Below are 57,671 nucleotides of genomic sequence, written 5' to 3' on the forward strand. Positions count from 1 at the left end.
CGCTGGACCAGGCGATGGTCGAGCAGCTCGCGACGTCGTTCGACGACCTGGAGTCGATCCGCGAGAACATCGTGCGACTGTCCTCTGCGGACAGTGCGCTCGGCACGTTCCTCAAGACCTACAGCGACTACGCGTTCGGCGGGCTGCGCAGCGCGTCCGAACGGCTGGAGGGCGCCGAGAAGTCGGTCGGGAAGCTCCGGCGCGAGCAGGCGAAGCTCACGCAGGAGCTCGACCTCACGCGGATGGAGCGCACGGCGTCCGAGCAGGCCCTGGTCGACATGGAGACCGGTGAGCAGCAGGCAGAGGAGACCATCGCGGCGCTGAAGGAACTGCCCGCGTTCCGCGACCTGCAGGACCTCAAGACGCGCGAGAACCTGGTGGCGCAGATGCGGTCCTCCGCCGTCGCCGCCCTCGAGACGGCGCACCGCCAGCGCGCCCAGGAGGACGCGTCCGTCGACAACGTGCTGCGGCTCCTGAAGCGCCTCGCGGAGGATCTCCAGGCCGCCGACGCGCTGAGCGACCCGTTGCGGGAGAACCTGCGCCTGGCCGGGATGGACTCGGACCTCGCGCCGGACGTGCCGCAGGTGCCTGCCGCCGAAGCCACCGTGACCACGGCCTCGGTGCGCGCCAAGCCGGATCCCGAGGCCGGTCCCCTGCCGATCGAACGCCGGGTTCCACCGGCCGCCGCGACCGAGGACGTGCTGGCCGCGCTCACGTCGGTGGTCGACCAGACCTCGGGCATCGCTTCCCTTGCCCGCCAACGGGGTGCGCTCGCGCTGGCGTTGCACGAGCAGGCGCTGGCCCTGGACGCGCAGCAGCGCGAGGTGGAGTCGTTGCGGCAGAAGGCCCGCGACGCGCAGCTCGGCGCGACCGAGTCGACCTCGTTGCGCAACCAGGAGATGCAGGAACTGGCCGAGGTCGTGCAGGCCTGGCTGGAGCAGGTCGAGGTGTGGACGTCGAGCGGCCCGCTGCGCGACGAACGCCCTGCCGAGGCGCTGAAGCTGCCGAGGACCGCCGATCCGGCCGCCGCGAAGGCGCTGAGCACGACCGCCCGCGAATGGGCAGGTCCGCTCGTGCAGACGGCTCGCGACGCCGCGCACGAGTTCACCCAGCAGCGCGCCGACCTGCGCGCTCGCCTCGACACGCTGGACGAGGAGCTCATCGGACTGCGGTCGGGCAACGAGCGCGTGCCGATGCCGGGCCAGTACACGTCGGCGGACCGCGATTCCGCTGTCGGCGCGCCCTTCTACCGGCTGGTCGACTTCGTGCCGTCGCTGACCGACGAGGAACGGGCTGGGCTGGAGGCCGCGCTGCAGGCGAGCGGCCTGCTGGACGCCTGGGTGACGCCGGCCGACGCCGAGCTGAACGACGTCCTGGCCGTGCCGAGGCCCGCCGCGGACGGCCGTTCTCTGACCGACTACCTCGTGCCGGCGGTCGAAGGCTCGCCGGTGCCCGAGACGTTCGTCGCGGACCTGCTCAAAGCGGTGTCGCTGGACGACATGACCACCACCGGTGACTGGCGCACGGGTGTGCTGACCGGCCGCTGGACCAAGCCGGAGGCCGAGTTCATCGGCGCGGGCGCGCGGGAAGCCGCCCGAGGCCGCCGAATCGTGGCCCTGGAAGAGGAACTCGCCGACCTGCGCGGCCGGCTCGGCACCGCCGAGGACGAACTGGCGCGCGCCCACGAGCACGTCGCCACCTGGGAGGCGCACCTCGCGGCGTTCCCCGCCGACGGTGAGCTGATCGCGAAGCACAGCCGCGTCCAGGCGGCCGAGGAGTCCGCGGCACGATCCCAGCAGCGCACGTTCGAACTGCGGGATGCCCTGGAGAACGCCAACTCCCGGCTCGAAGCGGCGCGCAGCGAACTCTCCCGGCAGGCGGGCGACGCCGACCTGTCGTCCGACACCGAGGCGCTCCGGCAGGCCCAGGCGGCTGCCGGTGAGGCCCAGCGGACCGCCGACCTGCTCGGCGACGCGGTGCGAAGGCGTTGCCAGGGAACGATCTCCGACCTCACCGACGCCTCGCACCGCTACCACGAGGCCGTCGCCGACCGGCAGACCGCGGAGGCCGACGCCGACAGCCGCTGCGTCGACTACGCGGCGCAGGCCGGGACCCTGGCCGAGCTGACCGACGCGGTCGGCGGCGAGGCCAAGGAGATCAGCGAGCAGCTCACGTCGCTGGAGAAGTCGCGCAAGAAGATGCGCGAGGACCTCAAGGGCGTGCGCGAGAGCATCACGACCGCGCGTGAGCAGGCCGCGAAGCTGGAAGCGTTGCTGGAGAGCAACTCCACGCAGGTCGCCGATGCCTCGGAAGCGCTGGAACGCGCCTCCGCGAACTTCCAGGCGACCGTCCGCGCCCCCGGTCTGCTGGCGGCGGCGTTCCCGGAGGCTCCGGAGGAGGCCCAGGTGCGCCAGGCCATCGCCGAGACGCCCGACCGCCGTGGCGGCACCGAGGCGACCGTGATCGCCAAGCTGCAGGCGTTGCAGACCGCGCTCGCCGGCAGCCACGACATCGCCGCCGAGCAGCACGCGGGCCTGCTGACCGTGACGGTGACCGGCGAGGAGGGCGCGAAGCCCGTGGCCGTCGCCGCCCGCCAGGTCACGACGAAGCTGGCCGAGCAGCGCGGGTTCCTGGACGAGCAGTACCAGGGGATCTTCGCCGACTACCTGATCCGCGACCTGGCCGAGTGGCTGCGCGGCCAGATCTCCGTAGCCGAGAGCCTCACCAAGCGCATGAACGAGGTGCTCGGCCAGGCCCGGTCCAGCCAGGGCGTGCACGTCAAGCTCGCCTGGAAGTCGTCCAGCGCCCTCGACGACTCGACGCGGCAAGCGCTTGCGCTCGTGCGGCTGCCGTTCGGCGAACGCACGCCCGAGCAGGACGCCACGCTGCGCCGCGTCTTCACCGAACGCATCGAGAACGAGCGGGACACGCACTCCGGCGGCTACGCCGAGATCCTGTCGCGCGCCCTCGACTACCGCACGTGGCACCAGTTCACGGTGACCGTCGCGGACACGGGCCCGGACGGCAATCCGCGCGAACGGCGGCTGCGCCAGCTCTCGTCCGGCGAGACCCGGCTGATCTCGTACGTAACGCTGTTCGCGGCCGCGGCGAGCTTCTACGACGCCGTCAGCGACGAGTTCGACCCGTTGCGCCTGGTCCTGCTGGACGAGGCCTTCGAACGCCTCGACGACCCGACCATCGCGCGCATGCTGGGCCTGCTGGTCGACCTCGACATGGACTGGGTGATCACCTGGCCGAGCGGCTGGGGCGTGTCGGACAAGATCCCGCGCATGCACATCTTCGACGTGCTGCGGCCCAAGAACGGCCGGGGCGTCGCGTGCACGCAGACCACGTGGGACGGCGCGGCGCTGGACCGGATCGACCCCTAGAAGGGCACTTCGGTGTCGAGCGGGGCGGTCCCGCGACCGGAGAGCGCGCGGCAGAACTCGACCGCGTCGAACTCCAGTTCCGGACCGCCCTCGCCCCAGGTACCGCCCGCGGGCCCGGTCAGGCGCAGCGTGACCGGGCGGCCCAGCCTCTCGTGCCACTCGCGGACCACGTCGTCGACCAGCACGCCGTCGTGCTCGGCCGTCAGCACCAGGGGCGCGCCCGTGGCCCGCGCGAGGTCGGTCCGGTGCATCCACGGGTCCCGGGTCATGATCACGTCGGACAGGAACCCGAGCGTCCACGTCTCCTCACGCGCGTTGACGACCTGCGCGGCCGGCATCTTCTGCCTGCGCACGAACCACGGCATGCGCCGCCGCGCCTTCACCGCTTTCGGGGCCACCTCGGCGTAGCGGGCGACGATGCCGGCGGGAGCCATGCCCGCCCGTTCGGTCACCTGGAGGTCCGTCAGCTCGTCGATGAACACCCCGCCGCGCGCCTGAGCCGCCTTGACCTGCCGCATGCTCTCGCGCATCGACGCCGACATCTCGGCCATCCCGAGCAGGTGCGCCGCCACCGCGCGGACGTCCCACGCGGGGCAGTCCGTGGGCTTGGCCCAGTCGTGCGGTGCGAGCCCTTCCAGCAGGGCGACGACCCGGTCGTACTCGGTGGCGGCGAGGCGCATCGCGGTGTCGCGGTCGAGCGCGGAGACGCGGGGTCTGGCGGTGAGTGCGGTGGTCATCGTGAGCTCCTCAGGGACGGTCCGGGCAGGCCGACTTCATCGGCGAACATGTCGATCACGCGGGGCAGCTGCCGCAGCCAGCGGTCCCCTCCTGGCTCGTTCGCGAGCTGCCGGTCGAGCAGGCCGCCGCACAGGGCCAGGAACAGGTCCACGTCGGCGCCGCCGGGGACACCGAGCCCTCGCAGGGTGTCCTGCAACAGGCCGATGACCTCGACCGACGGCGCGTAGGCGGACTCCGAGGGCGTGAAGCCGGGGATGGCGTGCTGGTTCAGCAGCTGGTAGCGGGCGGCGTCGGCCAGCGAGAACGCGAAGAAGTGCTCCGCGATCGCCAGCACCGCCTTCCGCGGCGGCTCGGGCAGCCGCGCGTGGTGCTCCCTCATCTCGGCGAGGTAGAGCGTCCAGGCCTGCCCGAACATCGCGTCGTAGATCGCGTTCTTCGAGTCGAAGTGCGAGTACAGCGACGGTGACCGCATCCCGATCATGCCCGCCACCTCCCGCAACGTGACAGCGGCCAGCCCGTCGCGCCGCGCGATCTCCCACGCGGCGTCGACGATCTCCCGCCGAGTTGCCTCACGCCGTTCGGCTTGCCTATCACGATTAGGCAGAACGCTCATGGTTAGGAAGAGTCCGCTCCTCACCCCTGGCTGTCAAGGCCCACCGGCTATGTTGGCGAGGTGACCGAGTACGACCGCCCCGAGCTCGCCGAGTTCTGGCGCCTCGCCCGCGAGACGATGGAGGGCGGCGGCCGTTCCGCGTTCAGCTTCCGCGTGGAGGACGCCGGCACCGCCACGGTGCTCGGCGAGCTGCTGCGCAAGCCCGTCGCCCATCCGGCCCGCCGCCAGATCTCGCTGGCACGCCTGGACGAGCACATCCGCGCGCACGGCAGCTCCTTGCCCGAAGTGCTGGAATCCGTGCACGGCAAGCCGATCGGCCTGTCGACGTCCCAGGAGTCCTCGACCGCGGACGCGGTGCTGAAGTTCGCGTTGCGCGAGCACGGTTTGCTGCAGGAGTCCTGGGCGGCCGAGTGGATCGAGCACGTCCGCAGGTACGGCAAGATCCCGCAGCCCGCGTTGCCGATGATCGCGAACCAGGCCGCCTCGATCCTCGCTCGGCTGCGCCCCGAACCGCGCCGGTGGACGACCCGGTTCGCCTTGGCGGGCAACGATCTCGACGACGGCCGCCCGCTCGCCCGCATCGTGCGGAAGGCGCTGGCACTGGCCGGTACCGACTGGGAGCGCTCCGGGGTCCTGCCCGACGCCTACCGCAACCCCGTTCTCACCTCGCAGGGCTACCTGACGCTCAACGACTCGTTGGCAGCGCAGGAGATCACGGTCGTCCGCAGCCCGCGGCTGCTCGAATCCGGTGTGCCCGGCCCGTTGATGGTGCTCCCGGACGGCCTCACCCCGCAGGCCAGGCACCACCTCGACGGCAGGACCGTCCGGTGCCACCACGACTTCACGCCCGACGGCATCCGCGTGATGAACGAGGTTCTCGCCTGGACCGGCGGCACCGCGTGGCGGATGTCAGCGGCCGACTACCGCGAGGCCGTGGCCACGCTGATCGCGCGCGGGGTCGAGCTGCCGACGTTGAAAAGCCGGCCTGAGGAAGCGAGCTGGGATCCGGCCCTCGCCGAGACCATGGCGACCACGGGTCTGATGGTCACCGAGGAGCACGTCCTGCCGTCACTCGTCTGAAGGCGCGAACCTCTTCACGTCCCAGCGCCCGTGCCCCTCCATCAGCTTGCGACCGATCCGGCGCAGGTCGGCCAGGTCGCGTTCACTCAGCAGCTCGGTGAACTCCTCTGCCAGCGTCTCCCGGTACACCCGTGCCGTGGTCCCCACGCAGGCCTTCTCGCCCTCGGGCGTGAGCACGGCGATGACCAGCCGCCGGTTGTCCGCGGGCTGTTCCCGGACCACCCAGCCGCGCTTGACCAGCCGTTCGATCAGCCGCGTGACCCCGGACGGGCTGACGTCCAGCAGCTCGACGAGCCCGGACATCTGCAGCCGCCCGCCGTTGTGGTGCAACTGGTAGAGCGCCACGTGTTCCAGGAGCGAGCACGCGGCCTCGGCCTCCATGCGCCGCCCGATCGCGGCCTTCACAGCGTCCACGCCCTGCTGCACGTACAGCCACGAGTAGATCGGCTCTGTCACCACGTCAGTCTAAATGAAGTTTGACGACGCGATGTTTTCACGCTCAAATGTTGAGCATGAAAGCTTCAGACGTCACCGTCGTCGGCGCCGGTCCGGTCGGCCTCCTGCTGGCGTGCGAACTGGCCCTGCAAGGCGTCCGCACCACCGTCCTGGAACGCCTGGCCACCCGGTCCGGCACCATCAAGGCCCAGATGATCAGCGGCCGCACCCGCGAGATGCTCGCCATGCGCGGCTTCGGCCCCGCCATCGACGCCGCGAGCGCCGAGGAGGCGACCCGCCTCGCGTGGCCCGTCCGCCGCTCCACCGGCCACTTCGCCGGACTGTTCAAACTGGACGGTCTGCCACTCACGATGCTCACCCAGCAGGCGTTGGAGCGCCTCCTCGAAGCCCGCGCCCTCGACCTGGGCGTGCGGATCCGCCGCGGCGTCGAGGTGACCGACCTGAACCCGGGTTCGGAGTACGTCGTCGGCTGCGACGGCGGCCGCAGCACCGTCCGCAGGCTCGCGGGCTTCGACTTCCCCGGCACCGGCCCGACCCTGACCGGCCACCAGGCGGTCGTCGACCTCGACGGCGACCTGCCGAACGGCTGGCACCGCACCGCGTCCGGCGTGTACGCGTCCGGACCGCTGCGGGGCCGGATCATGCTCATCGAGTACGACGGCCCACCGGCGACCCGCGAGGTCACCCGCGACACCCTGGAGGCCGCGCTGCGCCGGGTGAGCGGCCACGACGTCCGGATCAGGCACGTCCACACCGCCACCGTCTGGACCGACAACACCCGCCAGGCCACGACCTACCGCCGCGACAACGTCCTGCTGGCCGGCGACGCCGCGCACGTCCACTCGCCGTTCGGCGGCCAGGGCCTCAACCTGGGCCTGCAGGACGCCTTCAACCTGGGCTGGAAACTCGCCACCGGCGACTCGGCCCTGATCGACACCTACACCACCGAACGCCACCCGGTCGCCGACCGCGTCCTGCGCAACACCCTGGCCCAGGTCGCGCTGACCCGGCCGGACCCGCGGTCGCGCGAACTCCACTCGCTCGTCAGCGACCTGCTCGACCTCCCCGAGGTCAAGACCCGGATCTCCGCGATGGTCCAGGGCACCGACATCCGCTACGAGACGGGCTGCGACCACCCGCTGGCGGGCACGTTCGTCCCCGGCCTCGACCTCTCCGACGGCAAGGGCGCCACCACCGTGCTCGACGGCCTCGAAACCACCGTCCGCCCGGACGGCCACATCTCCTGGATCGGCCCCCGATGAGGATCACCGGCACCCAGGGCGGCGCGGTGGCCCGCCTGCTGACCGAACGCGGCCACGAGGTCCGCCGCACGACCCGCGAACCCAGTCACCCCAACGACGTCCGCGGCGTCTTCCTGAAGGCCGAGATCGAACGCCATCTGGCCGCGCACCATCCACATCGGACTGTTCCGGGCCCGGCCGCGTTCATGGGCGCTCACGGCCCAGTCGCCCTGCCCATCCCGCCTGACTGAAGCCGCACGTCGTCGCGCCCAGGGCACGACGGCCGCACTGCGGGCACCGAGTTCCCCGAGGTCGGCTGGCACTCCTACGCGGCCCGGCTCACCCGCGCGACGACACCTCAGCTGCCAAGATGAGGCCCATGAAGCCGCACCACTGGCCATTCGTCGCGCTGGGCGTGTCGGCCGTCGCCGCGATCACGTTCGTGATCGTCATGGGCAGCAAGAACCCCTTGATCAACATGCCGATCATCGTCGGCGTCCCGTTCGTCGCGACCTGGCTCACGCACCTGGTGTCGAAGCGCGCGCCGGGCAAGGTGCTGTTCGAGTTCCGCGTCGATCCGCGGCCCAGCTGGTACACCGACGCGGTCGAGGTCACGAGCAACGGCCTGGAGATCACGGCGGCGTCCGGCGGGGGACGGCTGGACTCCTCCGGACCGACGAAGGTGTCCTACGCGTTCAACGACCTCCTCGGCATCAGCACCAGAGCCGCGGTGCCCGGCGAGCGGCCGTGGATCACGCTGACCGACGGCCGCGGCCTGCCCGTGCCGCACGGCGAGGTCGTGGTGCTGCGAACCACGAGGGGCGAACAGGTGCTGCCGGTCGAGGAGCCGCAGAGGTTCGTCTCCCTGGTGCGGTCCAAGGTTTCGGGCCTGGCCGAGGTCCACTCCAGCGCCACCGTCGTCTCCGAGACCAACGAGGTCGGCGAGGCTCCCCCTGTTCCCGGCCCGCGGACCACTCCGGTGCAGGGGCTTCCCGTGGCGCTCACCGGACCGTCGCTCGCGGTGCGCCGGCTGGCCGGTGCGGCGCTCGCACTGGCCGGAACCGTGGTGCTGCCGGTGGTCGTGCTGTTCCTGACGCCCGGCGAGACGTGGCCCGCGATGGCGTTCGCGGGCATCGCGGGCGTGGTGTGGGTGCTGAACCGGAACGTGCCTCGGGTCTGGGGGCGGGTGGCGTTCCTCGCGGTGCCGATCAGCGTGTTCTGGTTGATCGGCCGGGGCGGCTTCGTCTGGATCCCCGTGCTGCTGGTGCTGTGCCCGTTGCTGGGTCACCTCGGCGCACGGATGTTCCGGCTGGGCGCCAACCTCGGTCGCAACGTCGAGGTGGAGGTGCGGCTGCGCAACGGCACCCGGCTGTACGTGCAGCGGGATCGCCTGGTGCACAAGCTGGACCTGGCGCACGACGGCGGGGTGTACCCGCAGGCGATGTGGCTGGCGGACGTCACCCTGGTGCAACCGGGCACAGCACCGGACGAGATGTGGCGGGTGCCCGGAGGGGTGCCGCTCCGCCTCGGCGGAGGGTCGATGGTGCGGCTCGTCGCCCGTCCGCAGCAGTGGCTGCTTCCCCTGGAACAGGCCGGAGAGCTGGCCGAGCTGATCAGATCACGGCAGAGATCGCGGGAGGTGCGGCCGAGCATCACCTCGGTCGAGGAATGGCGCGAGCTGCATCGGTGGGCCGTGCGTCGGACGACAGGGACGAACCGGGGCAACTACCTGACCGTCGGCATCGGGTGGCGGCTGTTCATCGCGTCCATCACCGGCAGCTTCGCGTGGATGTTCCTCAGCATCGGCTCCGCGGTGTGGGTCGGCAGCCTGATCTCGGGGCTGCTGACCGCGGGGCTGCTGGGCGACTGGTGGCGGGTGCGCGGGCGGATGCGGCTGGCCGAGCACAACGTGCTGCCGCCAGGCAGCCCGGACTGGGGCGAGACCCGTGCGGACCACGCCCCGATCCCTGGCTGGCAACCCTGGCGGTGACTACTTCTTCGGCGGTGGAGGCGGCGGGTCCGGCAGGTCGAGGTGCCCGACCATCCGCGGCGGGTTCGCCGAAGACTTGACCTGGTAGTCGCTGTCGTGCGGGTCGTTGACGTTGTTCGGCCCGATCTCACCGGGGACCGTGGTCCAGTAGCCCGCCCGATCGGACCTCCACCCCGGCGTGTACGGGTTCCGGGGATCCGCGGCGCGCACGGTCGACCCGTCCGGCGTCGTGAAGGTGTGGCCCTGGGTGTTCGACCCGGCGGTGACCTCGCGGTTCTGCGACGTCCCGGTCGCCCAGGTGTTGTCCAGGCCGTCGTGACGGCCCTTCATCCCGCCGACCGCACCGCCGACACTGCCCGAGACAGCGCCGGACACGGCACCGCTCACGAAGTCGCCTGGGCTGACCTTGCCGTGCGCGACGTTGTTCAGGATGTTGCCGGCCGCACCCGAGATGGCCCCTTCGACCGCACCACGTCCGGCGGCCTGGGCGAAGTTGCTGGTCGTGGTGCCGAGCGCGCTGCTGCCGATGCCGACCGCTCCCGACGCGACGCCGGCGGCGACGCCCGCGATGCCCGCGTCCACCGTCTTGCCGACGTCCCACGACTTCCGGTCACCCTTGGCGAACTGGATGCCCTGGATGGCCGCGTCGACACCGACGTTGATCGCGACGTTGATGAGGATCTGCTTGACCAGCTGTTGGAAGATCATCTGGACGGTGATCCGGGTCGCGGCCTGCGCGATCGGGATGCCCGCGGTCGACGTGCCGAACGTGGCCACCGCCGAGGCGATCATCGCGGCGATCTGAATCGCCAGGATGCCCAGGGCGAAGATGATGCTGAGCTTCGTGTACTCGACGCCCAAGGCCGCGTTGTCGCAGCCCGCGGCGAGATCCGTGCAGATCTGCTGCAGGTTGACCAGGTAGGCGTCGCCCTCGACGTACTTCTGCCAGTACTCCTCGAACTTCTCCGCGGTCTGGCCGCTCATGCAGCCCAGCGCGGCCTTCGACGCGTTGTTGCCGTCGCCGAGCACTTCCTCCACGGACTTCGCGGCGACCGTCCACGCGTCCCGCATGACGCGCAGCTTCTCCTCGTCGCCCTCGGGCCAGTTCGCGCCGACCACGATCGGCATGAGCCACCGCACGGACTCCGGCATCTCCATTCCCATGGCTCACTTACCCCCGAGCGACTTGCGGTTGGCCTGTTCGACGGCTTCCCAGGTGTCGGCGGAGGCGTCGAGGCCGTCGCGGATCGAGTGGATGCCTTCGGTGAGCGCCGGGAACGCCTGGCGGGCCTGCTCGGCGATGGGCAGGTAGGAGTTGGCGAACTCCTTGCCCGCGTCGTCGCCGCCCCAGCAGCCGTTGTTGGCGTCGAGGACGCCCCGCAGGGTCTCCCAGGCGGTCTGCAGCTTGTCGCCCGCCACCGAGAACTTCGGCGACTGCGAACGCAGTGCCGTCGGGTCTACCTCGAAGCTCGTCACCACTGGCTCCCGCGGCGGTCCATGAAGGACTCCGGTGGCTCGTCGTCGTTCTGCCGCGCCTGCGGTGCCGGCGGCACGATCGGCGGCGGGGTCGGGATGAGGTCCTTGATCGACGGCATGCCGGGGAAGAAGTCGGGCAGGTCGGGGAGGCCCTCGGTGAACGGGGTGAGCACGGCGTCGGCCTGCGCTCGGGCGTTGAGGGCTGCCTGCTGGATCGTCGCGACGACGCTCTGGCCGAGCTTCTCCGGCGTGCTGCGGTCGAACGCGGCCGGGGCGAAGGTGACACCGGTGACGATGCCACCGGCGTTGACCGTCACCTCGACCAGGCCGTCGGGCGAACTCGCGCGGCCGACCTTGGACATCGCCTCGGCCTGCGCCTGCTTGAGCTGGGCCGTCTGTTGTTCGAGGTTCGCCAGCATCGAGTCGACCTGGCCGCGCAGAGCGGCGTTGCGCGCCTCGAGCTCCGGATTGGTCATGCGTAGACCGAACCGGAACAGGCCGATCGGCGCAACCCCACTACACCGAGCGCGACCAGCTCTGCAGCATCCGGAACGCGATCGACGCACCACCGGCGAGCCCGAGACCGGGGACGCTGCCCGGTTCGTCGATCGCCTTGCGCACGTCGGCCCGCGAGACCCACTTGGCCTCGGCGATCTCGCCCTCGGCCAGCCGCAGCGGCTCGGCGGGGTCGGCCACGGCCTCGAACCCGATCATCAACGACCGGGGGAACGGCCACGGCTGCGACCCGAGGTACCGGATGTCGCGGACCGCGACGCCGACCTCCTCGGAGACCTCCCGCGCCACACACGCTTCCAGCGACTCGCCGGCCTCGACGAACCCGGCCAGCACGGAGAACCGGCCCTCCGGCCACTCCGGACCGCGGGCGACGAGCACCTGGTCCGCGCCGTCGTGCACGAGACAGATCACCGCGGAGTCGGTGCGCGGGTACTCCTCCCGCTCACAGCCGGAGCAGACCGAGGCCCAGCCGGACTTCTCCAGCACCGTCCTGGCGCCGCACTTGGCGCAGTACTTGCCGAGCCGATGCCACTGGAACAACGCGGCGGCCGTCGTGAAGAGACCGGCCGACGTGTCGTCCAGGGTGGCGCCGGCCTGCCTGAGGTCCAGCCACTGCGGTTCGTCCGTGAGCTCCGGCGGGCCCCAGACCCGAGTGGCGGGGACCTCGCCCTCGTCGACGGCGGGCATCAGCACGGCGAACCAGGCCACGCCGTCCTGCTCACCCAGCAGGACGGCGTTCACGGGCGGCTGGTCGCCGAACTCGAGAGCCGGACGGTCGACCACCCGCGTGCCGCGATCGGCGACCAGCGTGCGGCCGCGCGTGTCCACGACGAGCATCCGTGCCTTGGGCCAGAGCGCGGCGAGCTTCTCCTCGTCGCCGCGCAACGGCTCGCACCGGTCGACCCCGAAGCGCGACAGCGCGGGCAGACCGACTAGTTCGAAACTCATTCGAACGAGACCCCACCCAGTGCGGAGAGCTTCGGCTTGAGCTGCTCGGCGTCACCGACGAGCACGCCGGTGAAGTTGGCCGGCGCGAAGAACTCCAGCGCGGCCGCGGCCACCTGCGCCGGCGTGACGGTCGCGAGGCGCTGCGGGTGTGCGACCAGCCAGTCGAGGCCGAGGCCCAGGCCGACGAGGTTCACCAGGAACGACGCCAGACCGGACTGCGAGGAGGTCGACGTCAGCAGCGTGCCGACCGCGTAGCTGCGGGCGGTGTCCACTTCGGACTCCGACGGCGGCACGAGGCCCAGCCGCGCCAGTTCGTACCGGGTCTCCAGCAGTGCCGCGGCCGTGACGTCGGACGCCGTGTCGGCGTCGATCAGCAGCGTCGCGCCGTGCACGGTGAACTCGGGGTGCGACCGGGCGCTGTAGGTGTAGCCCTTGTCCTCGCGGATGTTCTCGACCAGCCGCGACGAGAAGAACCCGCCGTAGACCAGGTTCGCGAGCTGCAGCGCCGGGTAGCGCTCGTCGGTGCGCGGGATCGCCTGCGCGGCAAGGCGGATCTGCGACTGCACGGCACCGGCGCGGTGCACGAGCACCACGTCGCCACCGGACACCGCGGGCAGCGGCGGCAGCTGGACGGCCTCGCCGTCGCCCTGCCACGCCCCCAGGGCCTCGCCGATCTGAGCCACGGCCTGCGCCGGGTCGACGTCGCCGACGACGACCAGGACCGATCCGCGCGGCAGCAAAGCCTTGCCGTGCAACGCCACCACGTCGTCACGGGTGACGGCGGCGACCTCGTCGGCCTGCGGCATCTCCTTGGCGTACGGATGGTCGCCGTACAGGAGCTTCTGCAACGCCTCGCGCGCGATGACGTTCGGCTGCGACCGGGCGAGCGAGATGCGCTCGACGAGACGGGCGCGTTCGCGCTCGACCTCGTCCGCCGGGTACGAGGCGTTCGTCAGGACGTCCGCCAGCACCTCCAGCACGGTGCCGAGGCCGGTGGCCAGGGCGTTGCCGGTGAAGCTCAGGCGCTCCGGGTCGACCACGGCGTCGAGCTCGCCGCCGACCAGGGCCAGTTCGGTGTCGATCTGCACGCGCGAACGCTTCTCGGTGCCCGTGAGCACGGTGTTCGCGAGGATCTCCGCCACCGCGGAGTGCTGGGAACCGGTGCTGATGCCGGCCGGGTCCGCGAACGGGACGCGCAACCGCACCTCGACCATCGGCACCGTGGCGCGCTGCACCGCGATGACCCGCAGGCCGTTCGACAGCGTCGTGTCCACAGTGGACAGCTCGGCGGACACCTTCTGCGAGCCCAGTTCCGGCAGCGGACGCGGGCCGGTCGACGTGCGTCCGATCTCCTCGGCGGTTCGGTGGGTCTTGGCCGAGGTCACTGGGCTCCTCCGGTGGGCTTGACGAAGAGAAGGGCGCGGGCGTCGGGACGCAGCGCCTTGGCTGCGGCCGACACCTCGTCGACGGTCACCGAGGCGATCCGCTCAGGCAGTTCGTAGATCAGTTCGGCGCGGCCGAACAGCAGCTCCGCGGAGCCGAGACCCAGCGTGCGGTTCGTGAGCCGGTCGTGCTCCTTGTGCATGGTCGACGCCCAGCGGGCGGTGACCTTCGCGAGCTCCTCGGCCGACGGCGGCTCCTGCGCGAGCTTCTGCAGTTCCTCGTCGATGGCCGCGATGACCTGGTCCGCGGAGACCTCGGCGGCGTGGATCGCGGTGATGCTGAACGTGTCCGGGTCGCGGGCCTCGAGCGGACCGAACAGGCCGCAGCCGGCGTTCAGGTCGATGACGATGCCCTCGCGGTGCACGAGGCGCTGCTGCAGGCGCGAACCGTCGCCGTCCGCCAGCACGCCGGCGAGCACGAGGTAGGAGAGGTAGCCGTCGATGTCGGTGACCGGGTCCGGCACGCGGTAGCCGATCGCGATCGCGGGCAGCGGGGCCAGCGCGTCGCCGTGCTCGTGCCGCACCTCGCCCTGCGGGGCCGGCTCGGCGAACGAGGGGCGCTCCGGGCGCGGCCGCGCGGGCACGTCGCCGAAGTGCTTCTCCACCAACGTCTTCGTGGTCTCGACGTCGAGGTCGCCCGCCACCGTCAGCACCGCGTTCGCCGGGCTGTAGTAGGTGTCGAAGAACTCCGCGCAGTCGTCGACCGTCGCGCTCTCCAGGTCGACGAAGTCGCCGTAGCCGTTGTGCGCGTTGGCGAACGTCTTGAACAGCACCGCGGGCAGGAGGATCCAGGGGAACCCGCCGTACGGGCGGTTCAGCACGTTGAGCCGGATCTCCTCCTTCACCACGTCGATCTGGTTGCGGAGGTTCTCGTCGGTGAGCTTCGGCGCGCGCATGCGGTCCGCTTCGAGGAACAGCGCCCGCTCCAGCGCCGCGCTCGGCAGCACCTGGTAGTAGTCGGTGTAGTCGGGGTGCGTGGACCCGTTGAACGTGCCGCCCGACGACTGCACGTGCCGGAAGTGGGCCAGCTTCTCCAGGCTCTCGCTGCCCTGGAACATCAGATGCTCGAAGAGGTGCGCGAACCCGGTGCGCCCCTCCGGCTCGGAACGGAAGCCGACGTCGTAGTGCACGCTGACGCCAACGACCGGTGCGCTGGCGTCGGGGGCGAGCACCACCCGCAGGCCGTTGGGCAACGTGAACCTGTGCAGTTCGGGTGAGGCCATGGCGCAAGACTACGGGTTCGGCGTCCGGAGCGATCGCAGGTGGCCCGCCTGGGCGAGCACTCCGTCGAGCGCCCCCAGGAACGCGGGGAAGCTCCGCCTGAAGTCGGACGCGTTGCCGTACCAGTAGAGGTCCTGCTGACCGAACGTCGTGAGCCAGCGCTCGGTCTCACCGAGCACCACCGCGTACGGCAGCGACCGGGAGAACACCAGTTCGCGGTCGGCCTCGGGCACGTCGTCGGGCGTCACGCCGTGGAGGTAACCGCGCAGGCCGCGGACGTGCTCCAGCAACTCGCTGCCGCGCTTGGTGCGGGCGGGCATCGACCGGGCGCCGAACGCCAGTGCGACACCACCGACGGCGACGACGAGACCGAACAACGCGTTGCCGATCGTCAGCGCCAGCACGACCGTCGCGGCCACGCCCAGCACGGCGATCACGATGCCGGCCCACCAGAACAGGTTCCGCTCGGCGTCCGGGCGGCGCACGAACCAGCGCTTCTCCACGACGTCCGCGTAGAGCCGTTCCCGGACGACCGCGAGATCGATCTGCCGGCCGCGCAGCTCCGACACGCTCACCGCGTCCAGGCCCTGCGGCAGAAGGGCTTCGCAGACGGCCTTCTCGTAGCCGGACAACGAGTCGTCGACCGGGTTGCGGCGCACGATCCGCCAGTCGTGGCCTTCTACTTCAGTGATCCACAGGTAGTTGCGGACGGCGAGGTCGATGACCGTGGCGGTCACGTCGACCACGTCCACGTGCTCGTCGACGACCGTGCCGACCTGGCCGGGCAGCACGCCGTCGGGCGAGGCGAACGCGACGCGGCCGCCCTGGTCGCGGACCAGCACGGTCACCGCGCCGACCTCGCTCGCGAGCGCCGCCGCGTCGCGGCCGCGCAGGTACCAGAGCAGGGCGACACCGCCGAGCAGCAACACGAGCAGCCCGCCGAGCGCGGCACCGCTGACCGGCGTGAGAGCGAACGCGGCCGCCAGGCCGGACTGCTCGACCACGACGGCGTTGGGCGGCACGACCCCGGCGGACAGTCCGATCGCGACGTCGACGCGTTCGCCCGCGCCGAGCTTGATCTCCTGCGCGCGCACGCCCTTGCCGTCCGCGAGGTCGGCGCTGGTGCACGGCTGGGACGAGCCGACGGGGCCCGCGAGGCAGTTGACCGACGTCGGGGAGTCGGGTGCGGAGAAGGAGACGGCGACCCTGTCCAGTTCGGTGTCCCAGCCGCCCGCGACCTGCCAGCGGACCTCCAGCGCGTCACCGACCGGGGCGACCGCGCCGACGACCGTGTAGGTCAGGACGGACTGGCCGCCCTCGAGCGTGACGGAGAAGCTGTCGTCGTCGGTGGAGGTGCTGCCCTTGCCGTCGATCTTGGCGTCGGTGACCTGGTACTGGCGCTCGAGTTCGTTGCCGGCCGCGAGTCGCAAGGGGACGGTCCGCTTGACCGTCTTGCCGTCGGGCACCTGAACGGTCTCGGTGACGGACAGCCTGGCGTCGCGCTCCAGCTTCATCCGCACCTCGGTGCTGACGGTGCCGGGAAGCGGCTGCGCGAGCGCGCCGGCAGCCGTGGTGGACGTCAGCGCGACGGCGACGAAGATCGCCGCTCCCCAGTTCTTCAACACGGCTGCGGACAATAGCGGAGTCCTCATATGCTCCGGCGGACTTTCGTACAGACGCCATCTGGGGGATCTTCGGCGATGACGCACCCACCGCCACCAGGCCACTGGCCGCCGCCACGCCCGGTGGGCCCACCTCCGTTGCCCGCCCCACCGCCGTACGGGCCGCCGATACCTCCTCGCCCGGTTCAGAGCCCTCCCCCGGGCATGCGCCCGCCCCCTCCGCACGGCCCTCCGCCCGGACGCGCGCCGCTTCCGCCGCCCCGCCCGATGATGCCGCCGCCGCGTCCGGTCATGCCAGGGCCGCGGCCGGGCTGGGGCCCGCCTCCTCCTGGGTACGGGCCGTATCCGGGAATGCCGCCGCGCAAGAACAACGGCCCCGTCGTCGCGCTCGTGCTCGGCGGTGTGGTGGTCCTCGGCCTCGGCGCGATCGGTGTCTTCGCGGCGACCCTGAACAGCAAGGTGAAGGACACGGGCTACTCGAACTACACGACGTACAGCCCGACTTACTCCTACACAACGACTACGACGACAACGACCACCACGACGACGTCCACACGCACGTCGTCGACGCGGACGTCGAGCACGCAACCGACCCAGGCGGGCCCGAAGGCGATCTACAAGCTCGCCGACCACCCGATCTTCGGCACCGGGATCGGCGCGAACGACATCGCCTCGTGCCCGTTGCCGCAGATGGAATACAGCCCGGCAGGCGAGGAGCGGTTCCTCTCGGCCGCGCTGCCGTGCGTCGAGAAGGCCTGGCAGCCGGCGTTGAAGGCCGCCAACCTGCCGTACCAGCCGGCCGAGCTGCAGGTGTTCACGGGAAGCGTGCAGACGCCGTGCGGTTCGCGCCAGGCCAACTCGACGGCGATGTTCTGCCGCGGCGTCATCTACTGGCCCGGCAACTTCTACGCGAACGAGGGCGGCTCGACGGTCCGGCACCCCGGCGTCTACCTGGGTCAGCTCAGTCACGAGTACGGCCACCACATCCAGTGGCTCACCGGCATGCTGCGCGCCTCCGACCAGGCCCAGTACGACGTGGGCGGGTTCGACACGCCGAAGGGCCTGGAGCTCAACCGCAGGCTGGAACTGCAGGCGACCTGTCTGGGCGGGATGACGCTCGCGCCGTTCTCGCACAAGAACGTCGTGCCGATGGAGGTCGTGAACACCGGCCTGAGCGATTCCGGCAAGCGCGGCGACTACGACCGCAGGCCTGATCACGGCAGCGCGCCCAACAACGAGCGCTGGGTGATGCACGGTCACAAGCAGAACGACATCAAGGCCTGCAACACCTGGGCGGCGAGCTCCGGGGACGTCTCGTGAACCGATCCCATGGCCCGTGCGTCTCAAGTACGTGGAAGGGACGTGTTAGCCCGGCCGGGGGACGCGCGATCTCGGTCCGCCTATGCTCGTACCCGACCCAGGATGACCATTGGGGGGACCTCAGGCGATGACGCAACCACCGCCGGGCACTTGGCCGCCACCGCGCCCGGTCGGCCCGCCGCCGATGCCCGCACCGCTCGGACAGCGTCCGCCGCAAGGCCCACCGCCGCCTCCCTACGGGCCGCCACCGCCGCAGGGCCCGCCTCCCGGCTACTACGGCCCGCCGCCGCCCGGTCCGGTCATGCCGCCGCCGCAGCCGTCGTGGGGCCCGCCTCCTCCCGGCTACGGGCCGTATCCGGGCATGCCGCCGCGCCGCAAGAGCAGCGGCCCGATGATCGCCCTGATCCTGGGCGGCGTCGTGATCCTCGGTCTCGGCGCGGTGGGTGTCCTCGCGGCGACCCTGAACAGCAAGGTGAAGGACACGGGCTACTCGGCGTACACGACGCAGAGCCCGACGTTCAGCCTCCCGGCCACGTCGGACACGCCCACGGAGACGTCGGCCCCGACGCGCACGACCGCGTCCCGCACGCCTTCCGCTCCGGCGACCCCGGCGGGCCCGAAGGCGGTCTACGCGCTGGCGGACCACCCGTTCCTCAAGCCGGGGTTCGGCGCGAACACGGTCTCGGGCTGCAACCTGCCGGCAATGGACTACTCCCCCGCGGGTCAGGACCGGTTCCTGCGCGCCGCACTGCCGTGCATCGAGAGCATGTGGAAGCCGGCGCTGAACGCGGCGAACCTCCCGTACCAGCCCGTTGAGCTGCACATCATCACCGAGAGCGCGCAGTACCCGTGCGGCACCGTCCGCCCGGACCAGACGGCGCGGTACTGCCAGGGCGGCATCTACTGGACGGCGAACGCCTACGCCGCCGAACGCAACCCGAACAACCCGAACCACCCCGGCAAGTACCTGGGTCAGCTCGCCCACGAGTACGGCCACCACATCCAGTGGCTCACCGGAATGCTGAAAGCCTCGGACCGCGCGCAGTACGACGCGGGCGGATGGGATACTCCGAAGGGCCTCGACCTGAACCGCCGGATGGAGCTGCAAGCCACCTGCTTCGGCGGCATGTCGCTGGCCCCTTTGTCCCACGGCGCGATACCGATAGACGTGATCCGGGTGGCCCTGACCGACGCGGGCAACCGGGGCGACTACGACATCTACCCGACGAAGGACCACGGCACACCGGGGAACAACGCGTCCTGGGTCGACCGGGGCTACAAGTCGAACAAGGCTTCAGAGTGCAACACCTGGGCAGCGGACCCGGGTTCTGTCTCCTAGGAAGGGGAGAACGTGACCCAACCAGCCAAGAACAACCCGGTCGTGCTCGCGGGAGTGTTCGTGCTGGTGGTCGCGTTCGTCCTCGGGATCGGTCAACTGAGTCGCCCGAGACTGGTGACGGGTCACGCGCTGGCGGGGTCGCGCCCGGCCACGTCGCCGTCGACCGAGCCGTCGACCCCGATCCGCCCGCGGGCGGTCTACCGGCTGGCCGACCACCCGTTCCTGGTCAAGCCGGTCTCGTTGCCGCAGGTCACCTGCGCGATGCCGCCTTTCGGCGTCGCGGACCGGGAACTGGCCGCCTACTACGCGGCGGGCGTCGCGTGCCTGGACGGTGCCTGGGGCCCGTTGCTGACGACGGCGAACCTGCCGTTCGACAAGCCGACGCTGGACGCCTCACCAGAGCTGAAGGACGGTCCGTGCGGCGCTGCCCCGGAGTCCGACCACGCGGTGGCCTACTACTGCGGCCGCAACCGCACGATCTACATGCCCACGGCCCGCCTGCGCGACAACGGCGGCGGTGACGCCCCGGCGACTCACCTGGCCACGCTCGCCCACGAGTACGGCCACCACGTCCAGGCGCTGACGGGCCTGCTGCGGGCGGCGGACCTGAAGATCACCGACGCGGGCGAGAAGACCCCGGCGGGCCTGGAGATGTCCCGCCGGATCGAGCTGCAGGCGAACTGCTTCGCGGGCATGTTCCTGACGTCGGCCGCCGGACGCGGTTCCGTGACGGCGAGCCTCGCGCGTCAGGCGCAGGAGGACTTCAAGTTCGCCGTCGAGGAGAAGCCCGAGAACAACGCGCACGGTTCCGCCCAGAACCAGGCGCAGTGGGCGGCCGCGGGCTTCAAGGCGAACTCGACGGACGCCTGCAACACGTTCGCGGCGGCTCCGGCCCAGGTCTCCTAACTCAGGTAGGTCTGCTCGTCGACATGACGCGTGGGCGTTCCCAGGAACACCTTCGCGTCGCTCGGCGATCCGTAGACGAGGTTCAACGTGGTCAGCTCGTAGCTCCACTCGCCGCAGCAGCCGCCCGACCACCGATGGTTGATCTGCCAGCGGACCCACTCCCCTCGTGCCAGCCGGACCGGTGAGGGCCTGTTCCACCGCCGTGGTGCCGCGCGCATGGTGTCCTGGAGCTGCACGGACAGCACGTCGTCTTCCTCACGAAGGGTCAGCGCGATCCGGTCGATCTCGCTGCTCTCCTTCAACCAGTGAGGCTCGAAGTCGTACCGCTCCCCCAGCCGCACCTCGTGCACCGCGGGCATCAGGTGCGGCAACGCGAACCCGACCGGCGCGGCGTTGCGCCGGGTCGCCCCAGGCTGACCGCGGGACTGCTTGGTCCACTCGGTCTTCACCCACTGCACCACCACGTCGACGTCCACCCGCCGATGGAATCAAACGCGACTCGGCTCGGCGACTGGATTAACCGCGGGCAGCACCACGCGGAAAATCGCTCCCTGCTCGGACGGCTCACACGTCAGGTCACCGCCGTGCGCCCGAATCACCCCTCGGGCGATGGCCAGTCCCAGCCCGGACCCGCCCGAACGCCGGTCCCGCGCGTCGTCGAGCCGGACCAGCCGGTCGAAGATCCGTTCCCGTTCGGCCTCAGGTACTCCCGGCCCGTTGTCGGACACGGTGAACCCGGTCAGGTCGACCCGGATCCGGACGGTCCCCTGTGGACCGGTGGCCTGCCGGGCGTTGTCCACGAGGTTCGCCAGCACCTGCGCGAGTCGTTGCCCGTCACCGACCACGGCGACCGGGACCCCCTCGGCGGCGATGTCGAAGTCCGGTGCCACGAACCGGGTCCTGGCCACCTCGGCCTCGGCCAGTCCCAGCAGGTCCACCGACTCGCGCTGCATCTCGTACCCGGCGTCCAGCTGGGCCAGCGCGAGCAGGTCGTCGACCAGCCGCCCGGCCCTGCGTGCCTCTCTGACCAGCAGGAACGACATCTGGTCCCGGTCAGGCGAGTCCACCGGCGCCTGCACCAGCGCCTCGGCCACGGCCTGCACGCCGGTGATCGGCGTCCGCAGTTCGTGGGCGGCGTCGGCGACGAACCGCCGGGTCCGCTGCTCGGAGCCCTCCAGCGAGTCGAGCATCCCGTCGAACGCGGCCGCCGTCCGTCCCAGCTCGGTGTCGGTCCGCGAGGGGTTCAGCCGTCCGCCCCGATGGCCGTCGGCGATGGCCTGGGCGAGCGAGGTCATGGCGTCGAGGGGGGCCAGCGCCCGCCGCACCACCACGATGATCAGCAGGCCGGTGACGGCGATCGCCCCGAGCCCCAGCAGCACCAGCAGCTTCCGCAACCGGTGCTGCGCCTGCGAGATCGCCTCGGTGTCGGCGTAGAGGGTGACCTTGTTGCGGCCGACGTTGCGGACCTGGCGCGTGAACTGGCCCTCGTCGGGCGCGTTGCCGACGGTCGTGCCGTTGGGCAGTTCGATGGTGACGTGGACGTTCCGCTTCGTCAGCACGCCCACGACATCGGCCGGGCGCCTGCCGTTCTTCAGCATCTCCACCGCGCGCGTCTCGGTGTTGTTCAGCACGCCGTCGACGTCCTTGGAGGACTGCCCGGCGAACGTCCGGTCGACCGAGATCACCAGCGCCACCAGCACGAGGAACAGCACCAGCAGCACCGACACGGCTACGCGGCGGCGCAGCGAGACCGTGCGGAGGTTCATTCCTCGGCCCGCAGCACGTACCCAAGGCCGCGAACGGTGTGCACGAGCCTGGTGCCGTGCTCCTCGATCTTGCGGCGCACAGCGCTGACGTGGACCTCGACCAGGTTCGGGTCGTAGTCCTCGTAGCCCCACACGGCCGTGAGGATCTGCGTCTTGGACACCACGCGCCCGCGTTGCGCCGCCAGGTACACCAGCAGCCGCAGTTCGGTCGCGGTCAGTTCGATCGGCTGGTCGGCGCGCATCACGACACCCGCGTCGGCGTCCACGACCAGGTCGCCGACCTGCACGGTCGACGGTGTCCTGCCGAGCCGCCGCAGCACCGCCGACACCCGCGCCACGAGCTCTGCCAGCACGAACGGCTTGCCCACGTAGTCGTCGGCACCGCCGGAAAGCCCGCGCAGCCGGTCCGGCACTCCGTCGCGCGCGGTCAGCATGACCACACCGGCACCCGACGAACGGCGAATGACCTCCAGCAACTGGAAGCCGTCGCGGCCGGGCAGCATCACGTCGAGCACGACCAGGTCGGGACGGAAGCGGCCGAGATCGGTCTCCAGCTGACGCCCGTCCAGCCGGTGCTGCACCTCGTACCCGGACTCACGCAACGCGGAAGACACCGCGGCGCCGATCGCCTCGGCGTCCTCGATCACCAACACCCTGGCGGACACCCCACCATTCTGCTGATCATCGGGACTTCGGGCGACTCGCCTTCAGCTTGCGCTCAGATTGCACGCGCACCCTGGGGCGCATGTCGAAGAAATCAGCGTGGGCCGGCGCCATCGTCGCGGCTGTCGGCCTGACCGTCGGCGGCATTGCTGTCGCGACGGCGGCCGAGGGCCCGGACGGTCCGGCCGCGGCGTTCGCGGAACGCCACCCCGGAGGCCCCGGCAAGCCCGGCCGCGGGGACAAGACCAAGCTCAAGGACAGCACTCTGGTCGTCGGACGGGTCAAGTCGGTCGAGACCGGCAAGCTCACGATCACCAAGGACGACGGCAGCGAGGTGTCGTTGACCACTGACAGCGCGACGAAGCTGCGCGGTGGCGACCTCGCCGGACTCAAGGCCGACCAGCGCGTGACCGTGCGCGCGAAGGACGGCAAGGCGCTGAACGTGGCGCTGGCCAAGGCGCAGGTGCGCGGCACCGTCAAGGACGTCAACGGCAACAACGCCACGCTGGTGCAGGTCGACGGACTGCAGACGCCGCTCGACCTGTCGTCGGTGAGCGAGAAGCCGAAGAACGGTGACCTCGTCGCCGTCACCGGAACCGTGTCCGACGGCAAGACCGTCAAGGTCGACCAGCTGCGTCAGCTGCCGAAGTAAACCTGGGCTCCACGCGGGCCGCCGCGTCTGCGAACATCGCAGTGTGGCGGTTCCGCGAAGCCCGGACAGATGGGTGTTCATCCTGCTGGTCGTCGGACTGGTCGGGATCGGGGTCGCGGTCGCGCTTTTGGTGCCGGCCAGGGTGCTGGGCGCCGAGGAACCCCCTAGACCCGTGACCGCGACCGTCGTCGAAAGCGGCTCGTGCGGCCAGGGCATGGACACGGTCGAGTGGGATGCCGACGGCCAGAAGAAGCAGGCCAAGCTCGACGGCTGCGGTCACCGCAAGGGCGAGACAGTCGACATCATCAACACCGGCGGCGAGATGGTCTCCTCCGCCGCCTCCCTGCCCGTCGGACTTCCGGTCGGGCGCCGCCTCACCGCACTGTTGCTGTGCATGGCAGCGCTGGCGGGCGGCTTCTACGCTTTCCTGTTCCGCTACGCGCCTCTGCGCGCACCCGCGGTCATGCCCAGTCCCAGGCAGGAGTCAGTTTCTTAGCTCCATTCGGCCGCTTTCGGTCCATACGATTCCACAATATCGTGGTTGTCGGACCGGACATGGGGGCATCGAGGTCTGTTGGGGGTTGGGGAAACTGCGTAACGCGGCGCACAACTGCGCCCCCGTACGACGCTGAGCTGCTGTTACGACGGCCAATCAATTCTGTCGTCATGCTTTTTTCAGCCTGGGGGAATCTGTGAAGCGTACAAGAATTCGAGTGTTGATCGCTTTTTTCGGAGTGGCGCTCGCCATCCTCGGCGCCGTTCAGCCGGCCAGTGCGGAACCGGTGACTTCTTTGCCGGAGAAGGCTGATCCAGTGGGCGCGTTGGGCTGGGTCTTCAACGTCGGGCTCAAGAACAGCAACAGCGGCAAATGCGCGCTTGTCCGCGGTGTCGACAACCAGGCGCCTGCTGTTCAGTACACGTGCCTGGACTTCGCCGATCAGCGGTGGAACCTCATCGACGACAACGACGACCGGATCTTCCACCTGGTCAACCGGAACAGCGGCAAGTGCCTGCTCGTCCAGGGTTCCGCCAACGACGCACCCGTCGTCCAGTACCAGTGCCTGAACTTCGCCGACCAGTACTGGACGTTCCACTGGTACGACGACCAGAACGGCGGTCGGTACTGGATCCAGAACTTCAACAGCGGCAAGTGCCTGCTCGTTCGCGGGGGTAGCGACGGCACCCAGCTGGTGCAGACCGAGTGCGGCAGCTACGCGGATCAGTTGTGGAGCTTGTAGTGAGCCGGTGAGTCGCGTGCCCGCCTCGGCGCTCCCGAGGCGGGCACCGTCCGTCCCGCCTACTCCCCGCCGGGCGGGGTCACCTTCTTGACGCCCGGTCGATTAGTTCGTTCGGTCTATTTCACGGCCGCCGTTTCGGTGTTCGAAATTTCGCCGACAACGCCTGCCTTAGCCCTGGGGGAATCAGTGAAGCGTGCAAGATCTCGAATCACGGCTGCATTTTTTGGCACACTCATGCTGACCGGCATCATTTCGCCTGCCAGTGCAGCACCGACACCCGCGTCGCCTGTGATCTCCAGCATGCCGGAGGTGGGCACTTCGGCGGTCTTCAACGACTACAGGATCCGAAACCTGAACAGCGGAAAGTGCCTCCTGGTCAGGGGCGGGGCCGACAACACCCAGGTCGTTCAGAACACCTGCCTGGACTTCGCCGACCAGAAATGGGTGCTCGAGTACAAGGGCTCCTTCGCCCGCATCCGCAACATGAACAGCGGAAAGTGCCTGCTCGTCCGCGGCCTGGAAGACAACACACCCGTCGTCCAGAACACCTGCCTGGACTTCGCCGACCAGTACTGGAACTTGAGCGATTACGGCACCGGCCTCCTGTGGATTCAGAACGTGAACAGCGGAAAGTGCCTGCTCGTCCGCGGCGGTAATGACAACGCTCCGCTGGTGCAGTCCGCTTGTGGCCAATTCCCGGACCAGGCCTGGTACTAGTGGATCAGGTGTCCGGCCCCAGATCTCGCCGGGGCGGGACATCGCCTCGCCGCCTACTCCTCGCCGAGCGGAGCCGACTTCCTGACGTCCGCGAGGATGCCGACCACGTCGCACGCCATGGCGGCCACGTCGTCGATCTGCTCGGCGAGGTCCATGTCGGTGAAGGTGAAGCAGGCGACGCCGTCGGCGATGTCGACGGCGGGCGGCTCGTACGACCTGAGCTGGGCGAGGACCTTCCGCTCGACGTCTCCCGACACGAGAGGCGCCAGGCTTCCCAGGATCCCGTAGCGCCTGGGACCCTGGATCGGGTTCAGCTGCAGGTCTCCCGCCAGTTCCGGCGCGTCCACCGCCACCACGAGGCCCGGGACGACGGCCCACCTGGTCGGGACGCCTTGATAGGTCCCGGCGACCCTCGACGAGGCGAAGACGGCGACACGCACGGCCCGCCCGTCGTGTGTTCCCGCCACCGCCGCGTGCCGCGTCCGGTCCACCTCTCCCATCCGCCCCGCCGGCACGTCCTCGTCGTCGGCGAGCCGCCGCCACCGGAAACTGCCCGCCTGGCGCCGGAGCGCGCCTGCGCCGACCGAGAGCGAGCGGGCCTGTGCGTTCTCCTGCCCGACGTTGACGATCGACGCCACGATGATCGCGATCAACACGATGGCCCCGATCACCATCAGGACCTGCGGCAGACCCATGCGTCCTCCGAGGAACGTTCGCCGGCACGGCTCCCCGTCGCGGGGAGCCCCTCATTGGACTACACGGCGTGCGTCGTTATCACTCCCCGCCGGGCGGGGTCACCTTCTTGACGTAGAGCAGCCGGTCACCCGGCTCGATCGCGTCCGCCTCGGGAGCGTCCACCCGGTAGAGCGTCTTGCCCCGCACCACACCGAGCACGATGTCGGACAGGTGCCGCGGCGACCCGCCGATCTCGCTCTTCTCGACGTCGCGCTCGGCGATCGCGAGGCCCGCGTCGGGCGTGAGCAGGTCCTCGACCATCGCCACGACGGACGGTGTCGCGGTGGCCATGCCGAGCAGGCGACCGGCCGTCTCCGACGAGACGACCACCGAGTCGGCGCCGGACTGCTTGAGCAGGTGCTCGTTCTCGCGTTCCCGCACCGACGCCACGATCTGCGCCTTGGGGGCGAGTTCGCGGGCCGTCAACGTCACCAGCACCGCCGTGTCGTCCCGGTTCGGGGCGACGACGATCGCGCGCGCACGGGCCGCACCGGCGACCCTCAGCACGTCGTTGCGAGTACCAGACCCATGCACGGTCACGAGCCCAATGGCGGACGCCGCGTCGAGCGACTCCTGCACCGTGTCGACGACGACGATCGAGCCGGGCTCGGTCCCGTCACCGAGCAACGCGGCGACCGCTGAACGTCCCTTCGTGCCGTAACCGACGACCACCACGTGGTCCCGCACAACCCGCCTCCACTTTTGAATGCGCAACGCCTGACGGGAGCGCTCGGTGAGAACTTCGAGTGTCGTGCCGACCAGCACGATCAGGAACAGGACCCGCAACGGCGTGATGACCAGGACGTTGACCAGCCGCGCCGACGACGACGCGGGCGTGATGTCGCCGTAACCGGTCGTCGAGAGAGACACCGTCGCGTAGTAGAACGCGTCGAGCATCGACACGCCGTCCTCGTTGACGTCGCGGTAGCCGTCGCGATCCAAGTAGACGATCAGCACCGCGAGCAGCAACGCCGCCATCGCTCCCACGACGCGCTTGAGGATCGCGCGGGCAGGGCTCTGCGCCTGGTCCGGCATCCTGATCACGCCGACGAGCGAGTGCGACGCTTCCTCAGACAGGCTCATCGGGACAACCTCTTCGCGATTTCTGCTTTCGCAAGCATCCGCCACAGGTGAGCGGCCGCCTCCGCGCCTTTGAGGAGCAACGGCACCACTACGCGCTCGTTCGGCGCGTGGACGCGATCATCCGGCAAGGTCGCGCCGAGGTAGACGAGGGGCACCCCGAGGCGCTCCCGCAGCACCGCGGCAGGTCCCGATCCACCGGCCCGCGCGAACCGCACGGGCTGGTCGAAGGCGAGCTCCATGGCCTCCTTGACCGCCTCGTTCGCCGGGTCGTCCGGGCTGATCGCGTACGGCGGGACGCCCTCGCCGCGGAAGGTGACCTCGGCCGTGATGCCGTTCGGCGTGTGCCGGGCGACGAACCGCTCGAGCTGTTCCGCGACCTTGTCCGGCCGCTGGTCGGGCACGAGCCGGAAGCTGATCTTCGCCGTGGCGGACGCCGGGACGATCGTCTTCAGGCCGGGACCGGTGTAGCCGCCGCTGATGCCGTTGATCTCGGCGGTGGGCCGCACCCAGATCCGTTCGAACGTGCTGTAGCCGGTCTCACCGTGCGTCGCCTGGGCGCCGCCTCCGTTGTGCGCCAGCCACTTCCGCTCGTCGAACGGCAGCGCCGCGTAGTCCTCGCGTTCCCGCACGGTCGGTTCCCGGACGTCGTCGTAGAAGCCTTCGAGCTGGATCCGGTTGTCGTCGTCGTGCAGCGCGGCGACGAGTTTCGCGAGCGCCGTCGCCGGGTTCGGAATCGCGCCGCCGGCACGCCCGGAATGGACGTCGTCGGTGCCGCCGAAGAACGTGATCTCACCGCCGAGAACACCCCGTTGCCCGGTGTTGACCGTCGGTGCGTCGCGTTCGTGCAATGCCGTGTCGGTGAACACCACAAGATCACATTCGAGTTCGTCGTGGTGATCTTCGAGCAGCTTTCGCAGATGCGGCGAACCCGATTCCTCCTCGCCTTCGACGAAGAGTTTCAGCGTGACGCTCGGCGCATTCTGTCCGGTGGCGGCCAGATGTGCTTTCACCGCGAGCAGGTGCATCGCGACCTGACCCTTGTCGTCGCTCGCGCCCCGCCCCCTGATCTCGTCGCCGCTGATCACGGGCTCGAACGGCGGATGCTCCCAGCGTTCGATCGGGTCGACCGGCTGCACGTCGTGGTGTCCGTAAACGAGCACTGTCGGCGCTTCCGGATCCGCCGCGGGCCAGCACGCGAACACGGCGGGAAGCGCCGGTCCGTCACCCCAGATCGCGACCTCCGGCCACCCGTCGCCGCGAAGCTCGCCAGCGAGCCATTCGGCAGATCTCCGCACGTCAACGTGATGCCGGGGATCCACCCCGATGCTCGGAATCGTGATCCAGTCGCAGAGCCCGGCGACGAAGGAATCGGTCAGCGCGGCGACAGCGGCGCGTTCGGAATGACGAGAATCACCTGCCACGCCCGTGGAGAATAGGCCAGCCCCACCTCGCCTACGCGGCGTAGGCATGACAGGGTGACTGCATGGAACCAACCCGTTCCCGAGCGCGGTCGGCGCTGGCGCTCGCCGCACTGCTAGGCCTGGCCGGAGCGACCCACTTCAGCAGGCCGAAGTACTACGACGCGATCGTCCCCCGCTCGTTGCCCGGCACCCCGCGGCAGTGGACGTACGCGTCCGGCGTGGCCGAACTCGCCGTGGCAGCGGCCGTGGCCACCCCCCGAACGCGCCGTCTGGGCGGCTTCGCTGCCGTCGCGCTGTTCGTGGCCGTGTTTCCGGCGAACGTGAAAATGGCTCTCGATTTCCGGGACAAATCACCCAAAGCCCGTGCCATCGCCTACGGCCGCCTGCCGCTGCAGATCCCGCTCGTCGCATGGGCGTGGAAAGTGGCCAAAGGCTCACCATGACCACCCTGGGTAATCCTTAACCAAGTGTCCCGCAAACGCTGTCATTTTCCGCGCGAGGAACCTTAGGATGCGCCCTGTGCAATCGCTCCTTGAACGCGCCGCAACCGCGCTCGGCTGGGACGGAGTCGTCGTACCCGACGTCGCCGTGCTGGGCCAGCAGGTGTCCGCGGTGGTGCGTTTGCTGCCCGAAGTGCACGAGTGGAGAACCGCGAACGGCTGGCCCCCGAGAGCCGACCCGTCGTGGTTCCGCTCGTGGTTCGAGCCGGACGCACACGACCGCCTCCCGGTGGCCGCGGTGGAACTGGTCGGCGTCCTGGTGAGCGAGTCCACCACGGACCGCGCCCTCCAGTCGTGCGGCACCCTCCTGACCCTGGCCCCGTGCGCGGTGATGCTCCCCCGCACCGAAGAGTCCCAGGCCTGGTCGTACATCGAACTCGACTACTACGGCATCGGCGTCGTGGTCGGCGACGACACCACAGCCGACCTCATGGTGCCGCCGGAGGACCGCTCGCCGGAGTTCGGGCCGTCGCTGTTCGGGAGGTGGCTGCTCGAGGTGCTGTACGAGCGGGTGCTGAAGGCGTCGCACGCGCCGGCCGGCAGCAGTCCTCAGGCCTGACGCGCCAGATCACGACTCCACGGACCTGATCAGGTCCTTCAGGCCCTGCTCCTCCAGCAGATCCGCCGGCCGCACCGTGTGGTCGTGCCGCACGTAGTGGAAAGCCGCCCGCACCTGTTCCAGCGGGGCTCCGACCAGAGCGGCCCAGGCCAGCCGGTACGCCGCGAGCTGCACCGAGAGTGCGGGCAGGGCGTCGGAGTCCGGGACGGCGCCGGTCTTCCAGTCGACGACGGTCCAGCCGTCCGGGTCGCGGTAGACGGCGTCCATGCGGCCGCGGACCGAGATGCCGTCGAACTCCGCCTCGAACGGCACCTCGACGTCGTGCGGGGTGCGGTCTGCCCAGGCGCTGGCCAGGAACGACTCCTTCAACCTCTCCAGATCCGCGTCCGGGGCCGCGTCGGCGTCGCCCGCGCCGGGGAGTTCGTCGATGTCGAGCAGGCGGGTGGCTCCGAAGCGGTTCTCCAGCCACGTGTGGAAGGCGGTGCCCCGGCGGGCCAGCGGGTTCGGCGGGAACGGGAGCGGGCGGCGCAGGCGGCGGGCCAGCAGGTCCGGGTCCTTCGCGAGCTCCACCAGCTGGGAGACGGAGAGGTGATCCGGGAGGGCCACCTGCTCGCGGCGGTTCTGCGAGGCCGCGCGTTCGGCCAGCAGCACGTCCACGTCGCGGGCCCAGCCTTCCGGGTCCGCGTCCACGGGCATTTCCGGGTCGTCCGGGACCACGTCGTCGGGGAGTGGTTCCGGCTCCGGCGGGAAGTCGTCGTCCGGGGGCTCGTCGGTGGGCGGCGGGTAGTCCTCGTCCAGGACCTCGGCGGCGGGCTCGTCGAAGATCAGCGGCAGGGGGGCCGGCGGGGCGTTGCGCAGGGCGTCCAGGGCCGAGAGGACCATCGTCGCGCCTTCGACCACTGCGTCGCGGCGTTTGCCCAAGGGGTCGGCCGGCCACTGCGAGGTCTTGACGTCCTCGGCCAGCGGGTTCGGGGTGTCGGCGTCGGGCTCCGGGGTCCAGACGGAGATGTCGCCGGGCGCGGTGTCGCGTTGCAGGACCTCGTGCATCTCCTGCAGGAACACCGACGGGCCCTTCGGCTTGTCTCCGGCCTCCGCCCACCAGTGGCCCGACATCAGCAGGCTGTGCTCGGCTCGCGTCACGCCCACGTAGAAGAGACGGCGTTCCTCGACCAGGCGGCGTTCCTCGAACTCCTCCGCGTGGATCGTCAGCGCCTCGTCGACCTCCTTGCGGTTGTAGCCGGCGGACAGCTTCAACGTGGGCAGGTCGGCCGAGTCGCCGCGCAGTGGAGCAGGGAGTTCGGTCACGGACTTGAGCCAGCACGAGGACTTCTTGCGGCCCGGGAACACGTCGCGGACCAGGTGCGGCAGCGCGACGATCCGCCACTCCAGGCCCTTCGCCGAGTGGACGGTCAGGATCTGCACCCGGTCCTCGGAGACCTCCACCTCGCCGGGCTCCAGGCCGTCCTCCGCGTGTTCGGCCGTGTAGAGGTAGTCGAGCAACGACGGGAGCGTCGCGGACGGGGAGGCGGCGGCGAAGTCCGTCACGACGTCGGAGAACGCGTCCAGGTGCGCCCGGCCGACCATGCCGGGGCGCGACATCGACTCGATGTCCAGCAGCAGCGTGCGTTCCACGTCAGCGACCAGTTCGGACAGCGGTTGGTCGAGCCTGCGCCGCAACGTCGCGAGCTCGCCGCCGAACCGCCGGATGCGCCGGTAGCCGTCGGTGGAGTAGGCGTCGGGGTCGCCGGGATCGTCGAGGGCGTCGGCGAGGCCGGCCTGTTCGGCGTGTTCGCCGGGCAACGCGTCCGCCAGGACCAGCAGCGGGTCGTCCACAACGGACTGTCGCGGTGCGACGCCCGCCAGTTCACGGGCCCGCGACCACAACGCGGCCAGGTCGACGGCCGCCAACCGCCAGCGCGAACCGGTCAGCAGGCGGGCGGCCGCGGTGCCTGCCAAGGGATCGACGAGCACTCGCAGAGCGGACACCAGGTCGCGCACCTCGGGCTCGTCCAGCAGGCCGCCGAGGCCGACGACCTCGACCGGCAGGCCGCGTTCGCGCAGGGCCGCGGCGATGGCGGCCATGTCCGAACGGCGGCGCACCAGCACGGCGGCGGTCGGCGGGACGCCCTCGGCGTCGAGGTGCGCTTCCCACTGCGCGGCGACGTTGTCCGCCATCCAGTCGAGCTCGGCGCGGATGTCGGTGTGCAGGGCGAGCCGGACGTCGCCGGCACCCGCGCCCGGCCGCGCGCGCAGCTCCTCGACGTCCAGACCGGCCTCGCGCAGCGGCAGTGACACGGCGTTCGCCAGTTCCAGCACCTCGGGCGGGTTGCGGAAACTGGTCAGCAGCCCGAACTTCCGCGTCGGCGGGAAGTCGTCGGCGAAGCGCGGCAGGTTCGCCGCGGACGCCCCGCGCCAGCCGTAGATGGCCTGCGCCGGGTCGCCCACCGACGTCACCGGCATCGGCTCGCCCTCGCCGAACAACGACCGCAGCAGCACGCGCTGCGCGTGCCCGGTGTCCTGGTACTCGTCCAGCAGAACCGCGCCGTAGCGCTCGCGTTCACCGGCGGACACCTCGTCGAACGAGGCCAGCTGCGCCGCCAGCGACATCTGGTCCGCGAAGTCCAAAGCGGCCTCTTTGCGCTTGCGCTGCTGGTACGCGTCCAGCAACGGCAGCATCGCGATCCGCAACCGTTGCGCCGCAACGATTTCCTTCAGCTTCTCCGGCAGCGCCTCCCGCTGGCGAGGTGCGCGCGGCGCGTTCTCGATCAACGCGCACAGCTCCAGAGCGTGCGCCTGCAACGCCTCGGGCGTCACCAGGTGCTCGCCCAGCTCACCGGCCAGCGACAGCAGGTATCCGGTGACCGTCGCCGGCACCTTGTCCGTGTCCAGGTCCTTGGCCCACGTCGACACGACCCGGTGCGCGAGCTGCCACGACGCCGTCTGCGTCAGCAGCCGCACGCCGGGCTCCACCGGCAACCGCAGCCCGTGCTCGGTCACCAGGCGCCCCGCGTAGGCGTGGTAGGTCAGCACGACGGGCTCGCCGGTCAGCACGGCCATCTTGCGCTCGCCGCTGGGATCGAGTTCGTCCAACAGGGACGATCCCGCGAGTCTGCGCAGCCGGGCACGCACGCGGTCCGCGAGCTGGCGCGCGGCCTTGCGCGTGAACGTCAGGCCGAGCACGCGATCGGGCAGCACGAGCCCGTTCGCGACCAGCCACACCACACGCGCGGCCATGGTCTCGGTCTTGCCCGCTCCGGCGCCCGCGATCACCAGCGCGGGCTGCGCGGGTGCGGCGATCACCTCGGCCTGCTCGGGTGTCGGCTTGTTCAGCCCGAGCGCCTCCGCGATCTCAAACGGGCTGACGGTCACCAGTACATCTTCCTACCCAGGCCGAACGTGTCCGCACCACCCGGGACGGTGTGTTCGCCGACAGTTCGAGAACGAGAAACGCGCAGGTCAACAGTACTTACTCACTGACCTGCCGCCCGGAGGGGTGGACCGGGCACGTCGTGCGCGCCGGGCAACGATCGCAGTCCGCGTTCTCCCGAGCCGTGTACTGCGGTCCGAGCACCGACTCCGCGGCACCCTGCACGACCTCCAGCCACGCCCGCACGCCCTGTTCGTCCAGCGGCGCCTGGGTGCGTTCGACAGCTCCTGTCTTCTTGTCCTCCTTCGCCACGTAGAGCAGGCGGGCACCGCCTGGCTCGGTTCCGAGTCCGATGTGGGTGAAGCCGCCCAGCGAGGACGCCAGCTGGTAGACGGCCAGCTGCGGGTGTTCCTGCGACGCCTCCCGCGACACCGGGCTCTTGCCGGTCTTGAGGTCGATCACGACGGGGCGGCCGTCCTCGTCGTGTTCGAGACGGTCGACCCGGCCCCTGACCTGCAACCACGGCCCGCCGTCGCGCTTGGGCACCTCGACGACCATCTCCTCCTCGACGGCGACCTGCGTGAGCTGGCTGCGGCTCATGGTCAGCCACGCGAGGAACGTGTCGAGCATCTTCTCCACCCGCTGGCGTTCGCGGCGGGAGAACCACGGGGCGCCCGCGTCCACCGCGGCCCACGCCTCGTCCAGCTTCACCCGCAACTGCGCGGAGTCCGCTCCCGAGGCCGCGGCCTGCGCCAGCGCGTGCACCAGCGTGCCGGTGACCGAGGCGAGCTCGGCCGGGTCCTGGCCGCCGTGCCGCTCCACGACCCAGCGCAACGGGCACTTCGTGATCACCTCGATGGTCGACGGCGTCACGCTGACCTTCTGATCCTCCGTCCACAGTGGAGCGTCGACGGACACCTCCGCCAGGCCGTACCAGGACTCCGGGTGCGCGCCGGGCACGCCGGCCTCGGCCAGCCGGGCCAGCTGTTCAGCGGCACGCGAACGGCGATCAGGGTCCTCGGTGTCCGAACACACCACCCGGCGCAGCTCACCGACCAGTTCGCCCAGCACCAGACCGCGCTGCGGACGGTGCAGCTTCCGTTCGTCCTCAGCGGACGACTCGATCTCGTCCAGGAACCGCGACGGCTGCTCGTCCTCGCCCCGAACGGCGCTGATCAGCAGCTTCGACCGGGCCCGCGAGGCCGCGACCAGCAGCAGCCTGCGTTCCTCCGCCAGGATCGGCGCCACCGCCGACACCGAGGGTTCCAGCCCCGCCAGCACGTCCACCATGCGTTCGACGCCGAGTACGGTGCCGCGCAGCCGCAGGTCCGGCCAGCTGCCCTCCTGCACGCCGGGCACCGCGACGACCTCCCACTCGCGCCCGGCCGCCGAGTGCGCCGTCAGCACGGACACCGCCTCCCCGGTCGGGGCGGAGGCGGCCAGCGTGTCGCCGACGATCCGCTGGGACTCCAGGTAGTCCGCGAACCCGGCGACGCCCGAACCCGGCAGCCGGTCGACGTACTTCGCGGCCGCCTCGAACAACGCCACGATCGCGTCGAGGTCGCGGTCGGCCTGCATGCCCGGCATGCCGCGCCGGGCCGACTGCGCCACCCACCGGTCCTGCAGTCCGGTCGCCGTCCACAGGTCCCACAGCACGACCTCGACGGACTTCCCCGCCTCGATCGCCTTGCGCGCCAACGCGAGCAGGTGCCCGATTCGCCGCGCGGGCAACGACTCCGCGTCCTCCAGCGCCGCCAGCCGGTCCGCGGTCTCCACGACCTCGACCAGCAGGTCGCCGCTCGGTCTGTCCCCGCCCGCCGCCATCTCCAGCCGCCGCAGGCCACGCCGCAACCGCCGCAGTGCCAACGGATCCGCACCGCCGTAGGACGACGACAGCAACATGGCCGCCGTGTCCTCGTCCATCGTTCCGGGCGCGGCCGCGGCACGAATCAAGGCGAGCAACGGACGCACGGAAGGCTGTTGCGCCAACGGCAACTCGTCCGACGCCACGGACACCGGCACACCGGCGGCGAGCAAAGCCCGTTGCAGCACCGGCAAGGACAACGTCGCCGACCGCACCACCACGGCCATCTGCGACCACGGCACCTCGTCGGCCAGGTGCGAGCGCCGCAACTGGTCCGCCACCCACGTCGCCTCCTGCGCGGCCGACGCGAGCAACCGCACCTGCACGGACCCCTCGCCCTCGACCGGATCCACCAGGCGCGACGGAGAAGCACCGGGCAGCCGCGCCGCGAGCCGGGCCACCGCGTCCCTGACCTCGGGCATCATCCGGTGCGACTGCCGCAGCACGACGGTCTCGCCGTCGACGTCGCGCAGGATCTCCGGGTCGGCGCCGCGGAACGTGAAGATCGCCTGGTCCGGATCACCGGCCAGCACGAACCGCGCCGCCCCCGACCCGAGCGAGCGGATCAGCGAGTACTGCATCGGATCGAGGTGTTGCGCATCGTCGACCAGCAGATACCGCACGCGCCGCCGTTCACCGAACAGCAGGTCCTCGTCGTTCACGAACGCCGCGTAGGCCGACGACACCAGCTCGGCCGCGTCGTAGGCGGGGGCGTACGCCGTCGCGGAGTCCATGCCGGACAGCAGGTTCACCGCCTCGTACTGCGCCCCGAACCGCCCGGCGGCCACCCACTCGTCCCGCCCGTGCTGCTCACCGAGCTCGATCAGGTCCTCCGGGCCGAGACCGCGTTCCGCCGCGCGCAACAGCAGGTCCCGCAGCTCGTGCGCGAACCCCGGCAGCTCCAGGGCCGGCCGCAACCGCTCCGGCCACTTCAACGCGCCCAGTTCGACGTCACCGGCGAGCAGTTCGCGCACCATCGCGTCCTGGTCCGGCCCGGACAGCAACCGCGGCGGCGGCTCGTCGAGCAGCACCGCCTGGTTGCGCAGCACCGCGAACGCGTAGGAGTGCACGGTCCGCACCAACGGCTCGCGAATCGCCGACAGACGCCCCGTCAGCAGCTGCGTGATCTGCGCGCGCAACGCCACCGACGCGCGCCTGTTCGCCGTCAGCACGAGGACGTTCTCGGGATCGGCCCCGTGCTCCAGCACGACGTGCGCGGCCAGTTCGGCGAGCAGCGTCGTCTTGCCGGTGCCGGGGCCGCCGAGCACCCGGACGAAGCCCTCGCGCTCGAAGACCCGCTGGGCAGCGGCGTCCCACCGGGGACGCGGGCGCGTCTCCGGCTTCCTGCGGACCAGCTGGGGTGGAAGTGCCACGACTCGATTGCACCACGCGGCACCGACAAGATCGTCAAAGGCCGCCCGACGGGCCGGCGGCGATTTCGTCTACCTTCTTGACAGATAGTTGTGGTCTAGTCCATTTTTGAAGACGTTGTGAGCCCCCTCACTGCCAGCTCCGCCGCCCTGGACCGAGCAGTCTTTGGAGGACTGATGAAGCGGTTCCTCGTCGGCGCTGTCGCTGCCACGTGCGCGGCGATCATGCTGCCCACGACCGCACAGGCGGCCGTCAACCCCGTGCTCGCGGCCCCGTACCTCTACCAGTGGGGCGGTCAGCCCAATCCCGCCACGGTGATGCAGCAGACGGGCATCAGGTCGTTCACCCTCGCGTTCATCCTGAGCGACGGCACCTGCAACCCGAAGTGGGACGGCAGCCGTTCGCTGACCGGGTCGGACAAGACTCTGATCAACTCGATCCGCGCGGCGGGCGGTGACGCGGTGCCGTCGATCGGCGGCTGGTCCGGCAACAAGCTCGGCCAGTTCTGCAGCTCCGCGAGCGCACTGGCCGGCGCCTATCAGAAGGTGATCGACGCCTACGCGCTCAAGGCGATCGACATCGACATCGAGGCGGCCGAGTTCGAGAACAACACCACGCAGGACCGGGTGCTCGGCGCGCTGAAGATCATCAAGCAGAACAACCCCGGCGTGAAGACGGTCATCACCATGCCGACCGACCGCACCGGCCCGAACTCCTGGGGCAAGCGCCTGATCACGCGGGCCAAGGAGCTCAGCGCGCCGATCGACACGTGGGCCGTCATGCCGTTCGACTGGGGTAGCGGCGGCGACATGTTCGCCTACACCAAGAGCGCCGTCGACGGCCTGAAGAACCACGTCAAGTCGACGTTCGGTCTGACGGACGACGCGGCGTACCGGCGCAGCGGCCTGTCGTCGATGAACGGCAAGACCGACACCGGCGAGACCGTCACCCCGCAGAACTTCCGCGACATCGTGGGCTGGGCGAACTCCAAGCACCTGTCGCGCGTCTCGTTCTGGGCCGTGAACCGGGACCGCGGTAACTGCGGGGCAATGAGCTCCTCATGCAGCGGCATCAACCAGCAGACCTACGAATTCACCAAGGCGCTGGCCGGTTTCACTGGTTAGACCACGAACTCCTCCGGTGGCCGGACGTGACCCCGACCCCGTCCGGTCACCGGAGATCCAGCTTCTCCAGGAACTCACCGGGCTCACGAGCCGGCCCGAAGTGGTCGCCGGTAGCGAAGTCCGCACCGGCGTCACGCCACCACGCGGCCAGTTCGGCGCTGTCGATCCCCTCCACGGCGACCGCCACGCCCCGCTCCCGCAGCAACGGCAGCAGCGCGGCGACGTACTCGGACCTGCTCTCCACCAGTCCGCGCGCCACCCGCACGGCGCGCAGCGGCATGTCGGCGGCGAGCAGGCCGAAGTCCAGCGGCCCCATGCCGAAGTCGTCGATCGCCGTCAGGACGCCCATGCGCGCCAGCACAGCGACGTTGTCCGCGGCGTCGGCCCAGGCCAGCACCGCGCCCGGCACGCTGATCATCAGCTTCTCGCCGGGCATCCCGACCTGGTCGAGCGCCTCCACCACCCGTGAGACCAGGTCCGCGTCGGACGCCTGATGCGCGGTGAGCCGCACGGCCAGCGGCTTGTCGAACTGCCCGCGCTGCCGCCACCACGTCGACTGTCCGACGGCGACCTGCATCAGCCACCCGCCGAGCGGCAGGATCAGCCCGGTCTGCTCGGCGAGCTCAGCGCATCGGTCGTGGCCGAGCACGCCGGATCCCGGCCTGTCCCAGCTCAACTCCGCCTCGACGCCGACGGCCGAACCGTCCGTCAGCCGGACGATCGGCTGGTACCGCACGGTGATCTCGCCGTTCTCCCACGCGGCCGGCATCTCCACGGCCAGCGCGTCGTCGCGGCGTTCCTCGCCGTCCTGACCGGCGTGGAACAACTCCCACTGCCCGCGCCTGCCCTTCTTGGCCCTGCGCAACGACCGTTCCGCCGCGCGCAGCACGTCGAGCGGTTCCACGTCGCTGCCCGGCCGGTGCACGACGCCCGCGCTGACCGACGCCGACACCCCGTGGCCTTCCACGAAGGTCGGTTCGAGCGCCAGGTCGTCGTTGATGCTCCTCATGATCGCGTCGATGCTCGGCGTGGTCGCGGTGTTCTCCACGAGGACGCCGAACTCGTCGCCGCCGAACCTGGCGATCATGACCTTCTCGCCCGCCAGCAACGCCTGCAGCCGTTGCGCCACGTGCTGCAGGAACCGTTCGACGACCCGGCCGCCGAAGGTGTCGCGCAGCATGCCGAACGCGTCGAGGTCGATGTGGAAGACCGTGATGCCGTGCTCGGAATCGTTCTTGCGCAGCGCGATCTCCAGCTGCGTGGTGAAGAACTGGCGATTCGGCAGCCCGGTCAGCGCGTCGTGCAGCGACTGCCGCTTGAGCTCGCTCTGCAGCAACGCCAGTTCGGTGCCGTCCTCGACCACCACGACGAAGTGCATCGGCTCGTCGTCGGCACCGCGCAGCAGCGACGCCGTCAGCGTGACCCGCGCGGACTCGCCGTCCTTGCGCAGCAACCGTTGCGACTGCCGGACGCGGTCGACGGCACCGGCGCCGAGCTCGGTCATCGCCTCCCGCAGCATCTCGGTGAAGGCGGGCTCGATCAGGTCGAGCAGCGGCACGCCGGTGAGCTCGTCCGAGGTGTGCCCGAGGATCTGGCCGATGGCCGCGTTCACCTTCAGCAGGCGCCCGTCGAGGTCGACGATCAGCACGCCGTTGGTGGACGACGTGACCACCTCGTTGAACCGGGCCTCGCTCTCCTTGAGGTTCCAGTTCGCGTCGCGGACCGCCTTGAGCAACGAGCGCTGCATGCTCTCCTGCTGCGCGAGCACCGACTCGGCGTTGGCCGCGGTGAAGCCGGCGCCGAGCGCGCCCATCGCGAGCGCGATCCGTTCCGCGTAGTGCTGCACCGGCTGGAACTCCGGCAGCGCCAGCAGCCCCTTGCCGAGCACCTCGCTCGTGCAGCGCAGCCCGAACTTCCCGAGGTGACCGAGCGTCGCCAAATCGGCGCCGGCGGCCTCGATCGGGGTAGTCACGAACGGTTCTTCGTGCAACATCGCGCACAACGCGTCCAGGCGGATGCGCAGTTCCTCGTCCAGGTCTTCGCGTCCCAGCGGAATCGCCACCGCACTGAGCAGGCGATACGACCATTTCCGGGCAAGCGTCATCCGCGCCCGCGCATTGTCCTGCGGCGAGGGCGTTACATCAGATATTCGACCCGGGTTGGACATTCGAGGACAGCCTCGCAATGACTCAGAAGGTCCCGGCAGTTTACCCACGCACAGTCGGTCACACCTCAACCGGCCGTGTGAATCAACTTCACACCATCGATAATCGTTATGGCTTCCGACCGATGCCGGCGAACGCGATCCTGTTCACCGCCGGATCGTCCGAGATGTCACCGGGACCGGCAGGTCGCCATTCGGCGTACTTGACCAGTCCGGGCTCGACCAGTTCGAAATCACCGAAGAAGCTCTCGACCTCGTCGCGGTCGCGATAGGTGACGGCGCCGCCGCCCGACTTGCTCATCCTGTCGGTCACAGCCCTGGCCTCGTCGTTGACGTGGTCGCCCGCCATGTGCGAGATCGCGAGGAAGCTCCCGCTGGGCAGGGCCTCCCGGTAGCGCTTGAGCAGGCTCTGCGGGTCCGCCTCGTCCGGCACCCAGTGCACCATGAACAGCATCAGCAGGCCGACCGGCTGGTCGAGGTCGAGCAGCCGGTTCAGCTCACCGCTGTTCAGGATGCTCTCCGGATCACGCATGTCCGCCTGCAGCACGCCGACCCGGTCGTTGCCCGCGACGATCAGCTCGCCGTGCGCGACCGCGACGGGATCGCGGTCCACGTACAGGACCCGGCACTCGGGCGCCTCCTCCTGCGCGACCTCGTGCACGTTGGCCACGGTCGGGATGCCCGAGCCGATGTCCAGGAACTGCCGCACGCCCTGATCGGTCATGAAGCGCACGGCACGGCGCAGGAAGGCCCGGTTGAGCCTGGCCGCGCTGCGGGAGTGCGGCATCATCTGCTCGGCCTTGTCCCCCATGACGCGGTCGACCGCGAAGTTGTGCGCGCCCCCGAGCAGGTAGTCGTAGACCCGCGCCGCACTGGGCACGGAAACATCCACGCTCTGTGGAATCCAGTTCTGCTCGCCGGACACGCTGACCACCTCTTCAGGTTGCGGACGCACTAGCTTAGTCATGCACAAAGCGCACTCGACTACGCCGCAAGTGTGAACGCATGCCACCCGATCGGGCACTGTCACTCTGCCCCGAACGACTCATAGGGTGGCTCGATCTCTTTCCGCCTCGCGAGGAGCGATGATGTCCGTCCCGGTGGCACCCGGCAGGCTGCCATTTCTCGGGCACTCGTTGCCTATGCTCAGGAAAAGATTCGCATTCACCAGGAATCTGCGAGGTCAGGGTGATCTCGTCGAAGTCCGCTTAGGGCCGATGCGGGCCTATTTCGTCGCGAGCCCGAAGTTGACGCATCAGGTGCTGGTCACGGACGCGCCGAAGTTCCACAAAGGCCGGATGTACGACAAGTTCCGCGCGTTCGTCGGCAACGGACTGGCGGTGTCGAGCGGGTCCTTCCACCTGCGCCAGCGCCGGATGATGCAGCCGGCGTTCCACCGCGACCGGATCGCGGGCTACGCGAAGATCATGTCCCGCGCGGCACTCGACCTGCTGGACGACTGGCGGCCAGGCGAGGTGCGGCAGCTGGAAGCGGACATGCAGGGCCTCGCCGTCACGATCGTCGGCGAGTCGCTGTTCTCCACGGAGATCGGCAAGAAGGCGATCGCCGAGGCCCGCCGGTCGGTCTTCGTGATCATCAAGAACGGGATCCTGCGCGCACTCTCACCGGGGTTCGTCGAGAAGCTGCCCATCCCGGCCAACCGCGAGTTCGACGAGGCCATCGCCCGGATGCGCGCGATCGTGCACGAGGTCATCGCGAGCCGGCGAGACGACGACACAGACCACGGCGACCTCCTCACGATGCTGCTGGCCGCCAGGGATCCCGAGACCGGCGAACCGATGACCGACGAGCAGGTCTTCGACGAGGTCGTCACGCTGCTGACCGCCGGCATCGAGACCACCGCGCTGGCACTGGCCTGGATCTTCCACGAGATCGCCGCCAACCCCGAGGTCGAACAGCGGGTGATGGCGGAGATCGACGACGTGCTGGCCGGGCGTCCAGTCACCATCGACGACGTGCCGAGGCTGACGTACATCGGTCAGGTGGCGCACGAGGTTCTGCGCAAGTACCCGCTCTGGCTCGTCATGCGCCGCACGGCCGAGGAGGTCGAACTCGGCGGCGCCGTCCTGGCGCCGGGCACCGAGGTGATCCTCAGCCCGTACACGATGCACCACGACCCGGAGCACTTCCCGGACCCCGAGCGCTTCGACCCGGACCGCTGGACGCCCGAGCGCGCCGCGTTGCTGCCGAAGGGCGCGTACGTCCCGTTCGGCGGCGGCGTCCACCAGTGCATCGGAAACCACTTCGCGCTGACCGAGATCGCCATCGTGGTGGCGACGGTCTGCTCGCGCTACCGGCTGGTCCCCGACCGGCCCGTGCGCACCACGTTCACCAATGCGGCCTACCCCAACGACCTGATGATGAAGGTCGTCCCCCGCTAGCTGGAGGTTGTTCCCCCATGCGTTTCCGTCGGCTCTGTGCCGCCGTGCTGCTCGCCGCGTTCATACCGGTACCCACGCCGGCGAGCGCCGCGCAGACAACTTGCGAGGACGTGTACACGCCCGTTCAGTTCGGGCTCATCCGGCAGACGATGTACGGCAGGCTCTGCGTTCCGCAGGGAGCCACGACCGTTCAGGTGCTCGTGCCCGGCGGCACGTACACCGGCGGGTACTGGGACATCCCGGTGAACGGCGAGACCCGTTCGGTCACGCGGGCGATGAACGGCGCGGGCATCGCGACCATGGTCGTGGACCGGATCGGCTCCGGTAAGAGCACGAAGCCGCTCAGCATCCTGGTCGACGTCCCGAACCAGGCCGAAGCGGTGCACCAGGTCATCCAGAACCTGCGTCCGCGGTTCACCAAGGTGCTCGTGGGCGGGCACTCGATCGGCTCGGCCATCGCGATGGTCGAGGCGGGCAGGTACCGCGACGTCGACGGCGTCCTGGTCACCGGCATGACGCACCAGTGGGACTACGTCAGGGCCGTGCCCGCGCTGACCAACCTGATCCCCGCGCCGCTCGACTCGAAGCTGAGCCTGCGCGGCCTCGACGTCGGCTACCTGACCACGGTGCCGGGAAGCCGCTACACCATGTTCCACGCGCCGGGCCCGAACGTGCCCGCGGTGGTGGACCTCGACGAGGCCACGAAGGACGTCGTCTCGGCCGGTGAGTTCGTCACCACCGCCCTGATGTCCAACCTCGTGCTGCCCGTGAGCGCCCTCATCACCGTGCCGGTGATGACCATCCAGACCTCGGCCGACTACTTCTGCGGCACCCCGCCGCTCGGCGCCGACTGCTCGTCGTCGGACGCCCTGGTCAGGTCCGAGAAGCCGTTCTACCCCAAGGCATCGCGAGTGGACGGCTTCGTCGTCAACGGGTACGGGCACGTCTTCAACTTCGACACCGAGACCGCCGCGCGCTACCACGACGCCGTGGTCGCGTGGCAGCGCACGATCTAGCTCAACTTCTGCAGGAACTCTCCCGCGTCGAGCGGGGAACCGAGGTGGGCGCCGGTCGCGAGATCGGCGCCCATTTCCGTCCACCACTGGGCTTGTTCGGCGGTCTCGATGCCGTCGACGCAGATCTTCACGCCGAGTTCGCGCACGGCCGGGACCAGTGCGGCGGAACGAGGATCCTGTCGCCGCACCAGGTCGCGCGGCACGAGCACGGACACCACGGGCAGTTCCGAGAGCCAGGCGAGATCACGCGGCCCGAGCCCGAAGTCGTCGAGCGCGATCCGCACTCCCATGTCCGCGAGCGTGCTCAGGCTGTCCGCCGCGTCGGCCACACCCAGCACGCCGACCGGCATGCTCAGGGTCATCCTGCCGCGCGGCATCCCGGTCTCCTCCAGCACCTTCGCCACCCGTGACACCAGGTCCGCGTCGGTCGACTGGTGGTGCGTGAGCCGCACGCCGAACTGCTGGTCGAGCTCGCCGCGCTGGCGCCACCACTGCGCCTGGCCGGCCGCGATCCTGATCAGCCACTCGCCCATCGGCAGGATGAGCCCGCTGTCGTCCGCGAGCGCGGCGCAGCGGTCGGACAGATCCCAGTGCAGCAACGCCTCGACGCCGGCCAGGTCGCCGGTCGCCAGCTCACGAACGGGCTGGTAGACCACGCCGATGTCGCCCTGTTCCCACGCTCCCGGCATCACCACGGCCAGTGCGGCGTCGCGTCGTCCGTCCGCGTCCTCGCTGGTGTGGAACAACTCCCACTGCCCGCGGCGGTCGCGCTTGGCCTGCCGCAACGCCAGATCGGCCGTGCGCAGCAGTTCCACCGGGTCGACGTCGGGCAACGGCCGGTGCACCACGCCCGCGCTCACCGACACCGCCAGGCCGTGACCGTCCACATAGGTCGGTTCGCCCAGGTCGGCGTTGATGGCCGCCATCGTGGTCGCGATGTCCGGTGTCAGAGCGGTGTTCTCCACGACGACGCCGAACTCGTCGCCGTCGAACCGCGCGATCATGGTCTGCTCGTGCGACAGCACGGCCCGCAGCCTGCGCGCGACGTGCTGGAGCAGGTGTTCGCCGACCCGTGCGCCGAGGCTGTTGCAGACCAGGCCGAACGCGTCGAGGTCGAGGTGCAGGATGGTCACGCCGAACTCGGGATCGGCCCTGCGCAGCACGGTTTCCAGGTGGGTGGTGAAGAACTGCCTGTTCGGCAGTCCCGTCAGCACGTCGTGCAGGGACTGGCGGCGCAGTTCTCCCTGCAGCAGCGCCAGTTCCGTGTCGTCGTCCGCCATCACCAGGACGTGGCTGGGCTTGCCCTCGTCGTCCCGCAGCAGCGACGCCGTGAGCGTCACCTTGGCGAACTCGCCGTCACCGCGCACGAGGTGCATCGGTTCCCGCTCGAACTCGTCGCGTTCGGAGAGAACCCGTTCCATCATCTCGCGGAACACGATGATCGACGTCGGCGCGATGAGCTCGACGAGACGGGTGCCCGGCTCCGGCGGACGTCCGATGATCACCGCGATCGAGTCGTTGCCCCACGCGAGGCGCCCGTCGAGGCCGACGATCAGGACGCCGTTGGTGGACGAGGACGCGATGCCCTCGAACTTCGCCTCGCTCTGGCGCTGATCTCGTTGCGCGTCATGGGCGGCCTTGAGCAGCGAGCGCTGCATGCTCTCCTGCTGGTCCAGGATCGCGCGTGCTCGCGCCGCGGTGAAGCCGCACGTCAGCGCACCGATGCCGCCAACGACGCGGACGGTGTGCTGGTCGCTCGCGGCGAACTCCTCCAGCGCCAGCAAGCCTTTGCCGAGGACGTCGACGGTGCGCTTGAGGCCGGGCTCGTTCACGTACCCGAGAGCGACGAGCCGCTCGCCCATCTCCTCGAACGGAGCGGGGTCGAACGGTTCGCTGTGCAGCGCCGCGCACAATGCGTCGAGCTGGGCGCCCAGTTCGGCGTCCAGCTCCTCCCTGCTCAGCGCGACTACTACGACGCTGCTGAGCAGGTAGCTCCACTTGCGCGACAAGGCTTCTCGCGCTCGGACGGCGGCGGTGTCCGCTGGTGGAGCGGCATCGGGTCTTCGGCTTGGATTCGTCATTCCCGTTGCCCTGTATGGGTTGGAGAGTGTCCGGCAGTTTACCCACCGGCAGTCGGCGCCCATTGCGCCAACCGTGTGATCCTCCGACACTACAGCGTGGTTTCAGTCCTTACGACCGACCCCAGCGTACAAGAACATGTTCATCGACGCCTCGTCAGCGAAATCCCCAGGTCCGTCCGGGCGCCACTCCCCGCAGCCGACCAGACCGGGCTCTACCAGGGAAAACCCGTCGAACAACGCGCTGACCTGCACGTGCGTGCGCATGTGCATCTGGTCGGCGCTCTTGCTGCGATTCACCACCGCGGCGGCCTGGTCGACGTTGTCGTCGATCTGGTCCCTCGCCACGTGCGTCATCACCAGGAAGCTACCGGCGGGCAGCGCGTCGCGGTAGTGGGCCACGAGCTTCTCCGGGCCGTCCTCGTCGGGCACCCAGTGCATCATGAGCAGCATCAACAGGCCGACAGGTTCGTCGAGGCGCAGCAGCTGCTTCACCCTGGGACTCGACAGCACCATCTCCGGGTCGCGCATGTCGGCGTGCACGATGGCGGCGTTTTCGTTGTCGGACAACATCAGTTGACTGTGCGCGACGGCGACGGGGTCCTTGTCGACGTAGACGACGCGCGCGGCCGGGTCGCGTTCCTGCGCGACCTCGTGCACGTTCGCGACGGTCGGGATGCCGGAACCGATGTCGAGGAACTGGCGAACTCCCTGGTCCATCAGGAAGTTCACCGCGCGGCCGAGGAACCGCCGGTTGAGTCTGGCGACGCTGGGCAGGCCTGGCACCAGCTTCTCGATCTGACCTCCGACCTGCCGGTCGGCGGCGAAGTTGTGGGCACCTCCGAGGATGTAGTCGTAGACGCGGGCCATGCTCGGGACGTTCGTGTCGATGCCGAGCGGCACCCAGTTCTGGGTTTCTGCCACGGTGAACACCTCTTCGGTCGTTCGTGGCGGTGCGGGATGACGCACGAGCTTAGTCACCCGAGCGGTGTCCGCGCTGAACCATCAGAGTGATGGGGAACCACCCGTTCAGGCACTGTCGTCTTCCCCCAAACGGCTCCTAGGGTGGTCCGTCCCCATTCGGCCCAACTCCTCAGGAGTCCGAATGCCCGTCCCGGTGGCTCCTCGCCGCTGGCCGTTGCTCGGGCACACGCCGTCCATGCTCGCCCACCGCGCCAAGTTCACCGACGCGTTGCACGAACAAGGCGACGTGGTGCGTCTCGACCTCGGCCCACTGCACGCGCACTTCGTCACGAGTCCTTCGCTGACTCACGAAGTGCTTGTGTCGCAAGGATCGAAGTTCCGCAAGGGCGCCATGTTCGACAAGTTCCAGCCATATCTCGGGACGGGCCTGCTGCTGTCGAACGGCGAGTACCACCTGCGCCAACGCCGGATGATGCAGCCGGCCTTCCATCGGGAACGGATTGAAGCGTATGCCTCGACGATGGCTCGTGCTGCTGCTTCGCTGGCTGCGCGCTGGCAGCCAGGCGAGATCCGCACCATCGAGAACGACATGCAGGAGCTCGCGGTCACCATCGTCGGCGAGACGCTCTTCTCGACGGAGATCGGCAAACGAGCGGTCGCGGAGGTCCGCCGGTCCATCTTCACGGTCATCCAGCAGGGCATGATCCGCGCGCTGTCCCCCGCTTTCGTCGAGAAACTCCCCCTTCCGGGCAACAGGGAGTTCGACGCGGCCATCGCCCGCATGAAAGCCGTTGTGCTGCAGGTGATCGAGAGCTGGCGCGCGGACGGCACCGACAACGGCGACGTCCTCTCCATGCTGCTGCTCGCCGAAGAAGACGGCACCCGCATGACCGATCAGCAGACCTACGACGAGGTCCTGACCCTGCTGACCGCGGGCATCGAGACCACCGCGATCGCTCTGGCCTGGGCTTTGTACGAGGTCGGCAACGACCAGGAGATCGAACGCAGGCTGCACGCCGAGATCGACGAGGTCGTGGGCGACCGCCCGGTGACGTTCGCCGACGTCCGATCTCTGCACTACACGACCCAGATCGTGCAGGAAACGCTGAGGAAGTACCCGATCTGGTTCGTGATGCGCCGAACGCTGACCGACGTCCAACTCGGCGACGTGTCGTTACCCGCGGGTGCCGAGGTGATCGTCAGCCCACACGCACTGCACCACGACGAGCGTTACTTCCCGTCCCCGGAACGCTTCTGGCCCGACCGCTGGACTCCGGAGTTCGCCGCCGCCCTCCCGCGCGGCGCGTTCATCCCGTTCGGCGGCGGCAACCGCCAGTGCCTCGGCAACACCTTCGCCCAGACCGAGATCGTCATCACCCTCGCGACCATCGCGGCACGCTGGCGACTGGTCCCGACCCGTCCGGCGCGCGTGAAGTTCACGTCCGCGCCGTACCCCAACGGCCTGCTCATGAAAGCCGTCCCCCGCAACTAGCCGGAAGGTAGTTCTCCCATGCGTTTCCGCAGGCTCACCGCCGCGGCTCTGCTCGCCACCGCAACCCTGTTAGCCCCGCTCCAGGCCAACGCCGCCACGTCCTGCCAGGACGTCGCCTATCCCGTGCGAATCGGCCTCACCCCACTGGTGACCTCGCAGGAGACCATGGCGGGCAGGCTCTGCGTCCCGGCGGGCGCCACCAAGGTGCAGGTCCTGATCCCGGGCGGCACCTACGACCGCACTTATTGGGACGTCGGCTTCGAACCGTCGACCCACTCGTTCACGCAGTCCCAGAACAACGCGGGCTTCGCCACCCTCGCCCTGGACCGCATCGGCACCGGCAAGAGCTCCAAGCCCCTCAGCGCCTTCGTGACGGCCACGACCCAGGCCAGCGCCGTCCACCAGGTCATCGCCACCCTGAAACCCCGCTTCAGCAAGGTGATCGTCGCCGGCCACTCCATCGGCTCCGCGATGGCGATGATCGAGGCAGGCACGAACCGCGACGTCGACGGCGTCCTGGTCACCGGCTTCACGCACAAGATGAACTACATAACCGTCGTCCCGGTGCTGGCCAACATGATCCCGGCGGGCCTGGACCTCGGCTACCTCACCACGATGCCGGACACCCGCTACAACTCGTTCCACAAACCGGGCCCGCTGGTCCCGGGCTCGATCTCGTTCGACGAGGCCACCAAAGACGTCTTCGCCGCAACCGAGGCCGTGGACACGATCCTGCTCAACACGGTCGTCATCCCGATCTCGCGCAACATCAACGTCCCGGTCCTCATCGTCGTGGGCAACGACACCCACTTCTGCAGCTCCGGCCTCCCGCTGATGGGCAGCGACTGCTCCTCCCCAGCCGCTCTGAAGGCGGATGAGGCCCCGTTCTTCCCAGCAGTCCCCCGCCTGGACACTTACGTCCTCAACGGCTACGGCCACTCCATCAACTACGCCCCGAACGCCCCCGACTACCACGCCGCCGTCGCCAGCTGGTCCAAGGGCATCTAGCTAGAATCACCGCATGGACGAAGAGATCCACGAGCGAGTCCGCGAGTTCATCAAGGCGATCCCACGCGGACGAGTCGCCACGTACGGCGACATCGCAGATCTCGCAAAGGCGCCGTCGCCACGGCTGGTAGGCCGCATCCTCAACGAGGACGGCCACGACCTGCCGTGGCAACGCGTGCTCAAAGCCGACGGCACCTGCGCCCAGCACCTCCGCGACACGCAACTCCAAATGCTGCACGAAGAGGGCGTCCCGAACCTCGACGGCAAGGTGAACCTGCGGGAGTACCGCTGGGAGGACGCCCGCAAGGAGGAGCCCGAGGTACCGGGCCTCTGGTAGAGGCCTCAGGCGGGCCCGAGGCGGGGCCGAGGCCGGGTTGAGACGAGGCGGAGCGATCCCCTCACAAGGTGCTACCCGCACGACCCACGTGCCCACCCCGCAAGGCGACGCGAGCACGGCAGGCGCCCCCTCCGCTGGAACGCGACGACCGCCCGCACGGCCGAGGCCCGCCAACGCAAAACGACCCGCGCGGTGCCAACAGGCGCGGCCCCACAAAAGCAACCACGTACGAAGCCTGGCGCGGCGATGCGAAGCGAGCCGTCCGAACCTCTGCCGCCTGGGTAGCGGTGCACCCAGCTATAGGCTCAAGGTCAAGCCCCAATCGCAACCCCGCACTTCGTCACGACCCGCGCGCCCACCCCTCGCAAGGCGGCCACTCGCACGGAACGCGACCAACCCCGCTGGAACAGGAACGGCCCGCACGCAACCGGCACCCGCAAGCACAAGCCGACCCGCGCAAGCGAAACTCAATCCCTGTCAAACCGTCCAATGGAACAGTTCCATTGAGGCCGTTCCCAACCACCCCTCATGCTGTTCGCAGCAAAACCGCCCGAGCCTCGTAGTACTTGCGCAACAAAGCATCGACCACAAGAGGATGCGCCCCGACCGGTTCGGAAACCACATCCGCACCGCACTCGGCGAGCGACCCGTGGAATGCCCCAGGTGCCAAGAGCCACGAGGCAACGGCCACGCGACGCCCCCGCAGCCCGGCAACGACGTCGGGCACGCGGGGCGTCGCGGTCGCCACATACCCAACGGCAGAAGCCCCGATCAACGCAGCCGCGGCACGCACGGTCGCCAACGCCCGCGCATCAGACGATCCCGCCGCGGCGAGCACTACTGCATCGCCGCGGCGGACACCTGCCTCCCGCAACCGATCGCGCACAGCCGGCACCGCGTCCAGCCCCAACGGCGACGTCAGCACCACCCCAGGCCGCCGCCCGATCTGCGCGGGGATGTCCACACGAACGTGATACCCGGCAGCCAGGAACACCGGCACCACGACACAGGGCCCGTCCACAACGGACCGAACGTCAGGCTGCACCACGTCCGCGAACGCGACCTCCACCGGAACGTCCACCGAAGGACGAACCAAGGCAGCGATCTCCGAACACACCGCAATCCCGCGAGGATCACGCGTCCCATGAAACGCCAGCACAAGTTTCACGCAGGCTCCATCGCAAGCCGGTAACCACGTTTCACCACAGTGCACACCATCTGCGGAGACCCCAGAGCGGTCCGCAACCGCCCGATCGCAGTCTCCACAGCATGCTCCTCGCCACCAGAAGGCAGAGCAGCCAACAACTCCTGGCGCGAAACCACCCGCCCACGAGCGGCGACCAAGGTCCGCAACACGGCCATCGGCGCAGGAGCGACAGGCCGCAACTCACCGTCGATCACCACGGCCTGAGCCCGCATCTCCATGTCCAGAGAAGCAATCCGCAACCGCAACGCCCGCGAAGGCAACTCCAGAGCCAACTCCCGGACCATCGACCCGATCCGGGACCGAGCAGGCTGCACAACGGGAATCCCAGCAGCCACCAACGGCCCAGCGGTGATCGCACCGACCCCCACGACCAGAACATCCCGACGCAGACAAGAAACCAAAGCCCCGTGATCGGGAGCCGTCCGCAGGACGGAAGAAGCCGCAGGCGCCGAGGTGAACGTCAAAGCATCCACCTGCCCCGCCATCACAGCCTCGATCAACCGCTGCAACGGACCGAGATCAGCCGGTGGCTCCCACCGATAAACAGGAATCTCGACGACTTCGGCCCCAGCAGCCGCCAAGGTGTTCACGAAGTCCGGCAGCGGCTCACCGTGCAACTGCACAGCAACCCGCTTACCGGACACCCCCATCCGCAACAGGTACTGCAACAGCTCGGCGTTCGACTCGGACGAAGGCGACCAGGCCTCGACCAGCCCGGCCGCCCGAACCGCCCCCTTGGCCTTGGGGCCGCGCGGCAACACCACAGCGCCTTCCAACGCCCGGTGCAACCGCCCGGCCAGCCCCCACCCCTCGGCAGCCTCGAACCACCCGCGGAACCCGATGGCCGTAGTAGCGACGACAACGTCGACAGGCGACGCCACGAGCTCCAACGTCGCCGCGTGCAGGGTCGCGTCATCAGGCAGAGGCACGATCCGCAAGGCAGGCCCGTGCAACACCGAAGCACCCTTGCGCTCCAGCATCGCGATGAGCTCATCGGCACGGCGAGCCGCCGTGACGCCGATGGTGAAGCCCGCCAAAGGACCCGTCATGTCAGCTCCACGACGCCGTCGCGCACTCGCACTTCATGCACGGCAACGGAAACGGACGGCTGGTCCAGGCACTTGCCGGTCGCCAGCTCGAACGCCTGCTTGTAGACCGGCGACACCACGACGGGAACGCCGCCGCGGTCGCCCACGATGCCCCGTGACAACACCGCGGCCCCGCTGAACGGGTCGATGTTGTCCAACGCGTGCACGGAGCCGTCAGCGGTCAGGAACACCGCCACTTGAGAGCCGTCCGGCAGCAACGCCGCGACACCCTGTTCCGGACGCAACACACCAAAGTCACAGACGATCACCTGACGACCTCCGGGATGCCGAGTTGAACGGGGACGCGCTGACCACGCTCGGAACGGAACTCGATCGTGGGGTCAGGAGTGCCGGGGGCGTTGACGAACGACGTGAAGCGAGCGAGCTTCTCCGGGTCCTCGAGCACCCCGCGCCACTCGTCGGCGTAGTCGGAGACGTGCTCCGCCATCGCCGCTTCCAGGTCCTCGCAGATGCCGAGCTTGTCGTCGACGACGACCTCGCGCAGGTGGTCGAGACCGCCGTCGAGCCCCTCCAACCACACCGAGGTGCGCTGCAGCCGGTCCGCCGTGCGGATGTAGAACATCAGGAACCGGTCGATGATCCGAATCAGCTCCGCTGTGTCCACATCGGACACCAGCAGGTCCGCGTGCCGGGGCGTGAAGCCACCGTTGCCGCCGACGTAGAGGTTCCAGCCGTTCTCGGTGGCGATCACACCGAAGTCCTTGCTGCGGGCTTCGGCGCACTCGCGGGCGCACCCGGAGACGGCCGACTTGAGCTTGTGCGGCGACCGGAGGCCCCGGTAGCGCAGCTCCAGCTCGATGGCGAGCCCGACCGAGTCCTGCACGCCGTAACGGCACCAGGTCGTGCCGACGCAGGACTTCACCGTGCGCAACGCCTTGCCGTACGCGTGCCCGGACTCGAAGCCCGCGTCCACCAACCGGCGCCAGATCTCCGGCAGCTGGTCGACGGTCGCGCCGAACAGGTCGATGCGCTGACCGCCGGTGATCTTCGTGTAGAGACCGTAGTCGCGCGCCACTTCGCCGATGACGATCAGCTTCTCCGGCGTGATCTCGCCGCCGGGGATGCGCGGCACGACCGAGTACGTGCCGTTGCGCTGCAGGTTCGCCAGGAACCTGTCATTGGTGTCCTGCAACGAGACCTGAGCCTCGCCGAGGATGTGCCCGTTGTTCAGCGACGCCAGGATCGACGCCACCGCCGGCTTGCAGATGTCGCAGCCGCGGCCGCTGCCGTGCTTCGCGACCAGGTCGCTGAAGGTGGTGATCCGGGTGGCACGGACGATCTCGAACAGCTCCGCCCGCGAGTGCGTGAAGTGCTCGCACAGCGCTTTGGACTGCTCGACACCGCAGTCGGTCAGCAGCTTCTTGAGCATCGGCACGCACGAGCCACAACCCGTGCCCGCCTTGGTGCACGCCTTGAGCTCCGCGACATCGCAGGCGACACCGGACTGAATCGCGTCGGTGATCGTCTGCTTGGTCACCGCGTGACACGAGCAAACCTGCGCATCCGCGGGCATCTCGACGTCGACGGCCCCGCCCGGCTGCAGCAGTGCCGCCGGAACTTCCTTGCCCACCAACGGCCGCAGCGACAAGTAGGACGACGCGTCACCGACGAGCACGCCACCCAGCAGGGTCTTGGCGTCATCCGACACCACGAGCTTGCTGTAGGTGCCGGCGACCGCGTTGTTGACCACGACCTCCAGCGCGCCCTCGGTCTGGGCGTGCGCGTCACCAAACGACGCCACGTCCACCCCGAGCAGCTTCAGCTTCGTCGACATGTCCGCACCGGGGAACACCTTGGAGCCGCCGCCGAGCTGGTCCGCGACGGCCTCCGCCATCGCGTAGCCGGGAGCCACGAGTCCGTACGTCACACCGTCGACCGCAGCGCACTCGCCGATCGCGAACACCCGCGGATCGGCGGTCCGGCAGGCGGCGTCGACCAGGTAGCCGCCGCGCGGCCCCAGCTCCAGCCCCAGCTCCAGATCGGTGCGCGGCCGGATACCCGCGCTGAACACCACGACGTCGAGGTCCAGCTCGACACCGTTGGCCAGCTTGGCGATCAACCGCGTGCCGTCGCGTTCGATCGAGGAAGCCGAGGTGCCGGTGTGCACGGTCAGGTCGAGCTTCTCGACCAGCCGCTTCAGCAGCCCGGCACCGCCCTCGTCGACCTGGATCGGCATCAGCCGCGGCGCCATCTCCACGACGTGCGGCGAGACTCCCATGCCGCGCAACGCGTTGGCCGCTTCGAGCCCGAGCAGACCACCGCCGAGCACCATGCCGGAGTGCCGTCCAGGCCGGTCGGCGGCCTCGATCGTCGCCCGGATGTCGTCCAGGTCGTCCACCGTCCGGTACACGTGGCAACCGGGCAGGTCGCGACCGGGAACGGGCGGCACGAACGGCACCGAACCGGTGGCCAGCACCAACGCGTCGTACGTGACCTCGACACCGGACGCACCGACCACGACGCGACGTTCCCGGTCGACGGACACGACCTTCTCGCCGAGCCGGATCTCACAGCCGCTCAGCGGCGTGAGCTCCAGATCGGCGAAGGTCCAGCTGTCCACATAGGACGACAGTGCGACGCGGTCGTAGGCGGGGCGGGTCTCCTCACCGAAGACCACGATCCGCCACGAGGAGTCACGGAGGATCTCAACGAGCCGGTGGCCGACCATGCCGTTGCCGATCACGACCAGGGTCTGGGTCATCGGGCATCCCTCCTTCGCCCGGTATGCTCACCGGGCGGCGTGTCATCCCAAGGTCCGCAACATTTCGCGGTTGTTAAAGGAAACTCTCTTCGCAGTTCAGCGCGGTGTGCGTCACACGCCGGCGTAGGCGAGCGAAGGACGCTCCGCGAACACGTTGCGCCGCAGGTAGAACCACCACGTGGTGCCCACGCAGAGCCCGTAGAAGACCAGGAACGCGGTCAGCGCGGGCGTCAGGCTCTTCGAAGCCCCTTCGAGCGAGAACTTGAAGACGAGGTTCACCAGCACGCCACCGGCCGCGCCGATCGCACCCGCGATGCCGACGACGGCGGCGGCCTGGCGCTTCGCGGACTTGTCGTCGTCGGACTGGGTGCGGAAGATCGCCGGAATCATCCGGTAGGTCGAGCCGTTGCCCACTCCGGCCAGCACGAACAGCGCGATGAACGAACCGAAGAACAACGCGAAGTTCCGCAGGTCGACGCTGAGGATCACGCCGACCGTGCCCAGCCCGAGCCCGACGAACGTGCCCAGCGTCACCTTCGCGCCGCCGATCCGGTCCGCGAGCCAGCCACCGAGCGGCCGGGCCACCGAGCCGATCAGCGCGCCGAGGAACGCGAGCGCCACCCAGCCCTTGTAGTCCACGAAACTGATCTTGATCAGCGACGGGAACGCGAACGAGAACCCGATGAACGACCCGAAGGTGCCGATGTAGAGGAACGACATCACCCAGGTGTGCGGGTTCGACAGGGCGAGCTTGTACGACTGCCCGTCCGGCTTGGCCTGGGTGAGGCTGTCCATGAAGAACCACGCGCAGGCCGTGGCCACCACGATGAACGGCATCCAGATCAACGCCGCGTAGGCGAGGTGGATCCCGGTCCCGATGGTGATCACGATCGGCACGACGAGCTGCGTGATCGCGACACCGAGGTTGCCGCCGGCCGCGTTCAGGCCGAGCGCCAGGCCCTTCTTGCCCTCGGGGTAGAAGAACGAGATGTTCGCCATCGACGACGAGAAGTTGCCGCCACCGAGGCCCATCGCGGCCGAGGTGAACAGGAAGAACCAGTAGGGCGTGCCCGGCGTCGACACCGCGTAGGTGAGCATCGCGCACGGAATCAGCAGCAGCCCTGCGCTGATCGTCGTCCACAGCCGGCCGCCGAAGCGCGGCACCGCGAACGTGTACGGCACCCGCAACGCGGCACCGACCAGGTTCGGCACGATCAGCAGCCAGAACTGCTGGCCGACGCTGAAGGCGAAGCCGACGGAGCCGAGGCTCACGACGACGATGCTCATCAGCACCCAGACGCTGAAACCGAGGTTCTCCGCGAGAATGGAGAACGCGAGGTTCTTGCGGGCGATCCGCTTGCCCCTGCTCTCCCAGAACTCGGGCTTCTCCGGCTCCCAGTGGTCGATCCAGCTCATTGAAGTCCTCCGCGGGGTCGGCGTTGCCGGGAAACCTAAGAAACGCGCGTTACCAGGGCGCTCTGGCCGATGACGGCGGCGGCAACTCCACCGCACATCACGCCGGGGCGGGCTGTGAGGCCCCGAGCCAGTCGATCAGTCCGCACACCGCGTCCTTGCAGCCACCGCACCCGGTCGTCGCGCGAGTGGCCTCCGCGAGCTGCGGCAACGACTCCGCGCCCGCCCGCCAGGCCGACACGATCTGTCCTTTGGAGACGGTGTTGCACCGGCAGATCACCGCACTGGACGGCAGGTCGGCCGGTGACGCGGCCTCGGCGGGCAGCGCCCTGCCCAGCAACAACGCCAGGCGGTCGGTCGGCGCGGGAATGCCCCGGTCGTAGAGCTGGGTGATCGTGGCGGCCGCGTCCGGCGCGCCGAGCACGATCGCGCCCGTCACCCGGTCGTCGCGCAGCACGAGCTTCGCGTACCGGCCGCGCGAGGGTTCCTGGAAGCACAGGACCTCCGAGTCAGGGCAGTCGACGTCGGTGTGCACGTCGCCCAGCGCCGCCAGGTCGACGTCCCGGGCCTTCAGCCGCGTCACGACGGAGGTCCCCCGGTAGCGGGCGGCCGGGTTCGCGCCGGTCAGCCGGTCCGCGAGCACGGCTGCCTGGTCCCACGCGGGCTGCACCAGTCCCGACACCGTGCCGGGATGCTGGGCGCAGTCCCCGATCGCGTGGATGCGCGGGTCGCTGGTGCGCAACGCGTCGTCCACGACTATGCCGCGATCGACGGTCAGTCCCGCCTTCACCGCCAGCGACGTCTCGGCGCGCACACCCGCGGACACCACGACGAGTTCGGCGGGAACGTGGGTGCCGTCGTCGAGGATCAGGCCGTCGCCGGGGAGGTACTTGGCGGCCATGGCGTTCAGCCGGAACTCGATGCCGAGCTTGCCGAGCGTGCGGGCGAGAACGCTGCCGGCGCCGGGGTCGAGCTGGCGTTCCATCAGGTGGCCGACCGGGTGCACGACGGTGACCAGGCAACCGCGTCCGGCCAGGCCACGCGCGGCCTCGATGCCGAGCAGGCCGCCGCCGAGCACCGCGACGGGTGCCCCCTTGTGGGCCTTGGCCTCGATCTCGGCGCAGTCGTCGAGGGTGCGGAAGGCGACGACACCGGGGGCGAGCTTGCCGTCCTCCACCAGGCCTTCGGCGGGCGGCACCCAGGGAACGCTGCCGGTGGCGAGAACCAGTGAGTCGTAGGGAATTCCGTCGATCGTCCGGCCGGCGCGATCGATCTCGCGCACCTGGATCCCCAGCCGCAGGTCGATGTCGTGGTCCGCGGCCCACCTGTCGTCGTGCAGCCGCGTCGACTGCGGCGTCATCGAGCCCGCCACGACGGTCGACAGGAGCACTCGGTTGTACGCGGCGTGCGGCTCGGCGCCGATCACGGTGATGGAGATTTCGGGGTCCCGCCGGCGCAACTCGTCCGCCAGCCGCGCCCCTGCCATGCCGTACCCGACGATCACTACTCGCCTCATGCCGGCTCCAATCGCACAGCGCAGACCTTGAACTCGGGCATCCGGCTCGTGGGATCGAGCGCGGGGTTGGTGAGCAGGTTCGCCCGGCCGTCACCGGGAAAGTGGAACGGCAGGAACACCGCGTCGGCGCGCATGCTCGGCACGCACCGGACGACCGCCGTCACCGTTCCCCGCCGGGACACGACGTGCGCGGACTCACCGGAGGCAAGCCCAGCCCGTGATGCCGTGTCGGGGTGCACCTCCACGTACATCTCGGGAACGGCCGCGAGCAGCTCGCCGATCCGCCGCGTCTGCGCCCCCGACTGGTAGTGCTGCAGCACCCGTCCGGTGGTGGCCTGCAACGGGAACTCCTCGTCCGGCGGCTCGGCGGGGCCGCGGTGGTCGACGGGGATGAACCGCGCCAGGCCGTCGGGATGCGCGAACTCGTCGAGGAAGAGCCTCGGTGTGCCGGGATGATCCACCGACGGCACCGGCCAGTGCAGCTGCTCGGACTCCAGCCGCTCGTAGGTGATGCCGGAGTAGTCGGACAGACCGCCGGCAGACGCCCGGCGCAGCTCCTCGAAGACCTCGACGGGCGCGACGGGGAACTTCGAGCCCACGCCGAGCCGTGAAGCCAGTCCGTGCAACAACTCCAGGTCGCTGCGGACACCGGGAGGCGGGTCGAGTGCCTTGCGGCGCCTGATGATCCGGCCTTCGAGGTTGGTCATCGTGCCGTCTTCCTCGGCCCACTGCGTCACCGGGAACACGACGTCGGCCATCGCCGCGGTCTCCGACATCACGAAGTCCGCCACCACCAACAGGTCCAGCTCCTTGAAGCGGTCGACGACACCGGACGCCCGCGGCGCGGACACGACCGGATTGCTGCCGAACACCAGCATCGCCTTGATGTCGTCCGCCATCAGCAGCTCGTAAGCGCTGCGCCCCGGACCGGGCAGCCACGACACGTC

The 57,671-nt window shown here is 69.6% G+C and carries 49 protein-coding genes (2 of these 49 only partly in view); 20 read left to right on the plus strand and 29 right to left on the minus strand.

All coding sequences use genetic code 11. The features are described 5' to 3' along the window. Positions 1 to 3,389 carry the 3' portion of a TIGR02680 family protein gene (locus SK854_RS38660; protein WP_319980106.1) on the plus strand. Its footprint begins 640 nt before the window's first position, so 3,389 of the gene's 4,029 nt are visible here — the last part of the coding sequence; its start codon lies beyond the left edge, outside the window; its stop codon occupies positions 3,387 to 3,389. On the opposite strand, the gene SK854_RS38665 is transcribed toward SK854_RS38660, so the two are convergent. Together SK854_RS38665 and SK854_RS38670 are read right to left on the minus strand one after the other, a co-directional pair. Beyond that, a complete protein-coding gene (locus SK854_RS38665; RefSeq protein ID WP_319980107.1) occupies positions 3,386 to 4,126 on the minus strand; it encodes a maleylpyruvate isomerase family mycothiol-dependent enzyme in 741 nt (246 codons plus the stop codon). The genes SK854_RS38660 and SK854_RS38665 overlap by 4 nt on opposite strands. After that, on the minus strand, positions 4,123 to 4,740 hold the full coding sequence (locus tag SK854_RS38670; RefSeq protein ID WP_319980108.1) for a TetR/AcrR family transcriptional regulator: 618 nt from the start codon (positions 4,738 to 4,740) through the stop codon (positions 4,123 to 4,125). The genes SK854_RS38665 and SK854_RS38670 overlap by 4 nt, the downstream gene beginning before the upstream one ends. Positions 4,741 to 4,800: 60 nt before the next feature. On the opposite strand from SK854_RS38670, the gene SK854_RS38675 reads away from it, so the two are divergent. Continuing rightward, complete coding sequence (locus tag SK854_RS38675) at positions 4,801 to 5,820, plus strand: DUF2399 domain-containing protein (RefSeq protein WP_319980109.1); 1,020 nt, start codon at positions 4,801 to 4,803, stop codon at positions 5,818 to 5,820. On the opposite strand, the gene SK854_RS38680 is transcribed toward SK854_RS38675, so the two are convergent. Further along, on the minus strand, positions 5,809 to 6,276 hold the full coding sequence (locus SK854_RS38680; protein ID WP_319980110.1) for a MarR family winged helix-turn-helix transcriptional regulator: 468 nt from the start codon (positions 6,274 to 6,276) through the stop codon (positions 5,809 to 5,811). The genes SK854_RS38675 and SK854_RS38680 overlap by 12 nt on opposite strands. Positions 6,277 to 6,332: 56 nt before the next feature. Here SK854_RS38680 and SK854_RS38685 point away from each other — a divergent pair, with 56 nt between their 5' ends. The 3 genes from SK854_RS38685 to SK854_RS38695 all read left to right on the plus strand — a co-directional run bounded on the left by SK854_RS38685 (position 6,333) and on the right by SK854_RS38695 (position 9,507). Continuing rightward, entirely contained in the window at positions 6,333 to 7,538 is a 1,206-nt protein-coding gene (locus SK854_RS38685) for an FAD-dependent monooxygenase (RefSeq protein WP_319980111.1), read from the plus strand. After that, entirely contained in the window at positions 7,535 to 7,768 is a 234-nt protein-coding gene (locus SK854_RS38690; protein ID WP_319980112.1) for a hypothetical protein, read from the plus strand. The genes SK854_RS38685 and SK854_RS38690 overlap by 4 nt, the downstream gene beginning before the upstream one ends. 128 nt (positions 7,769 to 7,896) lie before the next feature. Further along, positions 7,897 to 9,507, plus strand: a complete 1,611-nt coding sequence (locus tag SK854_RS38695) for a hypothetical protein (protein WP_319980113.1) — start codon at positions 7,897 to 7,899, stop codon at positions 9,505 to 9,507. Here the strand turns inward: SK854_RS38695 and SK854_RS38700 are convergent, their stop codons facing one another. The 7 genes from SK854_RS38700 to SK854_RS38730 are packed head-to-tail and all read right to left on the minus strand — an operon-like array spanning position 9,508 to position 16,735. Beyond that, on the minus strand, positions 9,508 to 10,671 hold the full coding sequence (locus tag SK854_RS38700) for a WXG100-like domain-containing protein (protein WP_319980114.1): 1,164 nt from the start codon (positions 10,669 to 10,671) through the stop codon (positions 9,508 to 9,510). It abuts the gene before it with no gap. 3 nt (positions 10,672 to 10,674) lie between these two features. Next, complete coding sequence (locus SK854_RS38705) at positions 10,675 to 10,983, minus strand: WXG100 family type VII secretion target (RefSeq protein ID WP_319980115.1); 309 nt, start codon at positions 10,981 to 10,983, stop codon at positions 10,675 to 10,677. Beyond that, positions 10,980 to 11,459 carry a YbaB/EbfC family nucleoid-associated protein gene (locus SK854_RS38710; protein ID WP_319980116.1) on the minus strand — a complete coding sequence of 160 codons (480 nt, stop codon included), beginning with the start codon at positions 11,457 to 11,459 and terminating at the stop codon, positions 10,980 to 10,982. The genes SK854_RS38705 and SK854_RS38710 overlap by 4 nt, the downstream gene beginning before the upstream one ends. A gap of 40 nt (positions 11,460 to 11,499) precedes the next feature. Next, positions 11,500 to 12,447 (minus strand): NAD(+) diphosphatase, encoded by a 948-nt coding sequence (gene nudC, locus SK854_RS38715; RefSeq protein ID WP_319980117.1) that lies wholly within the window; start codon positions 12,445 to 12,447, stop codon positions 11,500 to 11,502. Next, a complete protein-coding gene (locus SK854_RS38720; protein ID WP_319980118.1) occupies positions 12,444 to 13,832 on the minus strand; it encodes a M16 family metallopeptidase in 1,389 nt (462 codons plus the stop codon). Before SK854_RS38720 ends, nudC begins: the two co-directional genes overlap by 4 nt. Next, a complete protein-coding gene (locus SK854_RS38725) occupies positions 13,829 to 15,112 on the minus strand; it encodes a M16 family metallopeptidase (RefSeq protein ID WP_319980119.1) in 1,284 nt (427 codons plus the stop codon). The genes SK854_RS38720 and SK854_RS38725 overlap by 4 nt, the downstream gene beginning before the upstream one ends. Positions 15,113 to 15,121: 9 nt before the next feature. Then, complete coding sequence (locus SK854_RS38730) at positions 15,122 to 16,735, minus strand: DUF2207 domain-containing protein (protein ID WP_319980120.1); 1,614 nt, start codon at positions 16,733 to 16,735, stop codon at positions 15,122 to 15,124. A gap of 288 nt (positions 16,736 to 17,023) precedes the next feature. Between SK854_RS38730 and SK854_RS38735 the strand changes: the two genes are divergently transcribed. The 3 genes from SK854_RS38735 (at position 17,024) to SK854_RS38745 (ending at position 20,297) form a co-directional block, all read left to right on the plus strand. After that, positions 17,024 to 18,052, plus strand: coding sequence for a neutral zinc metallopeptidase (locus tag SK854_RS38735; RefSeq protein ID WP_319980121.1), 1,029 nt, complete (start codon positions 17,024 to 17,026; stop codon positions 18,050 to 18,052). Positions 18,053 to 18,179: 127 nt separating this feature from the next. Beyond that, the gene (locus tag SK854_RS38740) at positions 18,180 to 19,391 is read left to right on the plus strand and encodes a neutral zinc metallopeptidase (RefSeq protein WP_319980122.1); all 1,212 of its coding nucleotides are present in this window, start codon (positions 18,180 to 18,182) and stop codon (positions 19,389 to 19,391) included. Between the two features lie 12 nt (positions 19,392 to 19,403). After that, positions 19,404 to 20,297 (plus strand): neutral zinc metallopeptidase, encoded by an 894-nt coding sequence (locus SK854_RS38745; RefSeq protein ID WP_319980123.1) that lies wholly within the window; start codon positions 19,404 to 19,406, stop codon positions 20,295 to 20,297. On the opposite strand, the gene SK854_RS38750 is transcribed toward SK854_RS38745, so the two are convergent. Genes SK854_RS38750 through SK854_RS38760 form a run of 3 tightly spaced genes read right to left on the minus strand, consistent with a single transcriptional unit; the run spans position 20,294 to position 22,728 of the window. Further along, entirely contained in the window at positions 20,294 to 20,773 is a 480-nt protein-coding gene (locus SK854_RS38750; protein WP_319980124.1) for a hypothetical protein, read from the minus strand. The genes SK854_RS38745 and SK854_RS38750 overlap by 4 nt on opposite strands. 12 nt (positions 20,774 to 20,785) lie before the next feature. Continuing rightward, the gene (locus SK854_RS38755) at positions 20,786 to 22,063 is read right to left on the minus strand and encodes a sensor histidine kinase (protein ID WP_319980125.1); all 1,278 of its coding nucleotides are present in this window, start codon (positions 22,061 to 22,063) and stop codon (positions 20,786 to 20,788) included. Beyond that, positions 22,060 to 22,728, minus strand: coding sequence for a response regulator transcription factor (locus SK854_RS38760; RefSeq protein WP_319980126.1), 669 nt, complete (start codon positions 22,726 to 22,728; stop codon positions 22,060 to 22,062). Before SK854_RS38760 ends, SK854_RS38755 begins: the two co-directional genes overlap by 4 nt. Before the next feature lie 80 nt (positions 22,729 to 22,808). On the opposite strand from SK854_RS38760, the gene SK854_RS38765 reads away from it, so the two are divergent. From SK854_RS38765 to SK854_RS38780, 4 genes are all read left to right on the plus strand, one after another. Beyond that, positions 22,809 to 23,378, plus strand: coding sequence for a single stranded DNA-binding domain-containing protein (locus tag SK854_RS38765; RefSeq protein ID WP_319980127.1), 570 nt, complete (start codon positions 22,809 to 22,811; stop codon positions 23,376 to 23,378). Between the two features lie 43 nt (positions 23,379 to 23,421). Continuing rightward, positions 23,422 to 23,874: a hypothetical protein gene (locus tag SK854_RS38770; protein ID WP_319980128.1), complete on the plus strand. Its 453-nt coding sequence runs from the start codon at positions 23,422 to 23,424 to the stop codon at positions 23,872 to 23,874. Positions 23,875 to 24,094: 220 nt separating this feature from the next. Continuing rightward, positions 24,095 to 24,616 carry an RICIN domain-containing protein gene (locus tag SK854_RS38775; protein WP_319980129.1) on the plus strand — a complete coding sequence of 174 codons (522 nt, stop codon included), beginning with the start codon at positions 24,095 to 24,097 and terminating at the stop codon, positions 24,614 to 24,616. A 234-nt stretch (positions 24,617 to 24,850) separates the two neighbouring features. Beyond that, positions 24,851 to 25,333 carry an RICIN domain-containing protein gene (locus SK854_RS38780; RefSeq protein WP_319980130.1) on the plus strand — a complete coding sequence of 161 codons (483 nt, stop codon included), beginning with the start codon at positions 24,851 to 24,853 and terminating at the stop codon, positions 25,331 to 25,333. A gap of 53 nt (positions 25,334 to 25,386) precedes the next feature. Here SK854_RS38780 and SK854_RS38785 read toward each other — a convergent pair whose 3' ends face one another. From SK854_RS38785 to SK854_RS38795, 3 genes are all read right to left on the minus strand, one after another. Then, on the minus strand, positions 25,387 to 26,028 hold the full coding sequence (locus tag SK854_RS38785; protein WP_319980131.1) for a hypothetical protein: 642 nt from the start codon (positions 26,026 to 26,028) through the stop codon (positions 25,387 to 25,389). Between the two features lie 79 nt (positions 26,029 to 26,107). Next, positions 26,108 to 27,151 (minus strand): potassium channel family protein, encoded by a 1,044-nt coding sequence (locus tag SK854_RS38790; protein ID WP_319980132.1) that lies wholly within the window; start codon positions 27,149 to 27,151, stop codon positions 26,108 to 26,110. Beyond that, positions 27,148 to 28,572, minus strand: a complete 1,425-nt coding sequence (locus tag SK854_RS38795) for a M20/M25/M40 family metallo-hydrolase (RefSeq protein ID WP_319980133.1) — start codon at positions 28,570 to 28,572, stop codon at positions 27,148 to 27,150. The genes SK854_RS38790 and SK854_RS38795 overlap by 4 nt, the downstream gene beginning before the upstream one ends. Positions 28,573 to 28,634: 62 nt before the next feature. Between SK854_RS38795 and SK854_RS38800 the strand changes: the two genes are divergently transcribed. Together SK854_RS38800 and SK854_RS38805 are read left to right on the plus strand one after the other, a co-directional pair. Continuing rightward, entirely contained in the window at positions 28,635 to 29,015 is a 381-nt protein-coding gene (locus tag SK854_RS38800; RefSeq protein WP_319980134.1) for a DoxX family protein, read from the plus strand. Positions 29,016 to 29,091: 76 nt separating this feature from the next. Beyond that, the gene (locus tag SK854_RS38805) at positions 29,092 to 29,631 is read left to right on the plus strand and encodes a hypothetical protein (protein ID WP_319980135.1); all 540 of its coding nucleotides are present in this window, start codon (positions 29,092 to 29,094) and stop codon (positions 29,629 to 29,631) included. A gap of 9 nt (positions 29,632 to 29,640) precedes the next feature. Here the strand turns inward: SK854_RS38805 and SK854_RS38810 are convergent, their stop codons facing one another. Both SK854_RS38810 and SK854_RS38815 read right to left on the minus strand, forming a co-directional pair. After that, positions 29,641 to 33,000 carry an ATP-dependent helicase gene (locus SK854_RS38810; RefSeq protein ID WP_319980136.1) on the minus strand — a complete coding sequence of 1,120 codons (3,360 nt, stop codon included), beginning with the start codon at positions 32,998 to 33,000 and terminating at the stop codon, positions 29,641 to 29,643. Positions 33,001 to 33,097: 97 nt separating this feature from the next. Continuing rightward, positions 33,098 to 36,235, minus strand: coding sequence for an ATP-dependent helicase (locus SK854_RS38815; RefSeq protein ID WP_319980137.1), 3,138 nt, complete (start codon positions 36,233 to 36,235; stop codon positions 33,098 to 33,100). Between the two features lie 174 nt (positions 36,236 to 36,409). Here SK854_RS38815 and SK854_RS38820 point away from each other — a divergent pair, with 174 nt between their 5' ends. Continuing rightward, the gene (locus tag SK854_RS38820) at positions 36,410 to 37,357 is read left to right on the plus strand and encodes a chitinase (RefSeq protein ID WP_319980138.1); all 948 of its coding nucleotides are present in this window, start codon (positions 36,410 to 36,412) and stop codon (positions 37,355 to 37,357) included. Positions 37,358 to 37,403: 46 nt separating this feature from the next. Here SK854_RS38820 and SK854_RS38825 read toward each other — a convergent pair whose 3' ends face one another. Continuing rightward, entirely contained in the window at positions 37,404 to 39,419 is a 2,016-nt protein-coding gene (locus tag SK854_RS38825; RefSeq protein ID WP_319980139.1) for a putative bifunctional diguanylate cyclase/phosphodiesterase, read from the minus strand. A gap of 211 nt (positions 39,420 to 39,630) precedes the next feature. After that, complete coding sequence (locus tag SK854_RS38830; RefSeq protein WP_319980140.1) at positions 39,631 to 40,488, minus strand: SAM-dependent methyltransferase; 858 nt, start codon at positions 40,486 to 40,488, stop codon at positions 39,631 to 39,633. Between the two features lie 121 nt (positions 40,489 to 40,609). Between SK854_RS38830 and SK854_RS38835 the strand changes: the two genes are divergently transcribed. Both SK854_RS38835 and SK854_RS38840 read left to right on the plus strand, forming a co-directional pair. Continuing rightward, a complete protein-coding gene (locus SK854_RS38835) occupies positions 40,610 to 41,923 on the plus strand; it encodes a cytochrome P450 (RefSeq protein ID WP_319980141.1) in 1,314 nt (437 codons plus the stop codon). A 17-nt stretch (positions 41,924 to 41,940) separates the two neighbouring features. After that, on the plus strand, positions 41,941 to 42,939 hold the full coding sequence (locus SK854_RS38840) for an alpha/beta hydrolase (protein ID WP_319980142.1): 999 nt from the start codon (positions 41,941 to 41,943) through the stop codon (positions 42,937 to 42,939). Here the strand turns inward: SK854_RS38840 and SK854_RS38845 are convergent. Further along, a complete protein-coding gene (locus SK854_RS38845; RefSeq protein WP_319980143.1) occupies positions 42,936 to 44,948 on the minus strand; it encodes a putative bifunctional diguanylate cyclase/phosphodiesterase in 2,013 nt (670 codons plus the stop codon). The two genes, SK854_RS38840 and SK854_RS38845, sit on opposite strands and share 4 nt — an antisense overlap. A 174-nt stretch (positions 44,949 to 45,122) precedes the next feature. Next, positions 45,123 to 45,941, minus strand: coding sequence for an SAM-dependent methyltransferase (locus SK854_RS38850; RefSeq protein ID WP_319980144.1), 819 nt, complete (start codon positions 45,939 to 45,941; stop codon positions 45,123 to 45,125). Positions 45,942 to 46,122: 181 nt separating this feature from the next. On the opposite strand from SK854_RS38850, the gene SK854_RS38855 reads away from it, so the two are divergent. Genes SK854_RS38855 through SK854_RS38865 form a run of 3 tightly spaced genes read left to right on the plus strand, consistent with a single transcriptional unit; the run spans position 46,123 to position 48,778 of the window. After that, positions 46,123 to 47,433: a cytochrome P450 gene (locus SK854_RS38855; protein ID WP_319980145.1), complete on the plus strand. Its 1,311-nt coding sequence runs from the start codon at positions 46,123 to 46,125 to the stop codon at positions 47,431 to 47,433. Positions 47,434 to 47,451: 18 nt separating this feature from the next. Then, positions 47,452 to 48,441, plus strand: coding sequence for an alpha/beta hydrolase (locus SK854_RS38860; protein WP_319980146.1), 990 nt, complete (start codon positions 47,452 to 47,454; stop codon positions 48,439 to 48,441). 13 nt (positions 48,442 to 48,454) lie between these two features. After that, a complete protein-coding gene (locus SK854_RS38865; protein WP_319980147.1) occupies positions 48,455 to 48,778 on the plus strand; it encodes an MGMT family protein in 324 nt (107 codons plus the stop codon). Between the two features lie 526 nt (positions 48,779 to 49,304). Here the strand turns inward: SK854_RS38865 and SK854_RS38870 are convergent. The 7 genes from SK854_RS38870 to SK854_RS38900 form a co-directional block, all read right to left on the minus strand. Continuing rightward, complete coding sequence (locus SK854_RS38870) at positions 49,305 to 49,991, minus strand: sirohydrochlorin chelatase (RefSeq protein ID WP_319980148.1); 687 nt, start codon at positions 49,989 to 49,991, stop codon at positions 49,305 to 49,307. Next, the gene (locus tag SK854_RS38875; protein ID WP_319980149.1) at positions 49,943 to 51,034 is read right to left on the minus strand and encodes a uroporphyrinogen-III synthase; all 1,092 of its coding nucleotides are present in this window, start codon (positions 51,032 to 51,034) and stop codon (positions 49,943 to 49,945) included. The genes SK854_RS38870 and SK854_RS38875 overlap by 49 nt, the downstream gene beginning before the upstream one ends. Next, complete coding sequence (gene nirD / locus SK854_RS38880) at positions 51,031 to 51,342, minus strand: nitrite reductase small subunit NirD (RefSeq protein ID WP_319980150.1); 312 nt, start codon at positions 51,340 to 51,342, stop codon at positions 51,031 to 51,033. Before nirD ends, SK854_RS38875 begins: the two co-directional genes overlap by 4 nt. After that, complete coding sequence (gene nirB, locus SK854_RS38885; RefSeq protein ID WP_319980151.1) at positions 51,339 to 53,795, minus strand: nitrite reductase large subunit NirB; 2,457 nt, start codon at positions 53,793 to 53,795, stop codon at positions 51,339 to 51,341. Before nirB ends, nirD begins: the two co-directional genes overlap by 4 nt. 111 nt (positions 53,796 to 53,906) lie before the next feature. Then, positions 53,907 to 55,211 carry a nitrate/nitrite transporter gene (locus SK854_RS38890; RefSeq protein ID WP_319980152.1) on the minus strand — a complete coding sequence of 435 codons (1,305 nt, stop codon included), beginning with the start codon at positions 55,209 to 55,211 and terminating at the stop codon, positions 53,907 to 53,909. 97 nt (positions 55,212 to 55,308) lie between these two features. Continuing rightward, positions 55,309 to 56,724 (minus strand): FAD-dependent oxidoreductase, encoded by a 1,416-nt coding sequence (locus SK854_RS38895; protein ID WP_319980153.1) that lies wholly within the window; start codon positions 56,722 to 56,724, stop codon positions 55,309 to 55,311. Further along, positions 56,721 to 57,671 carry the final stretch of a molybdopterin oxidoreductase family protein gene (locus SK854_RS38900; RefSeq protein WP_319980371.1) on the minus strand. It continues 969 nt past the right edge of the window, so the window shows 951 of its 1,920 coding nt (coding positions 970–1,920); its start codon lies beyond the right edge, outside the window; it ends in the stop codon at positions 56,721 to 56,723. Before SK854_RS38900 ends, SK854_RS38895 begins: the two co-directional genes overlap by 4 nt.

It is taken from the genome of Lentzea sokolovensis, from assembly GCF_033949975.1.
Lineage (GTDB): Bacteria > Actinomycetota > Actinomycetes > Mycobacteriales > Pseudonocardiaceae > Lentzea > Lentzea sokolovensis.

What these genes read in the sequence shown, in the direction of transcription:
- SK854_RS38670 (WP_319980108.1), bottom strand. Translation starts at nt 4,740, where the DNA reads ATGAGCGTTCTGCCTAATCGTGATAGGCAAGCCGAACGGCGTGAGGCA.
- nudC (WP_319980117.1), bottom strand. Translation starts at nt 12,447, where the DNA reads ATGAGTTTCGAACTAGTCGGTCTGCCCGCGCTGTCGCGCTTCGGGGTC.
- SK854_RS38665 (WP_319980107.1), bottom strand. Translation starts at nt 4,126, where the DNA reads ATGACCACCGCACTCACCGCCAGACCCCGCGTCTCCGCGCTCGACCGC.
- SK854_RS38840 (WP_319980142.1), top strand. Translation starts at nt 41,941, where the DNA reads ATGCGTTTCCGTCGGCTCTGTGCCGCCGTGCTGCTCGCCGCGTTCATA.
- SK854_RS38735 (WP_319980121.1), top strand. Translation starts at nt 17,024, where the DNA reads ATGCCAGGGCCGCGGCCGGGCTGGGGCCCGCCTCCTCCTGGGTACGGG.
- SK854_RS38690 (WP_319980112.1), top strand. Translation starts at nt 7,535, where the DNA reads ATGAGGATCACCGGCACCCAGGGCGGCGCGGTGGCCCGCCTGCTGACC.
- SK854_RS38895 (WP_319980153.1), bottom strand. Translation starts at nt 56,724, where the DNA reads ATGAGGCGAGTAGTGATCGTCGGGTACGGCATGGCAGGGGCGCGGCTG.
- SK854_RS38820 (WP_319980138.1), top strand. Translation starts at nt 36,410, where the DNA reads ATGAAGCGGTTCCTCGTCGGCGCTGTCGCTGCCACGTGCGCGGCGATC.
- SK854_RS38685 (WP_319980111.1), top strand. Translation starts at nt 6,333, where the DNA reads ATGAAAGCTTCAGACGTCACCGTCGTCGGCGCCGGTCCGGTCGGCCTC.
- SK854_RS38790 (WP_319980132.1), bottom strand. Translation starts at nt 27,151, where the DNA reads ATGAGCCTGTCTGAGGAAGCGTCGCACTCGCTCGTCGGCGTGATCAGG.
- SK854_RS38740 (WP_319980122.1), top strand. Translation starts at nt 18,180, where the DNA reads ATGACGCAACCACCGCCGGGCACTTGGCCGCCACCGCGCCCGGTCGGC.
- SK854_RS38865 (WP_319980147.1), top strand. Translation starts at nt 48,455, where the DNA reads ATGGACGAAGAGATCCACGAGCGAGTCCGCGAGTTCATCAAGGCGATC.
- SK854_RS38700 (WP_319980114.1), bottom strand. Translation starts at nt 10,671, where the DNA reads ATGGGAATGGAGATGCCGGAGTCCGTGCGGTGGCTCATGCCGATCGTG.
- nirB (WP_319980151.1), bottom strand. Translation starts at nt 53,795, where the DNA reads ATGACCCAGACCCTGGTCGTGATCGGCAACGGCATGGTCGGCCACCGG.
- SK854_RS38855 (WP_319980145.1), top strand. Translation starts at nt 46,123, where the DNA reads ATGCCCGTCCCGGTGGCTCCTCGCCGCTGGCCGTTGCTCGGGCACACG.
- SK854_RS38695 (WP_319980113.1), top strand. Translation starts at nt 7,897, where the DNA reads ATGAAGCCGCACCACTGGCCATTCGTCGCGCTGGGCGTGTCGGCCGTC.
- SK854_RS38710 (WP_319980116.1), bottom strand. Translation starts at nt 11,459, where the DNA reads ATGACCAATCCGGAGCTCGAGGCGCGCAACGCCGCTCTGCGCGGCCAG.
- SK854_RS38780 (WP_319980130.1), top strand. Translation starts at nt 24,851, where the DNA reads ATGCTGACCGGCATCATTTCGCCTGCCAGTGCAGCACCGACACCCGCG.
- SK854_RS38830 (WP_319980140.1), bottom strand. Translation starts at nt 40,488, where the DNA reads ATGACTAAGCTAGTGCGTCCGCAACCTGAAGAGGTGGTCAGCGTGTCC.
- SK854_RS38890 (WP_319980152.1), bottom strand. Translation starts at nt 55,211, where the DNA reads ATGAGCTGGATCGACCACTGGGAGCCGGAGAAGCCCGAGTTCTGGGAG.
- SK854_RS38835 (WP_319980141.1), top strand. Translation starts at nt 40,610, where the DNA reads ATGTCCGTCCCGGTGGCACCCGGCAGGCTGCCATTTCTCGGGCACTCG.
- SK854_RS38875 (WP_319980149.1), bottom strand. Translation starts at nt 51,034, where the DNA reads ATGACGGGTCCTTTGGCGGGCTTCACCATCGGCGTCACGGCGGCTCGC.
- SK854_RS38725 (WP_319980119.1), bottom strand. Translation starts at nt 15,112, where the DNA reads ATGGCCTCACCCGAACTGCACAGGTTCACGTTGCCCAACGGCCTGCGG.
- SK854_RS38860 (WP_319980146.1), top strand. Translation starts at nt 47,452, where the DNA reads ATGCGTTTCCGCAGGCTCACCGCCGCGGCTCTGCTCGCCACCGCAACC.
- SK854_RS38800 (WP_319980134.1), top strand. Translation starts at nt 28,635, where the DNA reads ATGGAACCAACCCGTTCCCGAGCGCGGTCGGCGCTGGCGCTCGCCGCA.
- SK854_RS38755 (WP_319980125.1), bottom strand. Translation starts at nt 22,063, where the DNA reads ATGAACCTCCGCACGGTCTCGCTGCGCCGCCGCGTAGCCGTGTCGGTG.
- SK854_RS38765 (WP_319980127.1), top strand. Translation starts at nt 22,809, where the DNA reads ATGTCGAAGAAATCAGCGTGGGCCGGCGCCATCGTCGCGGCTGTCGGC.
- SK854_RS38785 (WP_319980131.1), bottom strand. Translation starts at nt 26,028, where the DNA reads ATGGGTCTGCCGCAGGTCCTGATGGTGATCGGGGCCATCGTGTTGATC.